Below are 57,437 nucleotides of genomic sequence, written 5' to 3' on the forward strand. Positions count from 1 at the left end.
CGGTTGAGCCGTCCGATCACCGCCATCGGGCCGGTGTCCAGCCCGGGGTGCACCTGCTGCCACTGGCGCAGCACCCCCGCGACGATGTCCTCGGTCACCCGCACTCTCCTCTCGACCATGCCGTACGCCGTCAATTGTGCCTGCGTACGGCGCAGGGCGGGCGCACGGGTCAGGCGGCGAGTGCCGGCGCCGAGAGCCGCCGGACGAGACCGGCCAGCGCCTGGTGGCCCCGCTGTTCGGCGTGGGCGATCCGCTCCTGAGGCAGGGCCGGCTGCCACCACTCACCGGCCGCGACCTCCACCGCCTCCCGGAGTTCCAGCAGACCACCCGCCAGCCGGTCACGGGCCCAGCCGGCTTCCCGGGCCTCGTCGGCGCCCGCCGTGAGCAGCCGGACCGCGTCGGCCTCCGCGGCCGTGACCCGCCCCAGGGCGGCCTCGATCCGGTCCGCGGCACGCCGGTTGGTGACCAGGACACAGCAGACCAGGCCCACGACCGCCCCCACCACGGTGTCGGTCCAGCGGTCGGCGATCAGCGTCCCCGCCGGCACCTGACTGCCGAACTGGGTCAGCAGCAGTGCCATCGGGGTGACACACACCGAACCGAGCCAGTAGTTGCGGGTGATACCGGCCTCCGCGCCGAACTGGCAGGCCAGCGCGATCGCGATCATCGCGAGCGGTCCGCCGTGCATCAGCGGCAGCAGTGCGGTGTAGAGGAGCAGCCCGAGCAGATTGCCGAGGGTGCGCTGCAGCGCCCGCTGCCAGGAGAGCGTGGTGTTGGCCTGGTAGATGGAGGCCGCGGTCACCACGGCCCAGTACGGGTGCCCCACTCCGACGGCCATCGACGCCCAGCCCGCCAGTACACACCCGGCGGTGACCCGTACCCCGATGGGCAGCAGCGGCGACCCGGGCGCCAGCCGGGTGAGCACCGCCCGCACCCCACGTGGCTGACCGGGCGCGGGCCGCCGCCCCGGCGTCTGCGCGGCGACACCCGCCAACTTCCCGGCCAGCGCCGCGGACACCGCGACCTCGGGTACCGCCCGCCCGCCGCGCAGTTCACGCGCCCAGCTCCCCAGCCGGTCGGCCTCGGCCCCGGTGCACCGGACGTCGTGCGGTCCGGCCCCCACGCACACCTCGTCGGCGTGCTCCGTACCCCCCAAGGCCGACTCGGCGCGCACCAGCAGCCGTTCGAGGCCCGACCGCGCCGCGGCCTTGGCCGGGTTGGCGACCGGGACCAGGAACAGCGTGTGCCAGGCGGCGTTCACCGCGGCCGCGGCGGCATGACGGGCGTGCGCCACCCCGGCCGGCTCCCCGCCGCCGGCGCCCGCTTCCGTACGCAGCAGCCCCGCGGCCGCCTCCAGCGCGCGGGCGACCGCGATCCGCTCCGGTCCCTGCGGCCGTAGCAGCGCCGGGGCCATACAGACCAGCCAGGCGAACCCTCCGGCGCCGAGCGCGAGAGCCAGGTGCGGGGGCACCTGTCCGAGGTGCTGCGGCACGAAGAACGCCGACGCGGTGATGAAGGTCAGGATGACGTTGCCCGGCGGGCCGATGCGCGTCGCGTCACAGACCACCTTGTGGACCGCGGCGACCAGCGAGGCGCCCACGACGAGCAGGGCGGTCGAGGTGATCAGCGAGGCGGCGGTCAGCGCGACACCGAGGCTCGCGACCATGCCGAGCACCACCCACAGCAGGGTGCGGGCGCGGGCGGCGTACGGCAGTCCGTGCGCGTACAGGGCGCACATCGCCCCGGCCGAGGTGTACAGGATCAGGTCCAGCCGCCCCAGCGCGTACAGCGTGAGGTCGGGGATCGCCAGGGCCGCCACCGCGCTGAGCGCCGGTTTGTGCCAGATGTCGACGGGACGCCGCAGCCGCACGGCGCTCCGGACCGGCAGGGGCCGGACCCGCACCGCGCTCCCCGGAACGCCGCCCGCACTCTTTCCGGACGGCTTGACATGCTTCCCCATGAGAAGAAGGTTAGCAGGTGTTTTACCCGTGAAATATTTACCCCGCGTGTGAGGAGGCACGGGGAGGGGCGAGCTGGGCGACGGGCGGGAGAAGAGCGAGCGACGGGTGGTCGACCAGCCGGGTGGCGTGGAGGGTGACAATGGCCGGGTGCCAGCCGCCAAGAAGAAGACGACGACCGCCGGCGCTTCGCCCGAGCGTCGCCGCGAACTGCTCACCATCGCGGCGGAGGTCTTCGCCGCGCACGGCTACAACGCCACCACCGTCCGCCGCATCGCGGACGAAGCCGGCATGCTCGCGGGCAGCCTCTACTACCACTTCGACTCGAAGGAATCGATGCTGGACGAGATCCTGTCCAGCTTCCTGGCCGAGCTCTGGGACGGCTATGACGCCGTACTCGCCGCCGGCCTCGGCCCCAGGGAGACCATCGAGGCCCTGGTCACCGAGTCCTTCCGGGAGATCGACCGGCACCGCGCCGCCGTCGCCATCTACCAGAAGGAGTCCAAGCACCTCGCCGCACAGCCGCGCTTCGGGTATCTCGCCGACTCCCAGCAGAAGTTCAAGACGGCGTGGCTGGGAACCCTGGAACGCGGTGTGGCCGACGGGGTGTTCCGCGCGGACCTCGACATCCGGCTCACCTACCGCTTCGTCCGCGACACCGTCTGGGTGGCGGCGAGCTGGTACCGGCCGGGCGGGCAGCACAGTCCCGAGGAGATCGCCCGCCAGTACCTCTCGATGGTGCTGGACGGCGTCGCCGTGCGCGCCTGACCCCCGGCCGCCGTGCCCGGCGTCCGGAGGTGTGGCGGCTCAGCAGGAAACGTTCTTCACGTACAGCGCCCGCGGCGCCGCGGTGGTGCCGTACCGCACGTTCTTGGTCACGCCCTTGGGGAGGCGGCCGCGCGGGTCGGGGCGATGCGGAACGACGATGGTGAAGCACGAGGTCCGCTGCGTGCACAGATTCGTCAGGCGGACATAGCGCTGATGGCCCTTGCTGAAGTACTTCTGCACCCTGACGCACTGCGGCCCCTGGCCGGCGGCGGCCGCGTCCGAGGCGGTGGCCAGGGTCAGTGAGGCGCTGCACGCGACGGTGGCGAGCGCTATGGCCATGATCTTCCGCACGTGATCTCCCCCGTTGAAAGCAGTGGAACTTGCTTGCGAACCCCTACCGTGTTCGCACGTTCGTTCCTCATTGTCCACACCGGCCCCATGGAAATCAGCCCCGGGTTCCACACGGGGACACAAGCGGGACATAAGCGCGACAGTTTCGGAACGGGCCGGGCCCGCCCCGCTACAACTCGTCGATCCGCAGATAGTCCAGCGCGCGCCGGGTCAGCTCCGCCACGTCCTCCGGTTCGTCCTGCCAGGCCCAGTGCTCCATGGCCACGCTGATCGCGTCGAGCAGCGCGCAGGCCAGCAGCCGCACCTCCATGCTGTTCTCCGGTGCGCCCTTGCGCGCCGCGAGCACCGGCACCAGCTGGTCCTGCATCTCCCGCCCCGCCGCGAGCCACCGCATCCGAATGGCCGGAACGGTGCCCATCACCCGGACCAGTCGGCGGGCCTGCTCGGGGTCCGCGAGCCGCCGGGCCGACGTCGACGAGGTGAAGGACGCCGCCACGGCACTGCTCAGCGGTTCGCCGACCGGCCGCCCGACCAGCTCCTCGACGAGCACACCGACGCTGGACGTCATGACGGGCGTCAGCGCGTCCTCCTTCGCCGCGCAGTAGCGGTAGAAGGTGCGCAGCGAGATGCCGGCCGCCGACGCGATGTCCTCAACGGTCGTCGCCTCGTACCCCTGGTCCGAGAACAGCGCCGCCGCGCTCTCCGCGATCTCCATCCGGGTCTCCTGCCGCCGCCGCTCGGTCAACGTTGGTCTGCCTCGCGCTGCGGTCATCCGCCTCTCCTTCTCCCTCTCCCGGTCATGTGGGCGTCGCGTTCTCCCGGGGGCGATATTTTGTCATGGGCTGGCTTATTGGCACGTCGTGTCAGAAAAGCGTATGGTGGCGCTGGGGGGTGGCTGGTCGGTTGGCTTCGACTGGCCGACTGGTTGGGCCCGCTGGGGTTGCTTGAGCCGTGGGGTCTGGCTTGGTCTTTTGTTCATCGCGACCCGTGCCGCGGTCCCGGCCCTCACGTAACGGGGGTTTGCCCGCAGCCCCGCCATCGACTCGACGTGCGCCACGGTCGGTGCCGACCAGCACCGGCCGGTGGTGACTGGCAAGCACTGATCAGCGCTGGTCGGCACCGACGAGCAACACCTGGTTGCGGCACGGAGGCCAATGCCTGGCGCCGGTACGGAAGGCGACACACCGACGCCGGTACCGAGCAACACCCGGCGCCAGCACGGAAAGCGACGCCCGGCCGGCATCCGGCGGGGGTACGGAGCCAGCGTTGGAGGCGAGGCGAGGACGGGGCGAGGACGGGGCGACGGGTGGGGGACGGGCCGCGTGGGGGAGAGGCGGAGTGGGGGCGAGATCCGGGACGAGGGTCAGGGGCCGGGGTCGGGTCCCAAGGCGACGGGGACGGGGCCGAGCCGTGGCCAGGGCCGGATCGCGGGCCGAGGCGGTGCAGGGGCCGGACTGGAACGGGGCTTGGGCTGGGGCTTGGGCTCGGGGCAGGGCTGGGCCGTAACCGGGGCTTCGGCCGGGGACCCGGGTCCTGCCGGGGCCAGGGCCGGAGTAAGGCCGGGACCAGGGGGAGAGCTGGGGGCAGGCCGGAGCCGGACCTAGAACCCGGGGCCCTGGGCCTGGGCTGAGGTCAGGGGCCGGGCAGGGCCAGGGGCAACGCCGAGAGCCATGGGGAGGGGAATCAGGGGCAAGGCCGGGACAGGTGTCAGGGCCAGGGCGTGCGTTCAGGGCCAAGCCCGGCACCACGGTCAGGGGTAGGGCCAGGGCCAGCCCCCGAGGGTCCGGGCCCAGGGCAGAGGCCAGGGCCAGTCCCTGAGGGTCAGAGCCCGGGCCAGGGGTGGGGCCAGTAGCAGCGTCAGGAACAGGGCCAGCCCGAGAACCAAGTCTGGGCCGAAAACAGGTCCCGGGCGAGGAGCAGGCCTGGGCCGGAACCAGGTTCCGGGCGAGTGCCGGAGCCAAGGCCGGGAGCAGAAGAACCAAGGCCAGAACCAAAGCCAGGGCCAAGGCCGGCCCAGGCAGGGCCAAGGTCAGAACCACCAGAGCGCAGCCAGAGTCAGAACGTGTCAGTGAAGGAGTCGAGCATGTCCACGCCGGAGCACCAGCCCCGTACCTACCTCGTCACCGGAGCCGCCTCCGGCATAGGCAGGGCCACCACCGCCTACCTCCGCGCCCAGGGGCACCGTGTCATCGGCGCCGATCTCGCGGGCACCGACATTTCCGCGGACCTCGCCACCCCCGAGGGCCGTACGCAACTGGTGGACCGCGCCCGTGAGTTGACCGGCGGCCGACTCGACGCCGTGATCGCCGGAGCAGGCCTCGCCCACTTCGACCCGCGTACCGTCCAGGTCAACTACTTCGGCGCCGTCGCCACCCTCGAAGGACTGCGCCCGCTGCTCGCCGCCGGTACGGACCCGCGCGCCGTGCTGATTTCATCCGTCGCCTCGATCCACCCGGCCGACCAGGCCATCGTCGACGCGGCGCTCGCCGGCGACGAGGAGGCAGCCGTCGCCGCGGCCCAGGCAGCCATCGACCGGGGCGAGGGATATGCCATCTACGGTGCGTCCAAGCAGGCGGTCACCCGCTGGCTCCGCCGCACGGCGGTCTCCGACGACTGGGCCGCCGCCGGTATCCCCCTCAACGCCGCGGCCCCCGGCACGACCGTGACCCCCATGACCGAGCCCATGCTCGCCGACCCCGAGATCCGTAAGGTCGTCGACACGAGCGTCCCCATGCCCCTGCACGGCCACGCCCGCCCCGAACAGGTCGCCCCGCTGCTCGCCTGGCTGACCTCCCCCGAGAACACCCATGTCACCGGCCAGATCGTCTTCGTCGACGGCGGCGCCGACGCCGCCCTACGGGGAGACGAGGTCTGGTAGCCCCTCCGGCACCCCGGGAGGGGACGGGGCCTCTGGCGCCACGCCCCTTCCCCCCCGGCCACAAGGGGCTTGGGCAGCGCAGCCCCGCCATGTGGCTGTGGCGCACCTCGGGAATCCCACCGCAGGCCTCACGTCAGGCGCGCCCACCGCAAGCCTCACTGAGGAAGCCCAACCGCAGGCCTTACTTGAGGCAGCTCATCACGGGCCGCACCCGACGATGCCCATCACTGGACTCACCCGACGCGCCGCACTCACCGCACTCACCGGACCCACCGGACTCACCGGGGACGCCCGTTACAGGGCGTACGCGAGAGGCCCGGTCTGCGGTGCACCCGAGGCCACCCCGCCGTACGGCGCATGTGAGGAAGCCCCACCGGCCACGTTTCCCAGGCAACGGCGCCCAGCGTCTCGCCTCCGCCGCCCAGCGTCTCGCCTCCGCCGCCCGCCGTCCGCCGTCCGCCGTCCGTCATGTCGCCTGTCTCGTCGTCCATCGTCCGCCGCGCATATTGTGGTCTGTCCCGCCAGCGCCTCACTCGCCGGCCGACGTGCGGGCCGTCACCACTTTCAGCCCTCGGTCCGCGAACTCGCGGCGGGTTGCCTCCTTCGTTCCGTTGTCCGTGATGAAGGTGTCAAAGACATCCGCGTCGCCGACCCGGGCGAAGCAGCGCTCGCCGATCTTCGACGAGTCCGCGACGACCACGGCGCGCCGGGCACGCTCGGCCATGAGGCGGTTGACCCGGGCCTCCGCCTCGTCGTGCACCGTGGCTCCCATCATCGGGTCCATACCGTTGGCCCCGATGAACGCGATGTCGATGGAGATCTGCTGGAGCACCAACTCGCTGAAGGGTCCGACGAGTTCGAACGACCGTGAGTGTGCGACCCCGCCGGTGAGCACGATCTTGATCTGCGGCCGCACGGCCAGCTCGTTGGCGATGTTGAGGGAGTTGGTGACGATCGTCAGATGCGGCTGCGGGCCGGCCTCCGCGAAATCCGGGCGGGTGGCGAGCACCCGGGCGATCGCCGTGGTCGTCGTGCCCCCGCTCAGCCCGACCACATCCCCCCGCTCGACCAGCTTCGCCGCGGCCTTCGCCACTGCCTCCTTCTCCGCCGACCGGTGCGCGTGCTTGTAGCGGATCGGCAGGTCGTACGCCACCGAACTGAGCACCGCCCCGCCCCGGGTACGGGTCAGCAGCTGCTGCTCGGCCAGGGCGTCCATGTCGCGCCGCATCGTGGCGGCGGACACCTCCAGCGCGGTCGCCGCCTCCTCGACGTCCACCCGGCCGCGGTCCCCGAGCAGCTCGAGCAGTGCGTTCATCCGTTCATGGCGCTTCATGGCGTGAGCCTAATTCGTCTCGGCACCTCACGGTGACGCGCGGTGGGTACCCCGGTGGCCACCCCCGTCCCGGTGTGCGCGGCAGCCCCGACAGTCCCGGCGGCCCCGGGCGGGACGTCAAGCAGGTGCCGCCGTGGGAGCTTGCCGTGACGTGTGGCCGGGGGCGGTCGTCATGTCCGCCGGCTCAGCCCCGGGCAGTCGCCTGGGCCGCGTACTGGCCCGGAACCGTCGTCGGAGTACCCAGCACCTCCAGCAGCCTCGCCGCCTCCCCGGCCACCGCCTCCCGAGCCGGCTTCATGTACTTGCGGGAGTCGACGAGCGAGGGATCGGCGCCCAGCGTCTGCCGTATCGAGCGGGTGAAGACGGAGACCAGATGAGTGGAGATGTTGATCTTCGTCATTCCGGCCGCGATGGCACGGCGCAGCTCTTCGTCCGGCACACCCGAGGAACCGTGCAGGACCAGCGGTACCGGCAGCGTGCTGCGCAGCGCCGTGATGAGGTCCTTGTCCAGCACGGCCGTGCGTTCGTGCATCGCATGGGAGGAGCCGACGGCAACGGCGAGGGCGTCCACGCCTGTCGCGCGGACGAACGCCAGGGCTTCGTCCGGGTCCGTGCGCACCCCGGGGGCATGGACCCCGTCCTTGCCGCCGACCTCGCCGAGTTCGGCCTCGACATAGGCGCCGTGGTCATGGCACCAGGTGGTCAGCTCGGCGGTGGTGGCGACGTTCTCCTCGTACGGAAGGGCGGAGGCGTCCACCATGACGGAGCCCACCCCGGCGGTGACGCCCCGACGGACGAGGTCCGCATCGGTGATGTGGTCGAGGTGGACGGCGATCCGGGCCGTGGACTCCTCGGCGAGGGCGAGTGTGGCGCGGGTGAGGGGCAGCAGGCTGCCGTGATAGCGGATGCAGTTCTCGCTGATCTGAAGGATCAGGGGGACACCCGTGCGCTCGGCGGCGGTGACGAGCGCCTCGGCGGTTTCCAGGTGGATGACGTTGAAGGCCGCGGCACCGGCCTGCGTCTCACGCGCGGCTTCGACGATGGATGAGGTCGGAACGAGTGGCATGGTTGCCGGCTCCCTTCTCCCTTACGGGCAGGGCGGGTTGAGCGGGGAAGGTGGGTGGTTACGAGGCGGCCGGCGTCTCGAGCATCACCGAACGGGTCAGGCTCCGCGGGTTGTCCGGGTCCAGCCCACGGGCGCGGGCCCGCTCCAGCGCCACCCGCTGGACCAGCACCAGATCGGCCAGCGGATCGCGCGCATGCCGCACAAAGCGCGCACCGGTCCGCACCACATCGGATTCCAGCCCGTCCGGTGCCTGACCGAACAGCCAGGTCACCCGGCCCGGTGCGGCTATCGCGATCGGACCGTGGCGGTACTCCATCGCGGGATAGGACTCCGTCCAACTCTGCGAGGCCTCCCGCATCTTGAGCGCCGCCTCGTTGGCCAGACCGAAGGTCCACCCGGAGCCGAGGAAGGAGAACTGCTCGGCGTCCACCCACTCCTTCTCCACCGGCGCGGCCAGCGCCTCCTCCGCGTCGGTCACCGCCCGGGAGACGTCCTCGCCCAGATGCGCGCGCAGCAGTGTCAGCGCCGTCGTCGCGAAACGGGTCTGCACCACCGACTTCTCGTCGGCGAACGGCAGCGCGATCGTCTCGTCGGAGAGCGCCACCGCGGGTGTCCCGGGGTCACCGATGATCGTCACCGTCGGGATGCGCCCCTTGACGGCGTCGAGCACCCGCAGCACCTCGGTCGTGGTGCCGGACCGGGTGATAGCCACCACCGCGTCATAGCCGCGGTCGCTCCCGAGGAACGCCTCGGACGCGGCGAACGGATCTGTCACCCCCTGTCCGGCGGCCTCGCGGAGTGCCGCATACGACTGGGCCATGAACCACGAGGTGCCGCAGCCGACGACGGCCACCCGCTGTCCGGCCCTCGGCAGTGGCCCCGCCGCCGCCCCGATCCGTGCGGCCTGCCGCCAGGTCTCCGGCTGACTGCACAGCTCCTGCTCCATGTACGAGGTCTCGCTCATGGCCCACCCTCCCGTGATGTGGCAATCGGATGCATGAAACTGCAAAATTCTGCTTCGTTGCAATCGACTGTACGCAGAATCCCGGCCGCGATCCATCCCTCGTACGAGTGGATGCGCCAGAGAGGAGCGGCGGGGGTACGGCCCTGGATGCCTCTCTGGGCGCAGCGGAGGTGGGGTGGGAGGGGGCGGAGGAGTGCTTGGGGCCGCGCGAAGGAAAGTGTTGACAGCTGCGTGAAAGGAGTCGAATACTCGCAAGATCAGTCATGCAGACCCGTCATGCAGCACGGCCCGCTCCGCCGCACAGAGGACTTCGCATGTCCATTGCCACGCTCTCGGCGACGCCTCCGCCGTCGTCACCCAAGACCGCGCACCGCACCGGCCGGATGTTCGCGCTCACCGGCGCCGTCGTCGGCGTCATCTACGGCTACGACACCGGCAGCATCTCCGGCGCCCTGGTGTTCCTGAGCAAGGACTTCCACCTCACCGAGGCCGAAAAGGGCCTGGTCAACAGCATTTTGGTGCTCGGCTCCATCGTTGGCGCGCTGATCGGCGGCAAGCTCGCAGACGCTCTGGGCCGTAAGACCGCGATGCTGATCGTCGCCGCCTCGTACGCCGTTTTCGTCGCCCTCTCCGCGGTCGCGCCCAACGTCGTCGTGCTGGACACCGTCCGCTTCCTGCTCGGCATCGCCATCGGCATCTCGATCGTCGCCGCCCCGCTCTATGTCGCCGAATCGACCCCGGCACGTATCCGCGGAGCCTCCGTCGCCGCCTATCAAGTGGCCACGGTCGCGGGCATCGTCCTCACGTACTTCGTCAACTGGGGCCTGTCCGACGGCGGGCACTGGCGCTGGATGCTCGGCCTGTCCGCGCTCCCGGCCGCCCTCGTGCTGATCCCGCTGCTCCGGCTGCCGGACACCCCGCGCTGGTACGTCCTCAAGGGGCGTACGGAACGAGCCGTCGAGGTCATGGCCCTGACCGACCCCGACGTCGACCCGCGCGCGGAGGTCACGGCGGTTCAGGCCGCGCTCGCCGAGGAGAGCGGCGGATCGGCGCGCTCCCTGCTGCGCAAGCCCTTCGCCCGCGCCGCGGTCTTCGTCGTCGGCCTCGGGTTCTTCTGCCAGATCACCGGCATCAACGCCGTGACCTACTACAGCCCGCAGATCTTCGAGGAGATGGGGTTCACCGGCGACGGCCAGAACTTCCTGCTGCCGTCCTTCGTCCAGCTCGCCTCGCTGGCCGCGACGGTGCTGGCCATCCTCATCATCGACCGGCTCGGCCGCCGGGTGGTGCTGCTCGGCGGCATCGGCACGATGGTCGCCATGCTCGCCGTCCTGACGGCGGTCTTCGGCACGGGCGAGCTGCGGGGCGCGACGACCTGGGTGGGGTTCGCCGCGATCCTCCTGTTCACCGCGGCCTTCAACTTCGGCTTCGGATCACTGATCTGGGTCTATGCGAGCGAGGCGTTCCCCGCCCAGCTGCGCTCGACCGGCGCCTCGGTGATGCTCACCGCGGACCTGGTCGCCAATCTTCTGATCGCCCAGTTCTTCCCCTCCCTGATGGCCTGGGCGGGCGCGGCCCCGACCTTCGCGGGCCTCGGCGTCCTCGCCCTCGCCGCCCTGGTCTTCGCCTCCGTCACCGCACCCGAGACCAAGGGGCGCCAGCTGGAGGAGATCCAGGACTACTGGCGCAACGGGGGACGCTGGCCCGCACCGCCGGCGCCCACCTCCGCGAGCTCCGGCTCGCCCGACACGTCGGGGGCGTCTCCGACCACGACTTCGTAGCGGAGGCACGGACCCCGGAGTGACGGCGCCTCAGGAGGGCAGCTGCTCCTGGTACTGCTCCAGTGCCGGGGCGGTCGTCGTCGCCACGAACTCCGTGATCCGGTACTCACACACCCCGGCACGTGTGAAGGGGTCCTCGGAAACGATCCGCTCCACGGTGGCACGGTCCATCCCGGCGGCGAGAATCACGCCACCGTCCCGGGGAACCTTGCGGCCGGCGGCGAGGAAGTGCCCGGCGGCGTACTCCTTCTGCAGCCACTCCACATGCGGCTGCAGAACGGCGTCGACGCGTTCGAGGGGCGCGGTATAAGTCAGTTCCAGTACGAACACAGCTGCAAATATAGAGCAGGTGCCGGGCGGGGCCGTGGCGTCGTCCCGCGCGAGGAGTGCGCAGGCCAGGGCGCGTACGGAAGTGCCCGGCAGCTGATGGTTCGGCGGGAGGCCGGCGGCGGGAGCCGACGTCACGCCGCCGGCAGATCCGGGCGGCGCCGGCCGTGCCGCGTCGCGCTCTCGTAGGCATGCCCCGCCTGGAGGACGGCGAGGTCGGCGCGTGGCGCACCGATGAACTGCAGCCCCACGGGGAGACCGCCCGGGGTGAATCCCGCGGGGACCGAAAGGGCGGGCACCCCGAGCACCGAGATGAGGTAGGCGGACCGCATCCAGTCCAGATAGTCCTGTGTCGGCTGCCCCGCGACCTCCTGCGGGTACTCCAGCTCCGCGTCGAACGGCGTGACCTGACTGACCGGCGCGAGGAGCAGGTCGTACCGGGAGAAGAAGTCCAGCATGCCGAGGTACAGCCGGCTGCGGGCCGTGGTGGCCGTGTGGAGGTCGGCCGTGGTCAGCCGGCGGCCCTGTTCGATGTTCCGGACGATGCTGGGTTTGAGGGCCTGCCGGTCGGCGTCGAGCAGGCCGCCGAGGGCGAGGTCGAAGCGGTGTGCCCGCAGCGTACGGAAGGCCTCGTCGGCGCCGGTGAGGTCCGGGCAGGCGGTGTCGACACGGCAGCCGAGTTCCTCCAGGACCCCCAACTGGGGCTCCAGAACGGCGAGTACATCCGGGTCGGCCGGCGCGAATCCTCCCAGGTCGGGCGCCCAGGCGACACGCAGCCCCCGCAGGTCACGGTTGAGCGGCACCCGGAACGCCGCTCCCGGGGTCTCCAGACCGAAGGGGCAGCGCGGGTCCGGACCGGCCATCGCCGACAGCAGCAGCGCGGTGTCGGCGACGGTCCGCCCCATGGGGCCAGGGACCGACAGGGTGTCCCAGAGGTCGGCGCCGGGAGGCGAGGGGACGCGGCCCGGCGTCGGACGCAGCCCGACCACGTTGCAGAAGGAGGCGGGGTTGCGCAGTGAACCACCCATGTCGCTGCCGTCGGCGAGGGGCTGCATCCCGGAGGCCAGCGCCGCGGCGGCGCCGCCACTGCTGCCGCCCGCCGAACGTGTGAGGTCGTACGGGTTGCGGGTGGTGCCGAAGACCGGGTTGAAGGTGTGCGAACCGGCGGCGAACTCCGGCACGTTGGTCTTGCCGAGCCGGATGGCGCCCGCCCGCTGCAGCCGGTCCACCAGCAGATCGTCCTCGTCCGGGACGTGCTCGGCGAAGAGCGGCGAGCCGTGGGTGGTGCGCATGCCGCGGGTGAGACGGGTGTCCTTGAACGCGATCGGCAGCCCGTGGAGGGGCGGGACGGCGGAGTCCCGGACGAGTCGCTCGTCGGCGCGTGCGGCCGCGGCCAGGGCGCCGTCGGGGTCGAGGGTGACGAGGGCGTTGACGGCCGGGTTGGTCCGGTCGATGCGGTCCAGATGGGCCTGTACGACCTCTCTGGCGGAGAGTTCGCGACGGCGCAGCCGGGCGGCGAGGTCGAGGGCGTCGAGCTGGTGGAGTGCGTCGGGCATCAAGGACCCTCCAGGGGCGTCGGGGACGCGGGCACAGTCCGCGCGGTCGGGGACTCGATCACCGGTTCGGTAGCGTTGCGGGCACCATGGACACTCCCGGAATGATCTCCTGCGACGACGAACTGCGGAACTGGCCGGCCGACGAAGAGCGGGCGCGTGCGGTGCAGGACCGGCTGCGGCCCCGTGTACGGCTCGACGAAGCAGGCCCGGAACCGGGGTTCGAGGGCACCGTGGTCGGGGTGGACGTCGCCTACGACGACGAACGGAATGTGGTCGCCGCCGCCGCGGTCGCCCTGGACTCCCGCACCCGCGCCGTCGTGGACCGCGCCACCGCCGTCGGCCAGGTCTCCTTCCCGTACGTCCCCGGCCTGCTCGCCTTCCGTGAGATCCCCACCGTGCTCGACGCGCTCGGCCGCCTCGCCCGCACTCCCGGCCTCGTGGTCTGCGACGGCTACGGGCTGGCGCACCCGCGCCGCTTCGGGCTCGCCAGCCACCTGGGGGTGCTGACCGGGCTGCCCACCATCGGCGTCGCCAAGAACCCCTTCACCTTCCGGTACGCGCCTCCTGGACCGGACCGCGGCGCCACCTCGCCGCTTCTGGACGGGGCCGAGGAGGTGGGACGTGCGCTGCGGACCCAGAAGGGCATTAAGCCGGTCTTCGTCTCCGTGGGGCACCGCACCGGCCTCGACCGGGCCTGTGCGCAGACCCTCCATCTGGCGCCGGACTACCGTCTTCCGGAGACGACCCGGGCCGCCGACGCCCTGTGCCGGCGGGCGCTCGCCGAGGCCTGACGGCCGGACCCGGGCGCTCCCGGGACTATGCCCGGACGACGCCGAACGCGATGCCCGCCTCCTGGAGGCGGGTCCTCAACGCGTCCCCCATGGCCACCGCCGTGGTCACCTGACCCGCGGTCTCCGGCAGCTCGTCGAAGGCCAGGCTGAGCGCCGATTCGGCGAGCATCTTCGCCGTCTCCTCATAGCCGGGGTCGCCGCCCGATACCTCGGTGATCAGACGCGTGTCGCCTCCGGAGGCGACGAAGCGCACCTTGAACCAGCTGTTCGCCCGGCGCTCGGGGCTCGGCCCGTCGCCCGGCTCCAGACGCCCCGACAGCCAGCGCCGCGCGGGCGGTACCTGGGCGAGCGCACACAGCGCCCCCGCCCCCAACGCCCCGCCCCCAACGCCCCGCCGACGGCGACCGGCAGCCGCCGCACCCCCGCGTAGTGGCGATAGCGGAAGTCGGGCCCGTAACGGTCCAGCGCGGCGGCCGAGCGGGCGACGATCTGCGGGTCGAGGGTCGGCAGCGGCACACCCCAGGTGCGTGTCTCGCCGCTCCGTACGGGCGGGCCGAAGGGCGCGCGCACCGTACGGCCGGCCGGGCGTGGTTCGGCCTGCCGGCGCTCGCGTGCGGCGCGGGCCATGGCGACCGGACGGGAGGCCGCGGTCAGCGCGGAGTTCAGCGTGCCGCCGGAGAACGTGGCGTTGGTCCGTACGAAGCCGTCGATACGCAGGGGGACACCTTCGGGGAGGAGCCCCACGGTGTAGTGGACCCCCAGGTCGTACGGGACGGAGTCGAACCCGCCGGCGTGCACGAGCCGCGCACCGGACGCGCGGGCCGTCGCCTCGTGCCGCACGTACATCCGGTCGATGAACTCCGACTCACCGCACAGGTCGACATAGTCGGTGCCCGCGTCGGCGCAGGCCGCCACCAGCGGCTCGCCGTGGAGCAGATACGGGCCGACGGTCGTCACCAGCACCCGGGTCCCGGCGACGAGGTCGCGCAGCGAGCCGGGGTCGCCGCTGTCGGCCCGCAGCAGCGGCAGGTCGGCGCAGGCCGGGTCGGACTCCGCCAGCCGGTCCCGCAGCCGCTCCAGCTTGGCGGTGCTGCGCCCGGCCAGGGCCCAACGGCAGCCCTTGGGGACATGCGCGGCCAGGTAGGCGGCGGTAAGGGCGCCGGTGAAACCGGTGGCGCCGTACAGGACGAGGTCATAGGCCCGTCCGGAGGTGTCCTTCCGTGGCATCGCGCATCCTCTCGACCGCCCACCGGCCCTGGAGTCCGGACCCCGGGCAGTCGTATCGCCCCTCAAGGTCCGCTCCTGGCGGCCCTCTTGGCCGTTCTGTGGGTGCTACGGAGTGTGGCACGCAGCCTTGACAGAGGGGCGCGGCGGGGCGACATTCACGGGTGACCCGATGACGTAGGACATCCCATGTCCTGGCGTCGACTGCCGGAGGAAGCGGGCCCGCTGTGACGACGCTCCCCACGAACACCCCTGGCCGGGCGCGGAGGTGGTGGCAGGAAGTCACCCCGCCCCAGTGGAAGGCGATGTTCGCCGCCTGGATCGGCTACCTCCTCGACGGGTTCGACTTCGTCCTCATCACGCTGGTGCTGACCGACATCGCGGCGGACTTCCGGCTGGACACCGCCACCGCCGCCTCGCTGATCTCCGGCGCCTTCATCACCCGGTGGCTGGGCGGTGCCGCCCTGGGGGCGATGGGCGACCGCCACGGCCGCAAGGCCGCAATGATCGCCAGCATCCTGCTCTACTCGCTCGGCACCTTCGCCTGCGGATTCGCCTGGAACCACACCAGCCTCTTCGTCGCCCGGCTGGTGATCGGCCTGGGCATGGCGGGGGAGTACAGCGCGAGCGCGACCTATGTGCTGGAGAGCTGGCCCACCCGATGGCGCAACCGGGCCTCCGGATTCCTGATCTCCGGTTACGCGGGCGGCACGGTCCTGGCGGCCGAGCTCTACCAGTGGGTGGTGCCCCACTGGGGATGGCGCTGGATGTTCTGGATCGGTGTGCTGCCCGTCCTGGTCGCCCTCTGGGTGCGCAGGGCGCTGCCGGAGGCCGGGGACTGGCAGCGGGAGATCGGCGCCGCCGCCACGCGGTCGGCGGAGGCGCGCCCGAACCCCTTCCGGCCGTTGTTCACCGGCCGGTTCCGCTCCGGGGTCAACGCGGCCCTGGCGGTGGTCGCCTCGACGGCCCTGTTCTGTGTCTTCACGCCGGTCGGTGCGGGCCGGGTGCCCTGGCTGTCCGCCGCCGCGGCGCTGTGCCTGACCGCTTTCGCCGCGCAGCTCGGCGGCCGCCGCGGGTGGCTGTTGTACCTCGCCCTGATGGCGACGGTGTTCTGTGCCTTCCTCTACAGCTGGCCGATCCAGGCCCTGCTGCCCACCTACCTCAAGACCGGCCTCGGATACGCCCCCGGGCAGGTCACCGACGTGATGTTCTACGCGGGCTTCGGCACCATGGCGGGCTGCTGGCTGGCGGGCTACGCCGGTGACCGGTTCGGGACCCGCCGTGCCTATGCGGGCACGCTGCTCGCGTCACTGGTGTTCGTCTTCCCGGTCTTCGCGGTGCGGGACAGCCTCCCGGTGCTCGGCGTGCTGCTCTTCCTGCTGCTCGCGCTCAGCCAGGGGATCTCCGGCATCCTGCCGAAGTACCTCGCCGGCCACTTCCCGACCGCCACCCGCGCCGCCTCCGTGGGCTTCGTCTACAACGTCGGCGCCCTGGGCGGGGCGGTGGCACCGGTCCTCGGCGCCCATCTGGCCGAAGGCATGCCCCTGGGACGGGCACTCGCCGTGCTCACCTTCGGGCTGACGCTCGTCGTCATCCTTCTGGTGGGCGGCAACGTGCCCCAGCGGCTGGGACGCCTGGTGGACCGTCAGGCGACCGACGACCACCTGGCACCGGCGGCCGGAGGAGCGGGGTCCGGGGCCGCCCCTCCCTCGGCCGCCGGTGCGGCTGCCGCTCCCGGCGAGACGTCACCCGGCTCGGCGTAGGCGCTGCGGGCGGGTGTGAGCCGGGCCGTGGCCCGCCGGGCGGCTCCGGGCCGGCTCGCGCGGGGCACGACGGCGCTGTGCGCGGGCGCGGTGAAGGTGCGTCACTCCGAGCGCCGTGGAAGTCGAACAGGACGGTGCCGGGGCGCGGGCCGACGGGGCGTCATGAGTCCTTCGGACGGCCCGCCGTCCGGCGCTCCGCGGGCCGTTGTCAGTGGTCGCCGTTAGCGTGGAATGCGTGGGCCGGCCCGCGCGGTACGAGCGTGCGGCCGGGCGGTGTCAGCAGCGGTGCCGCAGGGGGCGACGGACATGGAGGAGCGCATGGCGAAGGCGGCCGGGCCGGCGGCGGTGCGGGAGCGGGTGCGCGCGTTCGCGCTCGGGCTTCCCGGGGCCGTGGAGGAGTTTCCCTGGGGCGAGAGCGTCATCAAGGTCAACAAGAAGGTCTTCGTCTTCCTCGGCGTCGACGACGGCAGCCACCCGCTCGGGGTCACGCTGAAGCTCACGGCCCCCGAGGCGCACGCCCATGCGCTGACCGCGCCCGGTGCCCGTCCCGCGGGGTACGGACTGGGGAAGTCCGGATGGGTGCAGGTCCCGCTGGAGAAGCCGGACGCCCCGCCGGCCGAGCTGCTCTGCGACTGGGCGGAGGAGTCCTATCGCGTCATAGCCCCCAAGAAGCTCATCGCCGAGCTCGACGGGGTGTAGCGCGCAGCGGCGGCAGGCGCGCAAGGGCCCGTGACGGCGAGGGCAGTTGAGCCTCGCCGGCGCGGGCCTTTTCCGTGGCCGCCACGTGGCAGGGGGGCTTGTGGAAAGTGGAACACGTTCTTAACATCACGAGTGTTACATCAGAAGTGTCACAGTCCGGAAAGGCGTGGGGCGCGATGGCAGAGCCAGGCAACGGCCCGCTGAGCGGAGTGCGCGTCGTCGAACTCGCGGGCATCGGCCCCGGCCCCTTCGCGGCCATGCTCCTGGCCGACCTCGGCGCCGATGTCGTCCGCGTCGACCGGCCCGGGGGAGCGGGACTGGGCATCGACCCGGCCTACGACGTCACCAACCGCAACAAGCGCTCCGTGCTGGTGGACCTGAAGAGCCCCGACGGGGTGGCGCAGGTGCTCGAACTGGCCGAGCGCGCCGATGTGCTGGTCGAGGGGTACCGCCCCGGTGTGGCCGAGCGGCTGGGGGTGGGCCCAGAGGAGTGCCTGGCACGCAACCCCCGGCTGGTCTACGGGCGGATGACCGGCTGGGGACAGCAGGGCCCGCTCTCCGACACCGCCGGACACGACATCGGGTATATCGCCCTCACCGGCGCGCTCGGCATGATCGGCCCGTCCGACGGCCCGCCCGCCGTCCCCGCCAACCTCCTCGGCGACTACGCGGGCGGCTCCCTCTACCTCGTCATCGGCGTCCTCGCCGCCCTTCAGCACGCCCGCACCGAAGGCGGAAAGGGCCAGGTCGTGGACGCCGCCATCGTCGACGGCACGGCACATCTGACGGCGATGATCCACGGCATGCTGGCGGCCGGCGGCTGGCAGGACCGGCGCGGCGCCAATCTGCTCGACGGCGGGGCACCGTTCTACGGGACGTACGAGACCGCCGACGGCGGCCATATGGCGGTCGGCGCGCTGGAGAAGCGCTTCTACGGCGAGTTCATCCGTCTGCTGGGCATCGAGGACGAGGCCCCCAGCCGCGACGACCTCACCGGATGGAGCGACCTGCGCACCGCCATCGCGGCCCGCTTCAAGACCCGTACCCGCGAGGAGTGGACGGCCGTCTTCCAGGAGTCCGACGCCTGTGTGGCGCCCGTGCTCTCCCTGCGTGAGGCCCCGCGGCATCCGCATCTCGCCGCCCGCGGCACCTTCGTCGACCACGGCGGGATCACCCAGCCCGCACCCGCGCCACGCTTCTCGCGCACCCCCGGCGCGGTCCGCAGGCCCCCCGCGCAGCCCGGCGCGGACACCGAGGAGATCGCCCGCGACTGGCAGGCCCCGGGCCTCCTCGCCGCGTCACCGGCCGCCCCCGCCCCGCCCGCCGGCCCGAGCCGCGCCGAACAGAAGGACACCGCCGGCTGATGGCCCCCGCCCGCACGCTCCGGTACGCGGCCGACCCGCACCGGGCCGCCGGCCACGGCGCTGTCCCGGGCGCGGCCGGCCACCACGCCGGCCCGGCCCGAAGCGGCCGGACCGGACGAGCGCCGTGCCCGGACGTCACTCCGTACACGGGCGCCGCGGGCAGGCCAGGTGTCACCGCCCCGCGAGCCCCCGGGCACCTCCGTGACCGGGCCGCCGGCGCTCCCGGACGACAGGCGGCGGAAAGCTCCACGCCCCGGTACCGGCGCCCGCCGTCTCCACCGACCCCGTCAAGCCCCGGCTCCGAGGAGGGCCCGCAGACATGACCGCGCAGATGAAGCGCCAGATCTTCACCGAGGACCACGAGGCCTTCCGCGAGACCGTGCGGACCTTCCTCGCCAGGGAGGTGACGCCCCACTACGAGCAGTGGGAGAAGGACGGCATCGTCAGCCGGGACGCCTGGCGGGCGGCCGGCAAACAGGGACTGCTGGGGTTGGCGGTGCCGGAGGAGTACGGCGGGGGCGGGCAGCAGGACTTCCGCTACAGCGCGGTGCTGGCCGAGGAGTTCACCCGGGCCGGCGCCGCCGGGCTCGCCGTGGGCCTGCACAACGACATCATCGGCCCCTATCTGACGACCCTCGGCACCGAGGAGCAGAAGCGGCGCTGGCTGCCCGGCTTCTGCAGTGGCGAGATCATCACCGCCATCGCCATGACGGAGCCCGGCGCCGGCTCCGATCTGCAGGGCATCCGCACCCACGCCGAGGACGCCGGCGACCACTGGATACTCAACGGCTCCAAGACCTTCATCTCCAACGGCATCCTCGCCGACCTGGTCATCGTCGTGGCCAGGACGACCCCGGAGGGCGGGGCGCACGGCCTGAGCCTGCTGGTCGTCGAGCGCGGAATGGCGGGCTTCGAGCGGGGCCGCAACCTCGACAAGATCGGCCAGAAGTCCCAGGACACCGCCGAACTGTTCTTCCGCGACGTACGGGTCCCCAAGGAGAATCTGCTCGGCGAGCTGAACGGCGCCTTCGTCCATCTGATGACCCACCTCGCCCAGGAGCGGATGGGCATCGCCGTCGCCGGTATCGCCGGCGCCGAACACCTGCTGGAGATCACCAGCCAGTACGTCAAGGAGCGCGAGGCGTTCGGACGGCCGCTGGCCAAGCTCCAGCACATCCGCTTCGAGATAGCCGAGATGGCCACCGAGTGCGCCGTCACCCGCGCCTTCCTCGACCGCTGCATCGCCGACCACTCCGCCGGCGAGCTGGACGCGGTGCACGCCTCGATGGCCAAGTGGTGGGCCACCGAGCTGCACAAGCGGGTCGCCGACCGCTGTCTGCAACTCCACGGCGGTTACGGCTATATGGCGGAATACCGCGTGGCCAGGGCCTTCACCGACGGTCGGATACAGACGATCTACGGAGGGACCACCGAGATCATGAAGGAGATCATCGGACGCTCCCTGCTCGACTGACCCCGGGCCGCCCCCGGTCCTCCTCAGCTGCCCCTGCCTCCACCCTCATGCGAAAGGCTTCTTGACTTGAGTACCGAAGCGTACGTATACGACGCGATCCGCACCCCGCGCGGCCGTGGCAAGGCCAACGGCGCACTGCACGGCACCAAGCCGATCGACCTGGTCGTCGGCCTGATCCACGAGGTACGCCGCCGTTTCCCCGGACTCGACCCGGCCGCCGTCGACGACATCGTGCTCGGTGTGGTCGGACCGGTCGGTGACCAGGGCTCCGACATCGCCCGGATCGCGGCGATCGCCGCCGGGCTGCCCGACACCGTCGCCGGCGTACAGGAGAACCGCTTCTGTGCCTCGGGACTGGAGGCCGTCAACATGGCCGCCGCCAAGGTGCGTTCGGGCTGGGAGGACCTGGTCCTGGCGGGCGGCGTCGAATCCATGTCGCGGGTCCCGATGGCCTCGGACGGCGGCGCCTGGTTCGCCGACCCGATGACCAACTTCGACACCAACTTCGTCCCGCAGGGCATCGGCGCCGACCTGATCGCCACCCTCGAGGGCTACTCGCGGCGCGATGTCGACGAGTTCGCCGCGCTCTCCCAGGAGCGCGCCGCCGAGGCGTGGAAGGACGGCCGCTTCGACCGCTCCGTCGTCCCGGTACGCGACCGCAACGGCCTCGTCGTCCTCGACCACGACGAGCACATGCGCCCCGGCACCACCGCCGACTCCCTGGGCGGCCTCAAGCCGTCCTTCGCCACCATCGGCGACGCGGGCGGCTTTGACGCGGTCGCCCTGCAGAAGTACCACTGGGTCGAGAAGATCGACCACGTCCACCACGCGGGCAACTCCTCCGGCATCGTGGACGGCGCGGCGCTCGTCGCCATCGGCTCCCAGGAGGTCGGCGAGCGCTACGGCCTGACCCCGCGGGCCCGCATCCTCTCCGCCGCTGTCTCCGGCTCCGAGCCCACGATCATGCTCACCGGCCCCGCGCCCGCCAGCCGCAAGGCGCTCGCCAAGGCCGGGCTGACCATCGACGACATCGACCTCGTCGAGATCAACGAAGCCTTCGCGGCCGTCGTGCTGCGCTTCGTCAAGGACATGGGCCTGAGCCTGGACAAGGTCAATGTCAACGGCGGCGCCATCGCGCTGGGCCACCCCCTCGGCGCCACCGGCGCGATGATCCTCGGCACCTTGATCGACGAGCTGGAGCGGCAGGACAAGCGCTACGGTCTGGCCACCCTCTGCGTCGGCGGCGGTATGGGCATCGCCACCGTCATCGAGCGCCTCTGACCGCCCGTCCCATCCCCCTTACGGAGAAGCCACAGTGAGCGAGTCCCCTGCGTCGTCGACCATCCGCTGGGAACAGGACGAGACCGGCATCGTCACCCTGGTCCTGGACGACCCCGACCAGTCCGCCAACACCATGAACAACGCCTTCAAGGCCTCCCTGACCGCCGTCGCCGACCGCCTGGAGGCCGAGAAGGACAGCATCCGCGGCATCATCTTCACCTCCGCCAAGAAGACCTTCTTCGCCGGCGGTGACCTGCGCGAACTGATCGCCATCACCCCCGAGCAGGCCGAGCAGGCCTTCGAGACCGGCAACGGCATCAAGCGCGACCTGCGCCGCATCGAGACCCTCGGCAAGCCCGTCGTCGCCGCGATCAACGGCGCGGCGCTGGGCGGCGGTTACGAGATCGCGCTGGCCTGCCACCACCGCGTCGCGCTCGACACCCCCGGCACCAAGATCGGCCTGCCCGAGGTCACCCTCGGCCTGCTGCCGGCCGGCGGCGGCGTCACCCGTACGGTACGGCTGCTCGGCATCGCCGACGCGCTGCTGAAGGTGCTGCTCCAGGGCACCCAGTACAACGCCACCCGCGCCAGGGACGCCGGGCTGATCCACGAGGTCGCGGCCACTCCCGAGGAACTGCTCGCCAAGGCCCGCACCTTCATCGAGGAGCACCCCGAGTCCCAGCAGCCCTGGGACGTCAAGGGCTACCGCATCCCCGGCGGCACCCCGGCCCAGCCGAAGTTCGCCGCCAACCTCCCGGCGTTCCCCGCCAACCTCAAGAAGCAGCTCAACGGCGCCCCCTACCCCGCCCCGCGCAACATCCTCGCCGCGGCGGTGGAGGGCTCCCAGGTCGACTTCGAGACCGCGCAGACCATCGAGGCGCGCTACTTCGTCGAGCTGGTCACCGGCCAGATCTCCAAGAACATGATCCAGGCGTTCTTCTTCGATCTCCAGGCCGTCAACTCGGGTGCCAACCGCCCCAAGGACGTCGCGCCCCGCAAGGTCGAGAAGGTCGCGGTCCTCGGCGCCGGCATGATGGGCGCGGGCATCGCCTACTCCTGTGCCAAGGCCGGGATGCAGGTCGTCCTCAAGGACGTCTCCCCGGAGGCGGCGCAGAAGGGCAAGGCGTATGCGGAGGGGCTGCTCGCCAAGGCGCTCTCCCGGGGCCGGACGACCGAGGCGAAGCGCGACGAACTGCTGGCCCGGATCACGCCCACCGCCGAGCCGGCGGACCTCGCGGGCTGCGATGCCGTCATCGAGGCGGTGTTCGAGGACGTGGGTCTCAAGCACAAGGTCTTCAAGGAGATCCAGCACATCGTCGCGCCCGACGCGCTGCTGTGCTCCAACACCTCTACGCTGCCCATCACGCTGCTGGCCGAGGGCGTCGAGCGTGACCAGGACTTCATCGGGCTGCACTTCTTCTCGCCGGTCGACAAGATGCCGCTGGTGGAGATCATCAAGGGCGAGCGGACCGGCGACGAGGCGCTGGCCCGCGCCTTCGACCTGGTTCGCCAGATCAGGAAGACCCCGATCGTCGTCAATGACTCGCGCGGCTTCTTCACCTCCCGTGTCATCGGCCACTTCATCAACGAAGGCGTGGCGATGATCGGCGAGGGCCTCGACCCGGTCTCCGTCGAGCAGGCCGCCGCCCAGGCCGGCTACCCGGCCAAGGTGCTGTCCCTGATGGACGAGCTGACCCTCACCCTGCCGCGCAAGATCCGCGAGGAGACCAAGCGGGCGGTCGAGGAGTCCGGCGGCACCTGGCAGCCGCACCCGGCCGACGCGGTCATCGACCGGATGGTCGACGAGTTCGGCCGCCCCGGGCGCAGCGGTGGCGGCGGCTTCTACGAGTACGGCGAGGACGGCAGGCGCGCCGGCCTGTGGCCCGGCCTGCGTGAGCACTTCACCAAGAAGGAAGCCACGATTCCGTTCCTGGACATGCAGGAGCGGATGCTCTTCTCCGAGGCGCTGGACACCGTCCGCTGCTTCGAGGAGGGCGTGCTCACCTCGGTCGCCGACGCCAACATCGGCTCCATCCTCGGAATCGGCTTCCCGGGCTGGACCGGCGGCGTGATCCAGTACATCAACGGCTACCAGGGCGGGCCGGGGCGCGAGGAGCTGGTCGGTCCGTCCGGCTTCGTGACCCGCGCCCGCGAGCTGCAGGAGGCCTACGGAGACCGGTTCGCGCCCTCCGCGCTGCTGGTCGAAAAGGCCGAGAAGGGCGAGAAGTTCAGCGACTGACCGCTCAGGGGGCGGGCCCCGGCGGCCCGCCCCCGTCACCCTCCGGAGGTGTGGCCGCCCGGGCCCCGGTCGCCCTCCATGCCGAAGGACTCCCGCAGCTCCTGCTTCATCGACCGCTGGAACGCGGTCACCAGCGCCTGCACCACCATCGGCTGCATATGGGCCGAGAGCGACTTCATCCGCGCCATCTCGTCCTCGTCCGGCCCGCCGCCCCGGTTCGGCTCCCACACCTCGTCCTTGAAGAGCCGGCTCAGCTCCCGGGCCGCCGAGCGGGTGTGCTCGATGACGACACTGCGCGCCGTCAGGATGGTCTCCAGGGAGATCGGCACGTCCAGCAGCCGGGTGCCCAGGTGCAGCAGCCCCGGATCGACCCGGAAGACCCGGGGATCACCGGTCCGTTCGAGCACGCTCATGGCCGCCAGCCGGTCCAGGTCCTCCTCGGTCAGCGCCCGGCCGACCCGCCGCTCCAGCTGCTCCCTCGTGGCGTCCTCGGCCTTGTCCGGAATCCAACTCGCCACCAGCGCCCGGTGGATGGCCAGATCCTGGGCGCTCAGATCGGCCGGCAGCTGCTCCAGATAGCGTTCGATCGCGGACAGCGTCAGACCCTGGTGCTGGAGTTCCTCGATGAGGGCGAGCCGCGAGAGGTGGTCCGGTCCGTAGCGGCCGACCCGGCGCGGACCGATCTCCGGCGGGGGCAGCAGGCCGCGGGTGCTGTAGAAGCGGATCGTGCGGACCGTGACGCCGGCGCGGGCGGCCAGTTCGTCGACCGTCAGGTCGGTGGCAGGCTCCATCATGTTCAACAGTATTGCTGTCTCACCACTCCTGTGAAACCTTCCGACCTCCCTTCCCCCGTGTGCGGCCACGGCGGGCGCCCGGCCAGATCGCCCGTATCGTCCGGCACGGCAGGGCCCGCTTCGCCGTAGCGCAGGGCGCGCGCGAGCGGGAGCGCTGGGAGCCGCTGCTCGGCGACCCCACGACGCGCCTGGCGACGCGGACGGCTACCTCTGGCTGACCGGCCGCAAGAAGGAAATGATCGTGACGTCGACGGGCAGGAACATCTCGCCCGCGCTGGTCGAGAACACCCTCAAGGAGCACCCGCTCATCGGGCAGGCACTGGTGCACGGCGGCGGCCGCTCGTATCTGTTGTCGCGGAGACAAACGCTCGTCTCAACCGATCCGAACAGGTCAAGAATTTCTCCTTGCCGGCCGAGGAGTGGAGTCCGGAATCGGGTGAACTGACGCCCTCCCTGAAATTGAGTCGCCAGGAAATTCACTACAAATACGGACAAATCTTGGATGGCCTGTACACGATGTGATCTTGCCCACAGACGGGGGAGGGCTCTTCAGGGAAGGTGTGCCGTCGGCCGTCCACGCGTTCTGCGGGACTTCAGGCCATGGCTTCAACGCCTGCCCGAAAGCGAGATACACCAGCAGTGAGCACAGAAACCGTCACCGAGACAGCCCACGGGTCACCTGACGGGGGGCGCGGCACGCAGCAGGATGCGGGCGACGCGGGCTACAGCAAGGGCCTCAAGGGCCGGCACATCAACATGATCGCCATCGGTGGAGCGATCGGTACCGGCCTCTTCCTGGGCGCCGGCGGGCGCCTGCACTCGGCCGGCCCCGCGCTGGCCATCGCTTACGCCGTCTGCGGCCTCTTCGCCTTCTTCGTCGTACGGGCCCTGGGCGAGCTGGTGCTGCACCGTCCGTCGTCCGGCTCGTTCGTCTCCTACGCCCGTGAGTTCCTGGGGGAGAAGGGCGCCTACGTCGCCGGCTGGATGTATGTCGTCAACTGGTCGACGACCGGTATCGCCGACATCACCGCGATCGCGCTCTACACCCACTACTGGAGTCTGTTCACGGACATCCCGCAGTGGGTGATGGCGCTCATCGCGCTCGCGGTCGTGCTGACCGTGAACCTGATCTCGGTGAAGATCTTCGGTGAGCTGGAGTTCTGGTTCGCGATCATCAAGGTCGCGGCGCTGGTCATCTTCATGTTCATCGGCATCTTCCTGCTGGCCACCCAGCACCCGGTCGGCGGCCACACGCCCGGACTGGATCTGCTCACCGACCACGGCGGCATCTTCCCGACCGGTCTGCTGCCCGTGGTGATCGTGCTCCAGGGCGTGGTCTTCGCCTACTCCGCGGTGGAGCTGGTCGGTGTGACCGCCGGTGAGACCGGTGAGCCGGAGAAGGTCGTGCCGAAGGCCGTCAACTCCATCATGTGGCGGGTCGGCGTCTTCTACGTCGGTTCGGTGATCCTGCTGGCGATGCTGCTGCCGTGGAACAAGTACGTCGACGGCCAGAGCCCCTTCGTGACGGTGCTGTCCAACGTCGGTGTGCCGGCGGCGGGCGATGTGATGAACCTCGTGGTGCTGACCGCGGCGATGTCCAGCCTGAACTCCGGGCTCTACTCGACCGGCCGCATCCTGCGCTCCATGTCGATGGCGGGCTCCGCGCCCAAGTTCGCCGGCCTGATGAACCGCAACCAGGTGCCGTACGGCGGCATCATGCTCACCTCCGCGGTGTGTGTGCTGGGCGTCGCGCTCAACTACGTCGTGCCGGGCGAGGCGTTCGAGATCGTGCTGAACATCGCGGCGCTGGGCATCATCAGCACCTGGTGCACGATCATGGTCTGCCACATGGTGTTCGTGCGCCGCTCGAAGGAGGGCGTGGTCGAGCGCCCGCGCTTCCGGCTGCCCGGCACGCCGGTCACCGATATCGCCACCATCACCTTCCTGCTCGGCGTCATCGTCCTGATGTGGTTCGACGACGGTGTCGGCCGGCAGACCGTGATGCTGATCCCGGTCCTCGCCGTCGCGCTGGTCGGCGGCTGGTTCGCGGTCCGCGGCCGGGTGAGCCGTATCGCCAAGGAACGCGAGCTGTCGAAGTAGCGACGCACCTGCGGACACCCGCTCACCGAGGGCGGTCGCGGAAGCCGGAAGGCCTCCGCGACCGCCCTTCGGCGTCGGCGGCCCGCCCGGCGGCCCGGCCGATTGTCAGTGGGCGGCCCTACCGTGGAGCCATGACAGAGAAAACGGGGATCTCTTACGTCAAGGGGGACGCCACCGCGCCGCAGGGCAAGGGCGTCAAGGTGATCGCGCACATCTGTAACGACCGGGGTGGCTGGGGCAAGGGCTTCGTGCTCGCGCTCTCCCGGCGCTGGCCGGAGCCGGAGGCCGCCTACCGGCGGTGGCACCGCGCCCGTGCGCGCAACGACTTCGGGCTGGGGGCGGCACAGTTCGTCCAGGTCGGCGAGCGCCTCTGGGTGGCCAACGTCATCGGGCAGCACGGAATGCGGACGGGCAGCAAGGGCGTCCCGGTGCGGTATGCGGCGATCGAAGCCGGGCTCGGCCGGGTCGCGGGCAAGGCGCAGGAGCTCGGGGCGTCCGTTCACATGCCGCGGATCGGCTGCGGGCTGGCGGGCGGGACGTGGTCCCGGGTGGAGCCGCTGGTGGCCGCGCGGCTCACCCGGTGCGGCATACCGGTGACGGTCTACGACTGCTGAACCGCCCGCCCGCCGACCGCTGTTCAGCCGCCGAGCAGCGGATAGTGGTCGGAGAGATTGGTGTACGTGTAGTCCTTGCCCCAGCTGGAGACCGTCCAGGGGGCGGACGCCTCCTTGAGTACGGAGTTCTGCCATCCGGCGGGACGGGCATGGCCGTTGCGGTACAGCACGTAGTCCAGGTCCTCGCGGGGATCGTCCGGGTAGCGGTCCTTCGCGACGGAGTTCTCCCGGGTGTCGAAGGAGTAGGGGTGGCCGGTGCGGGCGTCGGCGGGCGCGAGGTCGCCGTTGCTCAGCAGCGCGTCGTACTCGGCGCTGCGGGAGTCGACGTTCAGATCGCCCGCGACCAGTACCTCTTCGTCCGCCGGGATGTTCTTGGCATCGAGGAAGGCGTCCAGCTCCTTGAGCTGCCCGGCGCGGTCAGCGGCCGCCTCGCCCGCCTTGCAGCCCGAGTCGGTGGACTGGGTGTGGGTGCCGACCACATGCACCCTGGCGCCGTTGACGTCCAGCACCGCATACACGAAGCCCTTGTTGGAGAGGCCGTCCGAACCGCAGGCGTCCCTGTAGACGTACTGCTCTTTGCGCAGGACCGGCCACTTGCTCAGCACCGTGACCCCGCCGTCCTCCGGGGTCACCGAGGAGTAGGCGCCACCGGTGGCATCCCAGCCGCTCCGGCTCCGGCCCAGCACGGGGGTCTGGTGCGGATACCGCGCCGCGGCCCGGGACTTCAGTGTCTCGGAGGAGGAGTTGTCGAACGCCTCCTGGAGCACGACGACGTCCTGGCCCCGGAAGAAGTCCGCGTCCGCGATCGCCCGGGCGCGGTGGTCCTGACCCCAGTTGGGGTAGAGGTTCTTGCTCATGAGGAAGACGTTGTAGCTGAGCACCTTCAGGCGGGGCGTGGTGGCGGCCGACGCGGAGGGGGCCGCGGTCGCCACCGTGACCGCGGCGAGGGCGGTGGCCAGGGCGGCGATCCGGGGCATGCGCAGCGCTGAGTGCGACACTGAAACTCCCTGTGGGGGTGGGGAATTGAGGCAGCGACGCTTATCCAAGCAGCTGGGGTTACTTCGAGGTAACCGTCCGGACGACGCGAGATGGACAGGCGGAAGCACTTGCCGGGCCTGCCCGGAGCCGGGGCGGTCCGGGCAGGACGCGATCAGGGGCCCGTGGGGACCGCTTCGCGGGCCGTGTGGACGGCGGCCAGGGCGATGACGGTGCTCCTGGTCCAGGACAGCATCGCGCGCTCCCGGTCCGACGGATCGTCGCAGGCCGGGCGGCCGAACGCGCCGCACGGGCTCTGCTGGGCGAGGAGAAAGGCGACCACGTCGCGGGTGATGCGGTGCTGAGCCCTCCCGGCGCGGGCCGCGTCCCGGACGTACCCCGCGAGGCGCCCCAGGTGGTAGTCCTTCCAGGCGCCGGGCAGGTCGGCGACGGCGGTCTCCGGTGCCGGGGGCGGTGCCTCGGCGCCACCGGTCAGCGCGGCCGCGCGCCGCGGGGAGAGCAGCCCCAGGCCGACGAGGCGCTGGACGTTGTGCACCGCCTGCGGCGGCACCCGGTCGAGGCGTTCGACGGCAGCGGCGGTGGATTTGAGGAACAGGTCGAGTGAGGCGCAGGTGATCCCGAGGGTCCGCAGGCCGGACGCGAACTCGCCGACGACCTCCATCCCGTGCTCCTGCCACACCTCCGGGTCCGCGTCCGCCAGCCGTTCGGAGAAGTCGAGGAGCAGCGGACGGGCGAGCCCGGGCTCGCCCAGGGCCGCGGCACCATGGGCGACCGCCGCCGCGGCGGGCAGGGACACGGCCGGTTCCTGGCGCAGGCTGGTGTCCGCCAGCCACGTCACGGCCTGTCGCAGCGGCTGCTCCACGCTCGTACGGGACGGCGGGGCCGACGGCCGGGGCTTCCGCAGCACCTTGGGGCTGCGGTCCAGGAGCGCGGCAAGCGCCGCGACGATGGTGGTGTGGTAGCCGGTGGCCCAGTGCCGGTACGCGTCGTCGCCGTCGGCGAGCCCGGGATGGACCACACCGGCCGGCCCGTTGACCCGCCCGTCGTCCTCCTGCGTCGCCATGAGGAAGGCCCAGGCCCGGCGGGCCTCCACGGAGTCCCGCACCCCGAGGCACAGCAGGCAGCAGAGAAGCTCTCCCGCCAGATCGGCGTTCCCCTGGTCCAGGGTGAGCACGAGGAGCGCTTCGAGCAGCTCCACCGCCGCGGCCGGGTCGAAGCCCGGCGGCCAGTCGGGCTCGCGAAGGCCGAAGTCCGTGGCGTAGAAGAGCGTGTGGGTGACGGCGTAGATGTCGCGGTCGGTGAGTTTGACGACGTTCGGCTCGTTGCAGAGCAGGGTGAACGGCAGCACGTCGGCCACATCGGGCAGCGGGTGAGCGACGCCGCACAGCTCCAGGGTGTGCAGCAGGTCGAGCTGTCGGTACGGAATCCGCTCGAAGACCGCCGCGTAGCCGCCGGCCGCGGCCTGGGTGATCAGTTGCCGGAACTCCGGGTCCTCGCGGCCGCAGAGCCGGAGTGCCGCATAAGTCCCCGCGTACAGCAGGAGGGCGGCTTCGTCCCGGGCGATCAGCTCGCGGTAGGAGGGGCGGGCCGCGACCTTCTCGACCTGGTCGAGGAGGACTGAGTAGGCCTCGTCGAGGGGTTCCGGGTCGAGGCGCGCCCGCAGCCCCACGAGGAAGGCGGTTTCGATCAGGGCCTTGCGGGCGAACAGCACCCGGTCCGCGGCCGCTTCGGCCGGGTCGATCAGAGAGCGGCGCGCAGCGAGCCAGGCGACTGCCCTGGTCTCCACCGCGCGCCTTTGTGACGATCCGTCACCGGGTTGCGTCGTGTCCATGGAATGCCTCCCGGCGATCGGCGGTGTCAATGGCTCAGTTGCCCGCGGCGGAGTCGTCTTCCGCGACCTGGTTGGCGACCACGAGGACGTAGCGCTCCCAGGCGAGCACGTAGCCGGCGACGTCATCGAGTTGGCTGACCTGGTCGACGACGCGCTGCAGCGGAACGCTGAGGTCGACGAGTCCGCTGGTCCTCAGAAAGTCGAGAGCTTTGCGGGCGTCAACCGGAGGGGGAGGACAGGACATGAACTGCTCCTTTCGAGTGGCTCTGACGAACATTGCGAGTGTCGCGTTCCGTGCCGCCCATGTCACTATCTGTGTCCAGTGGGAAACGTGGTGATTTGATCGCCCCAGCTCAGAGGTTTAAGGGGTCGGCGAAACCACTCGTGAAGGTGAATATTGCCCATAGCGTCACGGTGGGTTGGGTGGGGCGGTGGCGCACGGGCGGGTGCCGAGTGGCGGGGTACCCTCCGCCGCTCGCCCGGCGAAGCGGAATCCGCGCAGGCGTCAGGAGCGGCGCGTGGGGCGGCAGATGGCCCGGTGTCGTTGTCCGCTCGCGGCGCCCGGACTCCTGGTACCTGTCCGCGTGCAATTCGCGTTCCCGTGCTGCCGCTTTGGGTATCCTCCCGGCCGAGTGGGGCCGTTCGCGGAGGTGTTGGCGAGCCGCTCGTCCGGGCCGTGGGTCGCCGTGCGTCGCGCCCGGGGGTGCCGGAGCCCGGGCGGGTGGCGCGGAGTGGGCCCCGCGTCCGCCGGTCGCGGAGAGTCACCGTATGATGATTAATACCATGAATGCGGCGAAAACTGATCCCATCCCCCCGCCCGTCGGAGGCGTGCTCTGGTCGCTGGCCGGGGACATCCGCATGCTGCTGACGCTTCAGCCCGCGCTGGCCATGCAGGTCGCCCACCCGGCGGTCGGCGCCGGTGTGGACGACCACTCCATGTTCCGTACGGACCCCTGGGGGCGCGGCGAGCGGTCGCTGGCCTCGTTGCAGCTCTGGGTGTACGGAGGGGAGGCCGCGGCCGCGGAGGGCCGCCGCCTGCGGGCCATGCACCGCACCATCCAGGGGACCGACGCACACGGCCGCTCCTACCACGCGCTCACCCCCGCCTACTACGCCTGGGTGCACGCCACCGGCTACCCGGTCTTCCGGCACGCGCAGCACTACCTCGGCCGCCCCTTCACCGAGGCGCAGGAGCGCCAGTTGTACGCGGAGTGGCTCCAGGTCGGCCGGGTGCTGGGCATCCATGACCGCGATATGCCGCAGACCCTCGAAGAGTTCTGGCCGTATTACCGCAAGGTCCTCGACAACGACCTCGAAGAGACCGTCGTGGTCAGGGAGTTGCTGGCGACCGACCTGCCGCTGCCGGCTCCCGACCGCGGCCCGCGGTGGCTGCGGCTGCTCCTCCGCCTGTCCTGGCCGTGGCTGCTCCCGCGGTTCGCCCGCGTCCGGCGCTTCCTCACGATCGGGCTGATGCCGCCGGACGCCCGGCAGGCCATCGGGCTGGAGTGGACGGACGCCCAGGAACGCAGGCTGCGGCGGCTCGGGCGCCTCGTGCGCGCCGTGGTGCCGGTGCTCCCGGAGCGGCTGCGGTTCATGCCGATCGCGTACCGGGCCCGGCGGGCGGCGCGCGGGTAGGACGCGGCGCGCGTACGGAGCCGGGGAACCCCGGCTCCGTCTCGTTCAGCGCGCGTCCACCGGCTCAGTGCCCGTGCACGTCGTGCGTGGCCGCGATCTGCTTCCACGACTTGGGCTCGGGGACCGGACCCTGCCGGGTCCCGAGGGCCTGCTTGGCCGCGCCCGCCGTCGGCCGGGACGGCTGGAAGAGCCAGGTGTCGAAGAAGCCGGCCAGCTTCTTGCCGGACTTCTTCTCGGCGAACTTCACGAAGTCGGCGACCGAGGCGTTGCCGTACCGGTTCTCCGTCGGCCAGGACTTGAGGAGGCCGAAGAAGGCCTTGTCGCCGACCTTGTTGCGGAGCGCCTGGAGGGTCAGCGCACCACGGTCGTAGACCGCGCCGTCGAACTGGTTCTCCGCGCCCGGGTTGCCGGGCTTGACCTTCCAGAACGGGTCGTCGGCCGGGTGCTGGGCGTAGACGTGATCGGCCAGTTCCTGGGCGGTGCCCTCGCCCTCCTTCTCCGACCACAGCCACTGGCTGTAGGCGGCGAAGCCCTCGTTGATCCAGATGTCCTTCCAGTCCTTCAGCGAGACGCTGTCGCCGTACCACTGGTGCGCCAGCTCGTGGACCACGACGGACACGTTCGTGCCGCGGTCGAAGGCCTTCTTCCCGTAGAACGGGCGGGTCTGGGTCTCCAGCGCGTACCCGGCCGGCACGTTCGGCACGTAGCCGCCCACCGCGTTGAACGGATAGGTGCCGAAGACGCTCTCCAGCCACTCGGTGATCTCGGTGGTGCGCTCGATGCTCGCCTTCGCCGAGCCCTCGTTCGCGCCGAGGTCCTTGCTGACGGCGTTGAGCACCGGCAGGCCGTTCGCGGTCTTGTCGGTGGTGACGTCGAACTTGCCGACGGCCAGCGTCGTCAGATACGTCGCCTGCGGCTTGTCCGAGCGCCAGTTGTAGCGCGTCCAGCCCAGCTTGGAGGACTGCGAGGCCAGGACGCCGTTGCTCAGCGCCTGGGTGCCGTCCGGGACCGCCACCGAGATGTCGTACGTGGCCTTGTCGGTGGGGTGGTCGTTGCTCGGGAACCACCACACGGCGGCGTCCGGCTCCTGGGCGATCACCCCGCCGTCGGGGGTGCGGGCCCAGGCGCTGTAGCCGTCCAACTTCAGCTCCGAGGGCTTGCCCGCGTAGCGCACCACGACGCTGATCTGCTTGCCCTTCTCCAGCGGCGTGGCCGGAGTGACCTCCAGCTCGTGCTTGCCGGAGGTGGCGAAGGCGGCCTTCTTGCCGTTGACCCGGATCTCGCTGACCTTGAGGCCGAAGTCCAGGTTGAAGCGGGAGAGGTCCTGGGTGGTGGTGGCCAGCAGGGTGGCCGTGCCCTCCAGCAGGTCCGTCTTCGGCTGGTACTTGAGTCGCAGGTCGTAGTGGGAAACGTCGTATCCGCCGTTTCCGCTCTCGGGGTAGTAGCTGTCGCCCACTCCCGGAGCGCCCGGTGTGAAGTCGGCCGCTGAGGCCGGTATCGCCAGCAGCAGGCTGAGCGCGGCCGCGCCCGGAACGAGGAGTCTGTGACGCACGAGTCCTCCAACTCGTAGGGGGGATGGCTCTGTTCAGACCCTATGTACTGCGCCGGGCCGGCGTCATGTACATGGCCCGATCTGACACATGACCGACATGAACCACCATCCGTCCCTCCGGTCCGGGGAGCCTCCGCCGTCCCGGTCCCCGGCGGAAGGCGCCGCGGCCGCGGCAGCCGATTCCGGGCCGCTCGCGAGGCGGAAAAGCGACCCATGGACCTGTTTTCGGACTCCGGCGGGCCCGAGCTGCCCGGACAGGCTCTTACGCAGGGGAGTTGCACCGCGCTACCGTCCGCCCGTGACGATTCCTGCGCGGATTCCCCGCATCCCCTTCACAGCGCTCGTGATGGCAGCCGTCGTCGCCCTGCTGTCCGGCCTGACCCTGCCGGCCACCGCGCGGGCGGCGCCCGGTGAGAGCAGACCCGTCTACTCCTACGACCGCGCGATACGCGAAACGGTCTGGGTGGACACCCGGCTGGACGGCGACGCGGACGGGAGAACCGACCGCGTCGCCGCCGACATCGTGCGGCCCGCCGAACCCGCACAACAGGGCCGCCGCATCCCCGTGATCATGGACGCCAGTCCGTACTACTCCTGCTGCGGACGCGGCAACGAGAGCCAGAAGAAGACCTACGACGAACGGGGCCGGCCGGTCGGCTTCCCGCTCTTCTACGACAACTACTTCGTGCCGCGCGGCTATGCGACCGTCCTGGTGGACCTCGCGGGCACCAACCGCTCGGACGGCTGCGCCGACGTCGGCGGCCGCTCCGACATCCGGTCCGCCAAAGCCGTCGTCGACTGGCTCGGCGGCCGGGGCCGCGCCTACACCGCGCGGACGGGCGGCGCACCCGTCACCGCCGGCTGGGCCAACGGCAGCACCGGCATGATCGGCAAGAGCTGGGACGCCACCGTCGCCAACGGCGTCGCGGCCACCGGCGTCAGGGGACTCAGGACCATCGTCCCGATCGCCGGCATCTCCTCCTGGTACGACTACTACTTCGCCAAGGGTGCCCCGCTCTACAACTCGGGCCCCGATGGCCTCGCCGACGTCGTCGACAGCCCCGAGGCACGCAGGCGCTGCACCGCCGTGCAGCAGAAGCTCGCCGCCGGCGCGCCCCGCACCGGCGACTGGACCGGCCTGTGGACCGAGCGCGACTACGTCCGCCACGCGGGCAGGGTCCGGGCCAGCGTGCTCATGGTGCACGGCATGCAGGACCTCAACGTCCGGACCCGGCACGCCGGGCAGTGGTGGGACGCGCTCGCCCGGCACGGCGTCGAGCGCAAGATCTGGCTCTCCCAGACCGGACATGTCGACCCCTTCGACTACCGGCGGGGCGCCTGGGTCAAGACCCTGCACCACTGGTTCGACCACTATCTGCTGGGCTACGACAACGGCATCGAGCGCACGCCGATGGCCGATATCGAGCGCTCACCCGACAGGTGGGCCACCGACCCACGGTGGCCCGCTCCGGGAACCGTGCCCACCACGCTGTGGCCCCGCGGCGGCACCGCACCCGGTGTCGGCGTGCTGGGGACCCGTAAGGCGCCACCGGGCGCGACCGAGACCTTCACCGACGACCCGAAGCTGAGCGAGGCCGACTGGGCGGCGGCCATCGACGCCCCGACAGCCGCCAAGGCCGGGTTCCGCACCGGGCCGCTGCGTGCACCGCTGCGGCTGTCCGGCTCCGGCACGGTCACCGTGACCGTCACCCCGAGCACCTCGACCGCCCATGTCTCCGCCGTCCTGGCCGACCTCGGTCCCGACACCATCCGCGACTACGCGGCCGACGGCGAGGGCGTCACCACCCTCGACCGGCGCACCTGCTGGGGCGCCGGAAACGCCGGCGACACCGGCTGCTTCAAGGAGACCGCCGCCGACACCCGGAAGGTCGCCCACACCGTCGTCAGCCGCGGCTGGGCCGACCTCGGCAACTACGCCGACCCCCACAAGGGCCGCCCGCTCACCCCCGGCAAGCCCTACACCCTCACCGTGGACCTGGCCGCGAGCGATCACGTCGTGCCCGCCGGGCACCGGCTCGCGCTCATCGTGGCCGGCACCGACGCCGGTCTGATCGACCCGCCCGCGTCCACCCCGCGGCTCACCCTCGACCTGTCCCGTACCTCCGCCGCCTTGCCGCTGACCGGCGGCGCACCGGCCTTCGCCCGCGCCACCGCGGGCACCGCGGGGCACCCGGACGGGGCGGCACCGCTGGACGGTGTCGCGCCGCCGCCCGCCATCAGCCGGCTGCCGGCCGGATGACCACCGGGGCCGCCCCACCGCGGGCGGCCCCACCGGTCCGGACCGGCCCACCCCACCTCCACCGCTCACCCAAGGGAGGCTCCCCCTCGTGATCCCCCGCCCCCGCCGCCTCGCCGCCGGGCCGCTGGCCATCGGGCTGACGGCCACCCTCGGCGCGACCCCGCCGCCCGCTCCCGCCACCGCGACCCCGGCACCCCGTACGGGATTCGAGACCAGCCACGGCGCCCGCTGGACCGGTCAGGCCGAGGAACAGGACTTCCTCACGGCCGTCGACCGGGGTTCGGTGCGCGTACGGATCGACCGGATCGGCACCACCGGAGAGGGCCGCCCGCTCCAGCTCGTCCGGATCGGTGCCCCCGCACCGGAACGCCCGGCGGACGTCCGCCGCGGCAACTCCGTCCTGCTGATCTGCTCACAGCACGGGGACGAGCCCTCCGGACGCGAGGCCTGTCTGACCACCGTCCGCGATCTCGCCTACGCCAAGGACGCCGCGACCCGGCGCTTCCTGGCACACACCAGCGTGCTGGTCGTGCCGACCGCCAACCCCGACGGCCGGGCCGCGGACACCCGCGGTAACGCCGACGGTACGGACATCAACCGCGACCACCTCGCCCTCCGGACCGCCGAGGGCCGCGCGATGGCCACGGTCCTCCGCGACTACCGCCCCGACACCGTCTACGACCTGCACGAGTACGGGCCCACGGTGCCGTACTACATGAAGGACGTGCTGTCGCTGTGGCCGCGCAACCTCAACACCGCGGGCGGGGTGCACCGCGAAGCGGCCGCGCTCTCCCAGGACTTCGTGCGGCCCGCCGTCCAGCGGGCGGGCTTCTCCACCGGCGTCTACGGCATCTGGACCGACCCGGGGACCGGCGATCCGGTCAAGCAGGTCGCGGGCGACGGCCAGGAGCGGATTCTGCGCAACACCGCGGGTGTCAAGGGCTCGATCGGTCTGCTCGTCGAGACCCGGGTCGACGCGCTCACCGAGGCCGAGAAGGCCGACCCCGCGCTCAACAACCGGCGCCGGGTGAACTCCCAGCTGGCGGCCCTCGACGGCGCCTTCACCTTCGCCGGCCGGCACCGGTCACGGATCGAGGCGGCCACCGCCGCCGCCCGGCTCGCCGGATACACCGATCACGGCCCGGTGTATCTCGGCGGCGCGGATAACGAACCGGCCACCGAAGACCGGATACTGTCCGATCCTCCTTGCGCCTATCGTCTCGAAGAGAGACAGTTTGCGCAGGTCAGAGAAGCACTGGTGAGGCACGGAGTGGTGTGGCGCCGCGATGGTGACGGCGTCGTCGTGCCGCTGCGCCAACCGCTGCGGAAGCTCGTTCCGCTGCTGTTGGACCGGAGGGCCGGTTATCACCTTACGGTCGCGACGCCCCTCAACGTCTGCCGTCGTGTGGTAGGGGGTAACGGGTAAGGAAAATATGGCCCATTGAAAGGTTGACACGTGTCGGACACAGTCAGAGAAGCTGGAGACGGGGGTGGCACGCCCGCCGTGACGGTTCTCCCCGAAGGACCGGAGCACCACGGACCCCCGCAAACCGACCGAGTGGTCTTCGGGGTCACCTCGCTGCTCACCCTCGCCTTCATCGCCTGGGGAGCGTCCTCCACCGAATCCCTCAAGAGCGCATCGACCTCGATGCTGAACTGGGTGATCGACAACGGCGGCTGGGCGTTCGTCCTCTCCGCCTCCGGATTCGTGATCTTCGCGATCTGGCTGGCCGTGAGCAAGTACGGCCGGATCACCCTCGGCAAGGAGGACGAGGAGCCCGAATTCCGCACCGTGTCATGGATCGCGATGATGTTCAGCGCGGGCATGGGCATCGGTTTGATGTTCTACGGCGTCAGCGAGCCGCTGGGGCACTTCACGACACCACCGCCGGGCACCGATCCCCAGGATGCCGCCCAGGCGATGGACACCGCGATGGCCACCACGATGTTCCACTGGACGCTGCACCCCTGGGCGATCTACGCGGTCGTGGGTCTGGCCATCGCTTACAGCTGCTTCCGGCGGGGGAGGCGGCAGACGATAAGCGCGGTGTTCACACCACTGATCGGTACGCGGCGTGCGAACGGCTGGGGCGGCAGGGTGATCGACATCCTGGCCATCTTCGCCACCCTCTTCGGCTCCGCGGCCTCGCTGGGGCTCGGTGCGCTGCAGATCGGCAGCGGCATCAAGGTGCTCGGCTGGATGGACAGCGTCAGCACCACTCTGCTGGTCGGTGTGATCACGGTGCTGACCATCGCCTTCATCCTGTCCGCGGTCTCCGGTATCGCCAAGGGCGTCCAGATGCTGTCCAACATCAACATGGTGCTGGCGGTGATCCTGGCGGTCTTCGTGTTCGTGGTGGGGCCGACGATCCTCATCCTGAACCTGCTGCCGACCTCGCTCGGCTCGTTCATCGGCGAACTGCCGCAGCTGGCGGGCCGCACGGAGGCCGCCAGCGGTGACGACGTGGGCGGCTGGCTGCGCAGCTGGACGGTCTTCTACTGGGCGTGGTGGATCTCCTGGACGCCCTTCGTGGGCATGTTCATCGCCCGGATCAGCCGGGGCCGGACGATCCGCCAGTTCATCGGCGGCGTCATCCTCGTACCGAGCGTGGTCAGCCTGGCGTGGTTCGCGGTCTTCGGCGGCTCGGCCATGAAGCTCCAGCAGGACAAGAAGCTCAGCGGGTCGGGCACCCCCGAAGGCCAGCTCTTCGACGTGCTGCACCAGTACCCGCTCGCCACGGTCATGAGCGTTCTGGTCATGGTCCTGGTCGGCATCTTCTTCGTGTCCGGCGCCGATGCCGCGTCCATCGTCATGGGCACCCTCTCGCAGAAGGGGACCTTCGAGCCGACCCGGCTCGTGGTGATCTTCTGGGGTGTGGTGACCGGTGCGGTCGCCGCGATCATGCTGTTGATCGGCGGTGGTTCGGGCGATGCCCTGACGGGGCTGCAGAATCTGACGATTCTGGTCGCGGTGCCGTTCATGGTCGTGATGATCGCGATGTGCTGGGCGCTGATGCGGGATCTGCGCAGCGACCCGCTGATCGTGCGCGGTCAGATCGGTGCGGAGGCCGTCGAGCTGGCCGTGATCGCGGGCCATGAGCAGTACGACGGTGACTTCGAGTTCCAGATCGGACCCGGCGGCAACGGCAACGGCAGCGAGGACGGTGACGGCGACGGCACCGGTGAGGACAGCGCCGCGGGAGTCAAGAGCGGCGGTTAGGCCGTCTCCCGGCGCGGTGTCGCGCGGACCCGGTGAGGTGCCGGCGACGCGATGACGAAGGGGCCTGCTCGCGGCTTTCCGGCCGCGAGCAGGCCCCTCTGTCCGTCCCGGACCGGGTTACTTCTTGAAGCTGTAGTCCATCAGCTTCTTCGCGTCAGAGGTGCGGTTCTCCACCGAAGAGGAGGAGAGAACCGTGCCGATGACCGTCTTGCCGCCCCGGGTGGCGGCGAAGACCAGGCAGTACTTGGCCTCCGGGCCGGAGCCCGTCTTGACGCCGAGCGTGCCCGAGTAGCTGCCGAGCAGCGCGTTGGTGTTGGTCCACGACATGTAGCGGTAGCCGCCACTCTTCGTCGTGACCTTCTGCTTCGTCGACTTCGTCTTCACGACCGTACGGAACGTGGAGTACTTCATCGCGTTCGAGGCGAGCTTGGTCAGGTCGCGCGGAGTTGAGTAGTTCGCGCCCTTCCCGATGCCGTCGAACGAGTCGAAGTGCGTGTTCTTCAGGCCGAGCGACTTGGCCGTGGAGTTCATCTTGCCGATGAACGACTGGACCCGCGCGGCTCGGGTGGAGCCGCTGCCGAACTTGTCGGCCAGCGCGTACGCCGCGTCGCAGCCGGACGGGAGCATCAGCCCGTACAGCAGCTGGCGGACGGTGACCTTGTCGCCGACGATCAGCCGGGCCGAGGAGGCCCAGTCGTTGTCGACGATGTAGTCGCTGTACGCCTTCTGGACCGTCACCTTGGAATCAAGGTTGAGGTTCGGCTGGGCCAGCACCACCCGGGCCGTCATGATCTTGGTCGTGGACCCGGTGGAGCGACGGGTGTCCGCGGCCTTGGTGAAGAGGGACTTGCCCGTGCCGTTGTTCATCACGAAGCCGCCCTTGGCGGCGATCGTGGGGGTCTTGAGCGTGGCGGCCTGCGCCGGAGTGGTGAACACCCCGGCAGTCAGGACGGCTCCCGCGGCAACAGCAACCGCGGATACGCGACGAATGCCCTTAATGCCGTTTTTCAAAATGGATACTCCAAATATCCCTGCAGTGCGGCCATATAGGAATGGCGCTTGCTCATGAGACGCATGAGACGGGCGAATGGATGCGCGCTCCGGACGAAAAAATTCCGCCTGTTCGCCCGCTGTGGGAACGGGCCGTGTGTTTTTCCGGCTCGGCATCGGCGCATTTCCCCCGCTGGACTCAAGAGGCGACTACCGGGAGAACGGCCGGGAGCGGACGGAGATACGGACCGGCGGCACATCCGCGGCCACGGAGGTCACACCGCGCTCACCGGCGCCCGGTCAGCGGCCCTCCTGGACCTCCCGCACCATGCCCAGCACCTCGTCCGCGCACCCCCACGACACGGTCACGCCCGCACCGCCGTGCCCGTAGTTGTGGAGGCACGGCACGCCGCCCGGCAGCCGCTCCGCCGCCAGCCGCACCGCCGGGCGGGCCGGGCGCAGCCCCACCTTGTGCGCCAGGACGCGGACCCGGGCCAGCTCCGGGAAGGACCGGGCGGCACGCGCCACGATGGCCTCCGCCACCGCCGGATCGGGCTCCCGGGACCAGGCGTTCTCCCGGGCCGTGCCGCCGACCACCAGGCCGTACGGCTGCGGCAGCAGATAGCTGGTGTCCGTCGCCCCCGTGCCGGCGGCCACGTACCACTCCTCGATTCCGGGGTTCTCCACGATCACCAACTGCCCCTGCACGGGGTGGACGTCCGGGTCGGGGACGAGCGTGCGCGCGCCCAGCCCCGAGCAGTTCACGACCACGTCCGCTCCTGCCCCGGCCTCCTCCAGTGAGCCGACCGCGCGCCGCTCCACGACCCCGCCCGCCGCCGTCAACCGCCGCGCCAGATAGCGGAGATGGGCGGGCATGTCCACCAGGGGAACCCGGGCCCGCCACCCCGAGGCGCAGCCCCCGGGGAGTTCCCCGGCCCGCGCCCGGCGCAGTCCGGGCACCGCGTCGTACCAGGCGGCCAGGCCGTCCTCGGCGCCGTCGCGCGCGTCCTCCGGGGCGCCCGCTCCGCCGTCCGTCGTGTGGTCCGTCATCGTGCCCGTCACCATCCGGGCGCCGGTCTCCTCCGGCCGGTGGGCGAGCGCCGTGAGCACCTGGAGGGAGCGCACCGACCATGCCACCGCCCGCTCGTACGGCTGGACGCGGTAGGGCCAGCACAGCCCGCCCGCCACCGCCGAGGTCGTCGCGCCGGCCGCCTCCCGGCTCAGCACCCGTACCCGGTGCCCGTCCTCGGCCAGCGCGATCGCCGACGTCAGGCCGATCACCCCACCGCCGACCACCCGTATGTCCAGGCCATCCGTGTTGCGCGTCATGCCGGGACGCTAACCGGTGGGGCGGGCGCGGAAAAGCCCCGGGGCGCGTCCGGTGGACAGCCGCCGTGACCGCCCGCCATCCGTTCGTGATCTTGCGGTAACCCCGGGGCCGTGGTGCGGCCTCCTGTGGCCCTTAGGCTGGAATCAGCACCGTCGGCCGATGTCGCCCCTCGGATCTTGCCGTTTCCGTAAGCCGTCGTCTGAGGAGGCTCATGCTCCGCGCGCCGCGCGCCGTGCCCGCCTGGCTGGCCCATCCCTTCCGTTGGCAGCGGCTGCCCGTCCCCTGGGCGGCCGTTGCCCGCGGTGCGTTGTGTGCCGGACCGCTGCTGGGCGCGGGCCTGGCGACCGGCCACCCGGCGCCCGGCGTCCTGGCCGCACTCGGCTCGATGCTGGCCGGGGTCAACGACCGCCCCGGCACCCGGCGCACCGGCATCGTCCACATCGGCCTGCCCGCCCTCGCCTCGGCGTTCGGCATGTTCATCGGCGCCTCGCTGCGGGCGGCCGACGCGGGCTGGTGGCTGGTTCCCGCGCTGTTCGCCGTCGCGTTCGTCTCCGGCGCGGGCAGTGTGGCCGGGCCGGTGCGCTCCAACGCCGGGATGCAGATGCTGGCCGCCACCATCCTGGGCGCCGGGATGCCGCTGCCCGGCGCGCCCTGGGCCAAGGCCCTCTACGTCCTCGTCGGCTGCCTGTGGCTGCTTCTGCTGCGGCTGGTGCTGCGCTCGCCCCGGCCGGCGGGCGGGGCGCTCAGCGGCGAGCGGGCCGCGGTCGCCACGGTCTTCGACGCGCTCGCCGACGCCCTGGCCGCGGTCGGCGGGCCCGGTGCCGAGGCCGCCCGGCGCCGGCTCACCGCCGCCCTGGACCGCGCCGACGAGGCCCTCCGGCTGCGCCGCCTCACCAGCCGGCTGCTGCGCCGGTCCGCCCGTACGGAAGAACTGCTGCTCACCGAGCGGTTCGCCGCGGCCACCGCGCTGTGCGAGGCCAGCGTGGCGCTGCTGTGGGAGGCCCGCCCGGTGCCGGCCCGGGTGGCGGAGAGCCCCCGCAGGTTCGCCGACGCGCTGCGCACCGGGCGCCCGCCGGGCCGGCTGTCGGCCCCGGAGACCAGCACGGCCGCGCGCGGCGCCTTCGACCAGGCCCTGCTGGACGCCGCGGTCGCCTTCGCCCGGCGGGAGCCGGAGACGGAGCCGGTACCGTCCACGGACCATCCCGGCTGGGTGCCCCGGCCGGTGGCCGTGATCCGCGGGGCGCTGGGAGCCGTCGGCGGGCGGACCCGGCGCGGCCGCGGGCTGTTCGGGCCGGCCGGGCGGGACTACGGCCTGCGGGTAGCCGTGTGCATCGCCGCGAGCGCCGCCGTGGCCCTGCTGCTCCGGGCCGACCACTGGTACTGGCTCCCGGCGACCGTCACCTTCCTCGTCAAGCCGGATCTGGGCCCGCTCTTCTCCCGTACGGTCAACCGCTTCGCCGGGACCGTCGCGGGCGTGCTGGTCTTCGCCGGGGCGGGGCTGCTGCTGACCGGTTCCTGGTGGCCGGCGCTGATGGCGGGCGCGGGCGGGGCGCTGCTGCCGTTCGCCACCCGCCACTTCGCCCTGCAGACGGTCGCGATCACCCTGATGGTGCTGTCGTTCGTGCATGTCAGCGGCGACCCGCAGGCCGCCGGCGAACGGATCGTGGACACCTCCATCGCCTGCGGCATCGTCCTCGTCGTCGGCCATCTGCCACGGCTCGCCGACCCGCGCCGCCGGGTCGGGCACCGCGTCACCGCGGCGCTGCGCGGCACCGAGCAGTTCCTGCGGCACGTCCTGGAGTCGGAACCGGGCGCGGACCCCACCCGGAGGCTGGCGCTGCGCCGCGCCGCCTACCGGGCGCTGGGGGAGGCCAGGGCGGCGGCGGAGACCGCCGCGGCCGAACTCCTCGCCGCCCGCGACCGCAACCCCGACTGGCTCACCGTGATCACCGCCGCCGAACGCATCGTGGACGCCGCGACCGCCTGTGCGGTACGCCTCGACCACGGCGCACACCGGCCGGCCAGGGCCGAGGCCGAGGGGCTGTGCCAGGCGCTGTCGGCGATGGCCGACGCCCTGGAGGACCCGAGCCGCCCGCCCGGTCGCGGGCTGTCCGGCCCTGACCTCCCACCGGTCCCGGACTGCGCCACGCTCACGGATGTGGCCGTGGAGCTGGAGCGGATTCGCGGCTACGCCGGGACGGGGTGAGCAGGGACGGGCTGAGGTGGGGTGGGCTGAGCCCGTCCGTCGCCGCGGAACGGGCGGAGCCGGCCCCCGGCAAGTCGGCCCCCGGCTTGCCGGGTTCCTTCGCCCAGATCCCGCTCGACCCGCTCTCGGCCGCCGAGCCGCTGGCCCCCGAACGGATCGTCCGCACCACCGGTGCCTGGCCCGAGGGCGCGCACGAGAAGTCCGCCCCCTGGGACGTCGGTGCCGTGCCCGGTGTCGTCGCCGACGCGGCCGCACGACGACCTGATGCAGCGCGCGCGTCCTGCTCCACCTGCCGCGCCGGGCTTCGGCCTGCTCTCCGGCCACCCCGGTCGGCACGATCACCGCGTGGGGACCGCCTCCCCGCCGTCGCGTCCGCCTGCGGGGAGGCGGGGCCCCGCCGCTCCGCCCCGACGGGAGATCACATAAGCCAGACCTCCCAGGACCAGGGCGAGCGCCGTCAGCAGGGCGCTCGTCCAGAGTGGCGAGCGGTGGCCGAGGCCCGCGGTGAGTGCCGCGCCGCCGCACCAGGGGCCGAGCGCCGCGCCCACGTTGAGCGCCGCCGTGGCGAACCCGCCGCCCAGGACCGGTGCCCCGCCCGCCGTGTAGAGGATCTGCGAGACGAGGGTGGAGCCGACGGCGAAGGACAGTGCGCCCTGGACGAAGAGGAGCACCGGCACGGCCACGGGGCTCCCGGCGGCGAGCGCGCTCACGGTCCAGCAGGCGAGCAGGGCCGGGCCGCCGAACGCCAGGAGCCGGACCGGCCGGTCATCTGCCATGCGGCCTGCCACGCTCACCCCGGCGAACGCACCCAGGCCGAAGAGCGCCAGCAGAGCGGGCACCCACCCGGCGCCGAATCCGGTGACCTCCGTGGCCAGCGGGGCGAGATAGGTGAAGGTGCAGAACGTCGCGCCGTTCACCAGGGCGCCGAGGAGCAGGAACAGCACCAGCCGGGGGCTGCGCAGGGCGCGCAGCTCCGCGCGGGCCCGGGGACGGCCCGCGGCGGACCACGGGGTGGGGTCGGCCGGGACCGACCACAGGATCGCGAGGACGGCGGGCACGGAGACCAGCGCCACCGCCCAGAACGCCGAGCGCCAGCCCCACAGCTCACCGAGCAGCGCACCGGCGGGCACACCCGCCACACACGCCATGGTGGTGCCCGCGAGCAGCACGGAGGTGGCGCGGCCCTTGGCGCCGGGGGCGGCCATCGCGGCCGCGGTCGCCAGTGCCACCGCCAGGAACCCGGCGTTGGCCAGCGCCGCGACGAACCGGGTGGCCAGCAGGACCCCGTAGCTGGGGGTGAGCGCACCGAGGACATGGACGAGCAGGAAGGTGACCAGGAAGGTCAGCAGCGCGCGGCGCCGGGACCACCGCAGGCCCAGCAGGGCCAGCAGTGGTGCGCCGATCACCATTCCCACGGCGAAGGCCGAGGTCAGCGCTCCCGCGGCGGAGAGCGAGATCCGCAGCTCACGGGCGATGTCCGGAAGGAGGCCGGACAGCATGAACTCCGAGGTGCCCTGGGCGAAGACCGCAAGGCCGAGCAGATAGAGAACGAGGGGCACAGCAACACTCCGCAACCACAGGGGATCGACAGGGCGCGACGGCGGGCGCAGCGGTACCCGTGACGGGGTGCGGGGAGCGACCGTCCGGCCGGGCACGCGGGGCCACCGCGCGAAAGAACCTGGTGCGTCAGAGACATGACGCAGCGTCAGGTGAGAAAAGAGCCCGTACTACGGCGATCCGGTGGCAGGGAGAAGTGCCGGGCGGTGCGCGTCGGTGAGGAGGAGACGGCGCGACCGCGAGCCGGCGCGAGGAGCCACCGGAGGACCGGTGGCTAGCGTCTTGATGCCTCGGGGCTGGACATGCGGGCAGGCTAACCGAGCCCGCCGGCCCCGTCCACGTAATTCGGCGTCGGCGGCCGGCGGTCCGCACCGCCGGCCGCGGTGTCCGCCGTCTCAGCGGCGGGGTATCAGCGCGAAGACCTCGATCCAGAAGCGCTGGGCCTCGCTCGACGCCCCCACCAGATAGGTGGAACGCAGCTTCGGCGGAAGCAGCGCCACCAGCCGCGCCACCACCTCCTGATGCTGCTTCAGCTGCGACAACTCCGCGTTGGCCAGCACCTGGTGGACCAGATCGCTGTCGTTCGAGCCCTCGCTCGACGCCCGCGCCGCCGCCCGCAGCCGGGCCTCCCAGGCGTCGGCCTCCTGGGCCAGCTCCCGGAGGCCGGTGACGGGGCGGTTGCTGAGGCGGTCGAGGAGGGCGGTCAGCGACACCGGAGCGTAGGCGCCGTCACCGAGATAGACCGTGCCCATCTCCAACGGCAGCCCGCGCTGGTGGAGTTTGATCAGCCGCTCGATGGTGCGCTTGGTGATCCAGGCCCGGCCGTCCTCGTCGATGTCGTGCTTCCACCACTCCAGGACCGTCTCGGCGACGGCACCGTACTTCGCGATCAGCCACTCGTTCGCCGGGATGTCCCGCGGTTCGAGGGTCAGTGAGGCGGTGAAGCGGGTCGCCTGCGCGATGTTGTTCCGGGCGACCAGGAGCTTGCGGCCGAGGTGGTACGGGGGGTTCTGCACCGCGACCTGCGCCCGCAGATTCTCGATCGGGCGCCCGGCCAGGGACCACTCCTGGGTGATCTCCATCAGCTTGGCGAACGCCGCCTTGTCCTTGGGGCGGTTGTACTCGTCCCAGACGATCGCCTTCGGCTCCGGGCCCGTGAACGGCGCGGCCAGCAGGTTGTCCAGTGACCCGTCGGCGGTCGGGATCGGTGCGCAGAGGTCCTCGACATTGGTCACCGGCATCGAGAAGTACAGCGGCTCGCGCCCGTCGAGCCCCTCGCGGACCGTCTCGCGGACCAGCTCCGTCTTGCCGCACCCGGGCGGCCCCTGGAGCAGCACCGACCAGCGGTTGCGCAGCGCCGCGCGCACCACGGCCCGTACCGGGTCGGGGATCGTGACGGGGTTGGCGGCGCCCACCGCCGCCGCGATGCGGTCCAGCACCTCGGTCGTACGGTCCCGGCCCGGCCGGCCGTCGCCCTTCGGCTCGGCCAGCCGCAGCCGCTCGCCGTTGACCAGCGGCAGCCCCCAGCGCAGCGGGAAGCCCTCACGGGCGTTGGCCAGGATGTGGTCGAGGGTGCGCGGGGCGAGCAGCTCCCGCAGGGCCGGGGGGAGGGTGGCCCAGAGGGTGAAGACCTCGCGCAGGTTCCAGTCGCGGTACTTCCCCGCGAGCTGCTGCCGCCAGGACGTGTCGTTGGCGGTGATCCGGATCGTCACCATGCGGTCCAGGACGGCCAGGTCGCTGCGCCGGGCCGCCGTCTCCGCGAGCGACTCGTTGTCCGTCAGGAAGACGCCGATGCAGCCCAGCTCCCGCAGGTCGTACTCGCCCAGGGTCCAGTTGCAGGCGATCTGCATCAGCTGCGACTGGATCGTGGCACCCGCCTGCAGCGAGTCGTCGATCAGCAGCACGAACGGCTTCCCCGGCCGCAGCTGGCTCATCACCAGCTGCCGCAGGACGAGTTCGCCGGTGGCGGCGTCGCGCACCGGTGCGTTGGCGAGCAGGTCGTCCGGGGTGAGGTTCGCGGCCGGCACGAAGACCAGCTCGGCATCCGGGTACGCCCGGGGCAGATGGGAGAAGAAGGTGGCCGTCTTGCCGATGCCGTGCTCGCCGAAGATCTGGCCCGTCTGGCCCATGTCGATCATCGCGTCGATGAACGACTCCAGCCGGGAGACACCCGTCCAGCCCTCCGGGGGCTCGGGGTAGGTGGCGCTGGGCCGCCACCCCGCGGGGCGGGGCGGGGTCGCCGCGGCCGCCAGGGGTGTCGCGGTCGGCGTGGTCGTGCTCATCGGTCTCCTGTCGTCACACGGTGGCAGGCCATCGGCGGGGTGTGGTGGTCGGGCCAGTCGTTGCCGCCCGCCGTGATCAGCCAGATCCATTTGTCCGGCTCGGCGGGGGTGATGTGCGGGGCGTAGCCGTCGGTGAGCATCACCACGGCGTCCGGTATCTCCTCGAAGCAGCGGCCGTCGACCGTCGTGCGGCCCTCGACGTAGTCGGCCACCGCCTGGAAGCTCGTGCCCCCGCCGCCGTACACCCTCCCCCAGACTTCGTCCGGGGGGACCCCCATCTCGCTTCGCTCGCCGGGGCGGAACGGCATCACCACCCCGTCGAACGACAGCCAGTGGGCGGTCACCCCGTCGATCGAGCCGACCAGCTCCGTCAGCCAGGTGACCACGGAGTCGGGCATCGACCCCGAGGTGTCATAGGCGATCACGAGGTTCTTCTCCCGCACCGGGCCGCGCCGCGACAGCAGCGGATCGTGGCCCAGCGCCGCCAGCAGGGCGCCGCGCTTCTTCGGATATACCAGCCGCTCGCCCTCCCGCAGCTTGGAGGCGAGGACGTCGACCAGCCAGCGCTGCCACCAGTCGACCTTCCCCGTCCGCGGGGTCCGGCCGCGCAGCGCCCCCACGCCCAGCCGCCCCCACACCCGGCTCGCGTGCTCCGAGGTGCCGTCCGTACGGTCCATCAGGTCGAGCAACTCCCGCTCCGCGCCCGGGTGTCCGCGCCGGGCCGCGAGCAGGGTGTTGACCAGTGCGGAGGACACCGTCTCGTCGAGGGTCGGCTGATCGCCGTCCATCGTCTCCGGGGCCGTGAGATGCACACAGGAGGCTGTGGGGACGGGAGGCTCCCGCATGCGCTTGAGCTCGGAGAACACGGTCATGTCGGTCTCCACGAAGGCGTCGTATCCGAGCGGTTCGAGGCCCTGGTCCGTCAGATCGGCGGCGTAGTCCCGGTGGACCTCGCGCGGGTCGACCCCCGTGGGCCGGCCGTCGAGCCGCGGCAGCTCCTTGCGGCCGAGCCGGACCAGAGCGACATGGTTGATGGCGACCTCTGCGGCGAGGGTGAAGACCGGGTCGGCGCGCAGCTCGGGATCGGCGAACAGATGCCGGTGCACCAGATGCCGGGCCTCGTGGAAGAGGACGAACTTCACGCCCTCCAGGCCCAGCCGTACGAAGAAGCCGGGGTTGTAGAGCAGCGGACAGCTGCCGTCCCCGGAGGCCACCACGGCCGCGGTCGGCACGGCCGTCGTCGGGATCTGCTGGTGGCACTTCGCGTAGATCCAGGACGCCACCACGGAGTCCGTCAGCCCGAAATCCAGCAGCGCGGCCTCCTTCAGCCGCCGCGCCTCGGCGACCACCTCCGGTGCCGCCGGCCGCCAACGCTCCAGCGCCCGCCGGTCGGCCGGATCGACCACCGGTCCGTGCCCCGCCGCCGTCCTGTCGTACGCCATGTCCCGCCCCCGTTCTCAGCTGCCTCCTTTCGTATCAGGAGGCACTGACAACGGATCATGGCGGGAGGAGGGACGAGGCGGGGGAGGGCCGGTGTCCGGCGGCGGCACCTGGCCCGCCGCCGGGCACCGGCAGCCGCCTCAGCGGTCGTTGCCCAGGAGCCCGGCCCGCCGCAGGGCGTCCGCCATCGCGTCGTTGGCCGGTCCGGCGGAGCGGCCGCCCCGGCGGTCACCGCCGCGCGGTCCGCCGTCGCCCTGCCGCTGCCGCGGCGCGCCGCCCCGGCCGCCCTCGCGCGCTCCGCCGCCGTTGCCGCCCCGGCCGCCCTCACGCGAGCCACCGCCGTTGCCGCCCCGGCGCTCGCCGCCGCCGCGCCGCTCGCCGCCCGCCGCCGCGCCCTTGCCGTGCTCGTCGTCCAGACGCAGCGTCAGCGAGATCCGCTTGCGGGGAATGTCGACATCGAGCACCTTGACCCGCACGATGTCGCCGGGCTTGACCACGTCCCGCGGGTCCTTCACGAAGGTCTTCGACATCGCGGAGACATGGACCAGACCGTCCTGATGGACCCCCACGTCCACGAACGCCCCGAAGGCGGCGACATTGGTCACCACGCCCTCCAGGAGCATCCCCGGCTGGAGGTCGCCGATCTTCTCCACGCCCTCCTTGAAGGTCGCCGTCTTGAAGACCGGACGCGGGTCGCGGCCCGGCTTCTCCAGCTCCTGGAGGATGTCGCTCACCGTCGGCAGACCGAAGGAGTCGTCGACGAAGTCCGCGGCCTTCAGGGTGCGCAGCACCGAGGTGTTGCCGATCAGCGAACCGACCTCGGTACCGGCCGACTTCACCATCCGGCGCACCACCGGGTACGCCTCGGGGTGCACGCTGGAGGCGTCCAGCGGATCGTCGCCGCCCCGGATGCGCAGGAAGCCCGCACACTGCTCGTACGCCTTCGGGCCGAGCCGTGCCACGTCCTTGAGGGCCTTGCGGGAGCGGAACGGGCCGTTGCCGTCCCGGTGCGCCACGATGTTCTCGGCGAGACCGGAGCCGATGCCGGAGACCCGCGAAAGCAGCGGCGCGGACGCGGTGTTGACGTCCACCCCGACACCGTTCACACAGTCCTCGACCACCGCGTCCAGGGAACGCGACAGCTTCACCTCGGAGAGGTCGTGCTGATACTGGCCGACGCCGATCGACTTCGGGTCGATCTTGACCAGCTCGGCCAGCGGGTCCTGGAGACGGCGGGCGATGGACACCGCGCCACGCAGCGACACATCCAGGTCAGGCAGCTCCTGCGAGGCGAAAGCGGAGGCGGAGTACACCGAGGCACCGGCCTCGGACACCATCACCTTCGTCAGCTTCAGCTCCGGCTGGGCGGCGATCAGATCGGCCGCCAGCTTGTCGGTCTCGCGGGAGGCGGTGCCGTTGCCGATCGCGATCAGCTCGACGTCGTGCGCGCGGGCCAGCTTCGCCAGCGTGGCCAGGGAGGCGTCCCACTTCTGCTGCGGCACATGGGGGTAGATGGTCTCCGTGGCGGCCACCTTGCCGGTCGCGTCCACCACGGCGACCTTGACGCCTGTACGGAAACCGGGGTCCAGGCCCATCGTGGCGCGCGTACCGGCGGGCGCCGCCAGCAACAGATCGCGCAGGTTCGAGGCGAAGACCCGCACCGCCTCGTCCTCGGCGGCCTGCCGCAGCCGCAGCCGCAGATCGATGCCGAGGTGCACCTGGACCCGGGTGCGCCAGGACCAACGGACGGTGTCCTGCAGCCACTTGTCGCCCGGCCGGCCCCGGTCGGCGATGCCGAAGCGGTGCGCGATGGACTGCTCGTAGGAGCTGGGCCCCTCGGTGGCCGACGACGGGTCCTCCGGCTCCAGCGTGAGGTCGAGGATCTCCTCCTTCTCGCCACGGAGCATCGCCAGCACCCGGTGCGAGGGAAGCTCGGTGAACGGCTCGGCGAAGTCGAAGTAGTCGGCGAACTTCGCGCCGGCCTCCTCCTTGCCCTCGCGCACCTTCGCCGCGACCCGCCCGCGCGACCACATCCGCTCGCGCAGCTCACCGATCAGGTCGGCGTCCTCGCCGAACCGCTCCGTCAGGATGGCCCGCGCGCCCTCCAGGGCGGCGGCCGGATCGGCGACCCCCTTGGCGTCGTCCACGAACGCCGCGGCCGCGGCGGCCGGTTCCACCGACGGGTCGCTCAGCAGCCCGTCGGCCAGCGGCTCCAGGCCCGCCTCCCGCGCGATCTGCGCCTTGGTGCGCCGCTTGGGCTTGAACGGGAGGTAGATGTCCTCCAGCCGCGCCTTGGACTCGGCGCCGCGGATCTGCGCCTCCAGGGCGTCGTCCAGCTTGCCCTGGGACCGTACGGACTCCAGGATCGCCGTCCGCCGCTCCTCCAGCTCCCGCAGATAGCGCAGCCGTTCCTCCAGGGAGCGCAGCTGTGCGTCGTCGAGCGTCTCGGTGGCTTCCTTGCGGTAGCGCGCGATGAACGGGACGGTCGAGCCGCCGTCGAGCAGTTCGACCGCGGCCTTCACCTGCCGCTCCTTGACGCCGAGCTCCCCGGCGATCCTCGCTTCGATGGACCCGAGGGCCCCGATGGGCTCAGTGGATGCCGTCACGTTGATCCAGACCCGCCTTCCAGCGCTTGCATGAGCCTGCATTGTGCCGGGTGGCGGGCCGGACTGTCGCACCGCCCAGCCGCCGGGGTGTCCGTGAGTCACCGCGTCCGCCCGGAAGCCGGGAGGGACCGGCGGACACCCGTGGCGCGCCGGGGTGCACGACAACGCGCACACCCCCGGCGGCCGCGGGTGCCTCGTCCCTGAGGGAGCCTTACGTACCGGAACGCACCGAAACGCTACGGATCACTTGCCGAACAGCGCCGCGGGGAACGCCCCGGCCTCCATGACGGTGGTGGTGAAACCGGTCGCCAGCTCGGTGAGCCGGGCCACGCCCTCGGCGCCCAGGTGCTCGTACGGCGCCCGGTCCAGCCGGTCGGTCCTCCGCTCCAGCTCCTTGCGCAGCAGGATTCCGGCCTCGGTCAGTTCGCCCTCGGAGTCCAGGAGCTCCCGGGACCGCAGCCGCTCCTGCGCGTCCTGCCAGTCCTCCTCCGACCAGCCGCGGGTCGCCAGGACGCCCTTGGGGCTCATGCCCCGGCCGCTGGCCGTATGGGTGACCAGCGCCTCCAGCCCGTCCAGTTCGGCGTCGAGCAGGGCTATCAGGTGGCCGTCGCCGCGGTGTTCGCGCAGCAGTGTCGCGGCGTGCCAGTAGGCCAGGTGCGGGGCCTGCGGCACCGGCAGGTCGGCGTGTGCGGCGTACAGCGGCCGGGCCCGGCGGGTGCAGGCCTCGGCGGCCCGCAGCGCCAGCTCCGCCGCCTCCGCCATCTCCGCCGACTCCACGGCCTCGGGGCCGAGCAGCCGCCGCAGCGTGGCGTCCGCGGCGCGCAGCCGGGCGTCGAGCACCTCCTGCGGCGTGGTGACCGTCCAGATGTGCGGGACGTGCTGGGCGATGAGGCCGTGCCGGAAGTTGTAGAAGGTGGCCGTGACGGTGCCGGGGCCCACGGCGCCCATGGCCGCGGCGCGGCAGGCGAAGTACGCGGCGCTGCGGTTCTCCAGGCCGAGCTTCGCCATCTCCTCGGACAGCTCCGGCGCGAAGTAGTGCGTGGAGTGGAAGGGGTTGATGACGTTGTGGCAGGTGCGGCCGGCCTTCTCGGGCAGTGCGCTGGAAGAGGTCATACGGGCAGGGTACCGACCCGTCGGTATGGGTCCCGGGCAGGGGCCCGGTCGGCGCCCGCCCCGGGCGACGCGCGGCCCCGGTGGCAGGAAAGGTGGGTTTTCCGTCATTGCGGCCCTCGTCGCCGCTGCCCAGGATGGAGGACATGGAACAGCGCGATGTGCTCGTGGTTCTCTTCGACGGGGTGCAGGCCCTCGACGTCTGCGGACCGCTCGACGTCTTCAGCGGCGCGGCCCAGTGCGCCCCGGGCGCCTACCGGATTCGTACCGCCGGCCTCGACGGGGCGCCGGTCCGCACCACCAGCGGGCTGACGCTCGTCCCCGACCTCACCCTCGCCGCCGCGGCACCCCCGCACACCCTGCTGGTCCCCGGCGGCCAGGGCACCCGTACCCCCGACCCCCGGCTGATCGACTGGCTGCGCGCACACGCGCCCCGGGCCCGGCGGAAGGTCTCGGTGTGCAGCGGCGCGCTGCTGCTGGCCGAGGCCGGGCTGCTGGACGGCCGCCGGGCTACGACCCACTGGATGCTCTGCGACACCCTCGCCGCACGCTTCCCCGCGGTGCGTGTCGAACCCGAGCCGATCTACGTACGGGACGGCGATCTGGCCACCTCCGCGGGCGTGACGGCCGGGATCGACCTCGCGCTGGCCCTGGTGGAGGAGGACCTCGGCCGGGACCTCGCGCTGACCATCGCCCGGCACCTGGTCGTCTTCCTCCGGCGTCCGGGCAACCAGACCCAGTTCAGCGCCCAGCTCGCCGCCCAGACCGCACAGCGCAGGCCGCTGCGCGACGTCCAGCAGTGGATCACCGAGAACCCGGCGGCTGACCTCTGCGTCGACGCCCTCGCGGAGCGCGCGAGCCTCTCCCCGCGGCACTTCGCGCGGGCGTTCCGCGAGGAGACCGGCATGACGCCCGGCCGCTATGTCGACCGGGTACGGCTGGAGGCCGCCCGCCGGTGCCTGGAGGACACCACCGACGGCATCGAGCAGGTGGCGCGCCGCTGCGGCTACGGCACCCCCGAGGCGATGCGCCGCGCCTTCCTCCGCGTCCTGGGCGCCTCCCCGGCCGAGTACCGCCGCCGCTTCCAGCCGGCCGCCCCGCCCGTACCCACCGCCTGAACCACACCGGCCGCGACGACCACCGCGCCGGCCCCACCCACCGACGACAGGAACCGACCATGCAGCTCGCCATCCTTCTCTACGACAGCTTCACCACGCTCGACGCCATCGGCCCCTACGACACCCTCAGCCGGCTGCCGGGCGCCGAGACCGTGTTCGTCGGCGAACGCACCGGCCCGTACCGCAACGACCTCGGGTCGCTCGGGCTGGTCGCCGACGCCACGCTCGCCGAGGTCACCGCGCCGGACATCCTCGTCGTACCGGGCGGCCCCGGGCAGCTCGCCCACATGGCGGACGGCCCGCTGCACGAGTGGCTCCGCGCCGTGGACGCCCACACCACCTGGACCACCTCGGTGTGCACCGGTTCGCTGCTCCTGGGCGCCGCCGGTCTGCTCAAGGGGCGCCGGGCGACCTCCCACTGGCTGGCACTGGACCAGCTGCCCGGCCTGGGCGCCGAGCCGACCGGGGAGCGGGTGGTCTTCGACGGCAAGTACGTCACGGCGGCCGGCGTCTCGGCCGGTATCGACATGGGGCTGACGCTGGCCGGCCGGATCGCCGGGGACACCGTGGCGCAGACGATCCAGCTCGGCATCGAGTACGACCCCCGGCCGCCCTACGACGCGGGCTCCCCGGACAAGGCCCCGGCCGAGGTCGTCGCGGCGCTGCGGGGGCGCAGCCGGTTCGTGCTGACGGGCGAGGAGTAGGGGCGGGTCGCCGCCCCCTGGCCCGCGGCCTCAGCCCGCCGGCCAGGTGAAGCGCGGCGCCCGGCGCTCCAGAAAGGCGGCGGCACCTTCCACGGTGTCGCCGCTCGCGCGCGCCTGCGCGGCCCAGTACGCCCCGCGCTCCTCGGCCTCGGCGGGCGGGACGTCCCAGGTCCCGTCGGCCAGCTCCTTCGCCGCGGTCTGGGTCAGCAGTGAACGGCTCGCGAGGACGGCCGAGAACTCCGCCACCCGCTTGTCCAGCGCGCCCTCGGCCAGCACCTCGTCCACCAGCCCCGTACGCAGCGCCCGCGCACAGTCGATCAACTCCCCGGAGAACAGCAGGTACTTGGCGGCGGCGGGCCCGACCAGCCGGACCAGCCGCCGGGTGGCGGACGCCGGGTAGGCCACCCCGAGCTTGGCCGGCGTCACCCCGAACCGCGCGCCCTCCTCCGCGAACCGCAGATCACAGGCGGCCGCCAACTGGGCGCCACCGCCCACGCAGTAGCCGCGTATCGCCGCCAGCGTCGGCCCGGGGAACGCCGCCAGCGCCTCCTCCGCCGCCACCGCCAGCCCCTGCGACTCGGCGGCCCCCTCGCGCAGCGCCCCGATGTCGGCGCCCGCGCAGAACGTCCCGCCCTCACCGGTCAGCACCAGCGACCGGACGGAACGGTCACCCGCCAGCCGCTCCAGCAGCGGCGGCAGCTCCCGCCACATCGGCACCGTCATCGCGTTCCGCTTGCCGGTGTTGCTGATGGTGACGGTCGCTGTGCCGTCGCTGACATGCGTCTTCAGACCGGGTTCCATGCCCCGGATATTAGAGCGACCACGACGGACCGGGCCGGATACCATCGGCGGCCTGATGTCAGCAACTCTCGTCGCCAAAGACCTCGCCGCCGGCCACGGCGAGCGCGTCCTGTTCTCCGGCCTCGACCTGGTCGTCGCCCCCGGAGACGTGATCGGCCTCGTCGGCGCCAACGGGGCGGGCAAGTCCACCCTGCTGCGCCTGCTGGCCGGCCTGGACACCCCGGAGGAGGGCACGCTCGCCCTCAGCCCGCCCACCGCGACCGTCGGCCATCTCCCCCAGGAGCCCGACCGCCGTCCCGGAGAGACCGTACGGGCCTTCCTCGCGCGCCGCACCGGCGTCACCGACGCCCAGCTCGCCCTGGACACCGCCACCCAGGCGCTGGTCGAGGAGAAACCGGGCGCGGACGACGCCTACGCCACCGCGCTGGAGCGCTGGCTCTCCCTGGGCGCCGCCGACCTCGACGAACGCGCCGAGGAGACCGCCGCCCAGCTCGGCCTGACCGTCGGCCTCGACCAGCCGATGACCACGCTCTCCGGCGGCCAGGCCGCCCGCGCCTCGCTCGCCTCCCTGCTGCTCTCCCGTTACGACGTCTTCCTGCTCGACGAGCCGACCAACGACCTCGACCTGGACGGCCTCGGCCGGCTGGAGTCCTTCGTCACCGGGCTGCGCGCCGGCACCGTCCTGGTCAGCCACGACCGCGAGTTCCTGACCCGCACGGTCACCCGCGTCGTCGAACTCGACCTGGCCCAGCAGCAGGTCAACACCTACGGCGGCGGCTACACCTCCTACCTGGAGGAGCGCGAGCGGGCCCGGCGCCATGCGCGGGAGCAGTACGAGGAGTACGCCGACACCAAGGCCGCTCTGGAGACCCGCGCGCACACCCAGCGCAACTGGATGGAGAAGGGCGTCAAGAACGCCCGCCGCAAGGCCCCGGACAACGACAAGATCGGCCGCAAGGCCCGGGTGGAGGCCACCGAGAAGCAGGCCGCCAAGGCCAAGCAGACCCAGCGCCTGATCGAGCGGCTGGAGACCGTCGAGGAGCCGCGCAAGGAGTGGGAGCTGCGGATGGAGATCGCCGCCGCGCCCCGGGCCGGCGCGGTCGTGGCCACCCTGCGCGGAGCCGGCCTCCGGCGCGGCGGCTTCCGCTTCGGCCCGGTGGACCTGCAGATCGACTGGGCGGACCGGGTCGCCATCACCGGCCCCAACGGCTCCGGCAAGTCCACCCTGCTCGCCGCCCTCCTCGGCCGGCTCCCGCTGGACACCGGGCAGGCGGCACTCGGCCCCGGGGTGGTGGTCGGCGAGGTCGACCAGGCGCGCGGGCTGTTCCTGGGTGACGAACCGCTGATGGACGCCTTCCGGGTCTCCGTACCGGAGCTGTCGCCGGCCGATGTGCGCACCCTGCTCGCGAAGTTCGGGCTGAAGGCGGCGCATGTGCTGCGCCCGGCGCGCACCCTCTCGCCGGGGGAGCGGACCCGGGCCGCGCTGGCCCTCCTCCAGGGCCGCGGGGTCAACCTCCTCGTCCTGGACGAGCCGACCAACCATCTCGATCTGCCGGCCATCGAGCAGCTGGAGTCCGCGCTCGCCTCCTACCCGGGCACCCTGCTGCTGGTGACCCACGACCGCCGGATGCTGGAGGCCGTGCACACCACGCGCCGAATCGAGGTCGACGCCGGACGGATCACCGACCGCGCGGTGTGAGAACACCGGGACGGCGGCCTCCGGCGCCCGCGGTGATCACCGATTTGGCCCAGCGGCCGCCGACCCGTACTGTGGTGTTCACCGACGCGGGGTGGAGCAGCTCGGTAGCTCGCTGGGCTCATAACCCAGAGGTCGCAGGTTCAAATCCTGTCCCCGCTACTCATGACAGCAGGTCCGGTGCTCAGGCACCGGACCTGCTGCTTTTGTCGGCCCGATGGCCGTCGCGGCGTGGCCGGGAAGGCCGGATGGCCGGAACCGGCTCCCCGCCGGGCGGCGTCCGAGGGCGAGGAGCCGACGGCGGTCCCGGTGCGGCGGTCCGCGACCCGGCGCAAACGGAACAGGTCCGGTCTCCGGGTCGCGCGAACCGCTCGGAATCGGCCATAAGCCGTCGATAGATGCTGACTTGTGTTCAGCAGGCCGGTCCGGACCAATGCGTTCCCAACACTCGTCCTGTGAGGATGCCTTCCGGACCCCCCGCAGAACCCCCCGAAGAGCTGACCTCCCCGCTCGCGTACGAAGGTGTCTGGCGGTTCACCACCCCGGCACTGGAGGCCTCGGTGCCGCAGGCACGGCACGCGGTCCGGGATCTGCTCGCCGAACAAGGTGTGCCCGTCGCCGCCGTGATCATGGACGGCCTGCTGCTCATCGTCTCCGAACTCGTCACCAACGCCGTCCGGCACGCCGCCCTGCTCTCACCGCAGATCGCCGTCCAGCTCACCCTCGGGGCGAACTGGCTACGGGTCGCGGTCGAGGACGATCACCCCTACCGCCCCAA

At 71.9% G+C, this 57,437-nt stretch carries 43 protein-coding genes, 1 tRNA gene and 2 pseudogenes (2 of these 46 cut by a window edge); 23 read left to right on the plus strand and 23 right to left on the minus strand.

Going from position 1 to position 57,437, the window contains the following annotated elements:
* Positions 1 to 98, minus strand: the 5' end (the start) of a protein-coding gene (locus tag ACWC9R_RS08295) for a MarR family winged helix-turn-helix transcriptional regulator (RefSeq protein ID WP_450729573.1). 409 nt of this gene lie to the left of the window's left edge; 98 of the gene's 507 nt are visible here — the first part of the coding sequence; the start codon lies at positions 96 to 98; its stop codon lies beyond the left edge, outside the window.
* Positions 99 to 169: 71 nt separating this feature from the next.
* The gene (locus tag ACWC9R_RS08300; protein WP_450729574.1) at positions 170 to 1,960 is read right to left on the minus strand and encodes an FUSC family protein; all 1,791 of its coding nucleotides are present in this window, start codon (positions 1,958 to 1,960) and stop codon (positions 170 to 172) included.
* A gap of 148 nt (positions 1,961 to 2,108) precedes the next feature.
* On the opposite strand from ACWC9R_RS08300, the gene ACWC9R_RS08305 reads away from it, so the two are divergent.
* A complete protein-coding gene (locus ACWC9R_RS08305; protein WP_450729575.1) occupies positions 2,109 to 2,726 on the plus strand; it encodes a TetR/AcrR family transcriptional regulator in 618 nt (205 codons plus the stop codon).
* Between the two features lie 39 nt (positions 2,727 to 2,765).
* Here the strand turns inward: ACWC9R_RS08305 and ACWC9R_RS08310 are convergent, their stop codons facing one another.
* Both ACWC9R_RS08310 and ACWC9R_RS08315 read right to left on the minus strand, forming a co-directional pair.
* Complete coding sequence (locus tag ACWC9R_RS08310) at positions 2,766 to 3,077, minus strand: hypothetical protein (RefSeq protein ID WP_450729576.1); 312 nt, start codon at positions 3,075 to 3,077, stop codon at positions 2,766 to 2,768.
* 169 nt (positions 3,078 to 3,246) lie between these two features.
* Positions 3,247 to 3,849 carry a TetR/AcrR family transcriptional regulator gene (locus tag ACWC9R_RS08315; RefSeq protein WP_450729577.1) on the minus strand — a complete coding sequence of 201 codons (603 nt, stop codon included), beginning with the start codon at positions 3,847 to 3,849 and terminating at the stop codon, positions 3,247 to 3,249.
* A 1,311-nt stretch (positions 3,850 to 5,160) separates the two neighbouring features.
* On the opposite strand from ACWC9R_RS08315, the gene ACWC9R_RS08320 reads away from it, so the two are divergent.
* Entirely contained in the window at positions 5,161 to 5,955 is a 795-nt protein-coding gene (locus ACWC9R_RS08320) for an SDR family oxidoreductase (RefSeq protein ID WP_450729578.1), read from the plus strand.
* Between the two features lie 529 nt (positions 5,956 to 6,484).
* On the opposite strand, the gene ACWC9R_RS08325 is transcribed toward ACWC9R_RS08320, so the two are convergent.
* From ACWC9R_RS08325 to ACWC9R_RS08335, 3 genes are all read right to left on the minus strand, one after another.
* Positions 6,485 to 7,288: a DeoR/GlpR family DNA-binding transcription regulator gene (locus tag ACWC9R_RS08325; protein WP_450729580.1), complete on the minus strand. Its 804-nt coding sequence runs from the start codon at positions 7,286 to 7,288 to the stop codon at positions 6,485 to 6,487.
* A 184-nt stretch (positions 7,289 to 7,472) separates the two neighbouring features.
* Entirely contained in the window at positions 7,473 to 8,354 is an 882-nt protein-coding gene (locus ACWC9R_RS08330) for a class II fructose-bisphosphate aldolase (protein ID WP_450729581.1), read from the minus strand.
* A 58-nt stretch (positions 8,355 to 8,412) separates the two neighbouring features.
* Complete coding sequence (locus tag ACWC9R_RS08335; protein WP_450729582.1) at positions 8,413 to 9,318, minus strand: SIS domain-containing protein; 906 nt, start codon at positions 9,316 to 9,318, stop codon at positions 8,413 to 8,415.
* 314 nt (positions 9,319 to 9,632) lie between these two features.
* Here ACWC9R_RS08335 and ACWC9R_RS08340 point away from each other — a divergent pair, with 314 nt between their 5' ends.
* Positions 9,633 to 11,099, plus strand: coding sequence for a sugar porter family MFS transporter (locus tag ACWC9R_RS08340; RefSeq protein ID WP_450729583.1), 1,467 nt, complete (start codon positions 9,633 to 9,635; stop codon positions 11,097 to 11,099).
* A gap of 30 nt (positions 11,100 to 11,129) precedes the next feature.
* On the opposite strand, the gene ACWC9R_RS08345 is transcribed toward ACWC9R_RS08340, so the two are convergent.
* Both ACWC9R_RS08345 and ACWC9R_RS08350 read right to left on the minus strand, forming a co-directional pair.
* Positions 11,130 to 11,429, minus strand: a complete 300-nt coding sequence (locus ACWC9R_RS08345) for a YciI family protein (RefSeq protein WP_450729650.1) — start codon at positions 11,427 to 11,429, stop codon at positions 11,130 to 11,132.
* Positions 11,430 to 11,560: 131 nt separating this feature from the next.
* The gene (locus ACWC9R_RS08350; RefSeq protein WP_450729585.1) at positions 11,561 to 12,982 is read right to left on the minus strand and encodes an amidase; all 1,422 of its coding nucleotides are present in this window, start codon (positions 12,980 to 12,982) and stop codon (positions 11,561 to 11,563) included.
* Positions 12,983 to 13,068: 86 nt separating this feature from the next.
* Between ACWC9R_RS08350 and ACWC9R_RS08355 the strand changes: the two genes are divergently transcribed.
* A complete protein-coding gene (locus ACWC9R_RS08355) occupies positions 13,069 to 13,773 on the plus strand; it encodes an endonuclease V (protein ID WP_450729587.1) in 705 nt (234 codons plus the stop codon).
* 25 nt (positions 13,774 to 13,798) lie between these two features.
* Here ACWC9R_RS08355 and ACWC9R_RS08360 read toward each other — a convergent pair.
* Positions 13,799 to 15,000 (minus strand): annotated as a pseudogene (locus ACWC9R_RS08360) (saccharopine dehydrogenase family protein).
* Between the two features lie 302 nt (positions 15,001 to 15,302).
* Between ACWC9R_RS08360 and ACWC9R_RS08365 the strand changes: the two are divergent.
* The 6 genes from ACWC9R_RS08365 (at position 15,303) to ACWC9R_RS08390 (ending at position 23,817) form a co-directional block, all read left to right on the plus strand.
* Positions 15,303 to 16,760, plus strand: coding sequence for an MFS transporter (locus tag ACWC9R_RS08365; RefSeq protein ID WP_450729652.1), 1,458 nt, complete (start codon positions 15,303 to 15,305; stop codon positions 16,758 to 16,760).
* Positions 16,761 to 17,066: 306 nt separating this feature from the next.
* On the plus strand, positions 17,067 to 17,459 hold the full coding sequence (locus ACWC9R_RS08370) for an MmcQ/YjbR family DNA-binding protein (RefSeq protein WP_450729589.1): 393 nt from the start codon (positions 17,067 to 17,069) through the stop codon (positions 17,457 to 17,459).
* A gap of 176 nt (positions 17,460 to 17,635) precedes the next feature.
* Positions 17,636 to 18,823, plus strand: a complete 1,188-nt coding sequence (locus ACWC9R_RS08375) for a CaiB/BaiF CoA transferase family protein (protein ID WP_450729590.1) — start codon at positions 17,636 to 17,638, stop codon at positions 18,821 to 18,823.
* A 331-nt stretch (positions 18,824 to 19,154) separates the two neighbouring features.
* Positions 19,155 to 20,297: an acyl-CoA dehydrogenase family protein gene (locus tag ACWC9R_RS08380; RefSeq protein WP_450729654.1), complete on the plus strand. Its 1,143-nt coding sequence runs from the start codon at positions 19,155 to 19,157 to the stop codon at positions 20,295 to 20,297.
* 66 nt (positions 20,298 to 20,363) lie between these two features.
* The gene (locus ACWC9R_RS08385; protein ID WP_450729592.1) at positions 20,364 to 21,578 is read left to right on the plus strand and encodes an acetyl-CoA C-acetyltransferase; all 1,215 of its coding nucleotides are present in this window, start codon (positions 20,364 to 20,366) and stop codon (positions 21,576 to 21,578) included.
* A gap of 34 nt (positions 21,579 to 21,612) precedes the next feature.
* A complete protein-coding gene (locus ACWC9R_RS08390; protein ID WP_450729593.1) occupies positions 21,613 to 23,817 on the plus strand; it encodes a 3-hydroxyacyl-CoA dehydrogenase NAD-binding domain-containing protein in 2,205 nt (734 codons plus the stop codon).
* Between the two features lie 35 nt (positions 23,818 to 23,852).
* On the opposite strand, the gene ACWC9R_RS08395 is transcribed toward ACWC9R_RS08390, so the two are convergent.
* Complete coding sequence (locus tag ACWC9R_RS08395; protein ID WP_450729595.1) at positions 23,853 to 24,611, minus strand: MerR family transcriptional regulator; 759 nt, start codon at positions 24,609 to 24,611, stop codon at positions 23,853 to 23,855.
* A 193-nt stretch (positions 24,612 to 24,804) separates the two neighbouring features.
* On the opposite strand from ACWC9R_RS08395, the pseudogene ACWC9R_RS08400 reads away from it, so the two are divergent.
* The 3 genes and pseudogenes from ACWC9R_RS08400 to ACWC9R_RS08410 form a co-directional block, all read left to right on the plus strand.
* Positions 24,805 to 25,133: pseudogene (locus ACWC9R_RS08400) on the plus strand (long-chain fatty acid--CoA ligase); the annotation flags it as partial.
* 117 nt (positions 25,134 to 25,250) lie between these two features.
* Positions 25,251 to 26,711: an amino acid permease gene (locus ACWC9R_RS08405; RefSeq protein WP_450729597.1), complete on the plus strand. Its 1,461-nt coding sequence runs from the start codon at positions 25,251 to 25,253 to the stop codon at positions 26,709 to 26,711.
* Positions 26,712 to 26,842: 131 nt separating this feature from the next.
* Positions 26,843 to 27,325: a macro domain-containing protein gene (locus ACWC9R_RS08410; RefSeq protein ID WP_450729599.1), complete on the plus strand. Its 483-nt coding sequence runs from the start codon at positions 26,843 to 26,845 to the stop codon at positions 27,323 to 27,325.
* A gap of 23 nt (positions 27,326 to 27,348) precedes the next feature.
* On the opposite strand, the gene sph is transcribed toward ACWC9R_RS08410, so the two are convergent.
* The 3 genes from sph to ACWC9R_RS08425 all read right to left on the minus strand — a co-directional run bounded on the left by sph (position 27,349) and on the right by ACWC9R_RS08425 (position 30,396).
* Positions 27,349 to 28,323 carry a sphingomyelin phosphodiesterase gene (gene sph, locus ACWC9R_RS08415; RefSeq protein ID WP_450729601.1) on the minus strand — a complete coding sequence of 325 codons (975 nt, stop codon included), beginning with the start codon at positions 28,321 to 28,323 and terminating at the stop codon, positions 27,349 to 27,351.
* Between the two features lie 152 nt (positions 28,324 to 28,475).
* A complete protein-coding gene (locus tag ACWC9R_RS08420; RefSeq protein WP_450729603.1) occupies positions 28,476 to 30,107 on the minus strand; it encodes a DUF6895 family protein in 1,632 nt (543 codons plus the stop codon).
* A gap of 79 nt (positions 30,108 to 30,186) precedes the next feature.
* Positions 30,187 to 30,396 carry a hypothetical protein gene (locus ACWC9R_RS08425; protein WP_362600963.1) on the minus strand — a complete coding sequence of 70 codons (210 nt, stop codon included), beginning with the start codon at positions 30,394 to 30,396 and terminating at the stop codon, positions 30,187 to 30,189.
* Between the two features lie 539 nt (positions 30,397 to 30,935).
* Between ACWC9R_RS08425 and ACWC9R_RS08430 the strand changes: the two genes are divergently transcribed.
* The gene (locus ACWC9R_RS08430; RefSeq protein ID WP_450729605.1) at positions 30,936 to 31,787 is read left to right on the plus strand and encodes an oxygenase MpaB family protein; all 852 of its coding nucleotides are present in this window, start codon (positions 30,936 to 30,938) and stop codon (positions 31,785 to 31,787) included.
* Between the two features lie 64 nt (positions 31,788 to 31,851).
* Here the strand turns inward: ACWC9R_RS08430 and ACWC9R_RS08435 are convergent, their stop codons facing one another.
* A complete protein-coding gene (locus tag ACWC9R_RS08435) occupies positions 31,852 to 33,339 on the minus strand; it encodes a M1 family metallopeptidase (protein ID WP_450729607.1) in 1,488 nt (495 codons plus the stop codon).
* Between the two features lie 346 nt (positions 33,340 to 33,685).
* Here ACWC9R_RS08435 and ACWC9R_RS08440 point away from each other — a divergent pair, with 346 nt between their 5' ends.
* The 3 genes from ACWC9R_RS08440 to ACWC9R_RS08450 all read left to right on the plus strand — a co-directional run bounded on the left by ACWC9R_RS08440 (position 33,686) and on the right by ACWC9R_RS08450 (position 38,819).
* Positions 33,686 to 35,599, plus strand: a complete 1,914-nt coding sequence (locus tag ACWC9R_RS08440; RefSeq protein ID WP_450729656.1) for a Xaa-Pro dipeptidyl-peptidase — start codon at positions 33,686 to 33,688, stop codon at positions 35,597 to 35,599.
* An 88-nt stretch (positions 35,600 to 35,687) separates the two neighbouring features.
* Positions 35,688 to 37,025: a M14 family metallopeptidase gene (locus ACWC9R_RS08445; protein ID WP_450729609.1), complete on the plus strand. Its 1,338-nt coding sequence runs from the start codon at positions 35,688 to 35,690 to the stop codon at positions 37,023 to 37,025.
* A gap of 78 nt (positions 37,026 to 37,103) precedes the next feature.
* Positions 37,104 to 38,819 (plus strand): BCCT family transporter, encoded by a 1,716-nt coding sequence (locus ACWC9R_RS08450; protein ID WP_450729611.1) that lies wholly within the window; start codon positions 37,104 to 37,106, stop codon positions 38,817 to 38,819.
* A gap of 117 nt (positions 38,820 to 38,936) precedes the next feature.
* On the opposite strand, the gene ACWC9R_RS08455 is transcribed toward ACWC9R_RS08450, so the two are convergent.
* Both ACWC9R_RS08455 and ACWC9R_RS08460 read right to left on the minus strand, forming a co-directional pair.
* Positions 38,937 to 39,830, minus strand: coding sequence for a D-alanyl-D-alanine carboxypeptidase family protein (locus ACWC9R_RS08455; protein ID WP_450729613.1), 894 nt, complete (start codon positions 39,828 to 39,830; stop codon positions 38,937 to 38,939).
* A 279-nt stretch (positions 39,831 to 40,109) separates the two neighbouring features.
* Positions 40,110 to 41,138, minus strand: coding sequence for an NAD(P)/FAD-dependent oxidoreductase (locus tag ACWC9R_RS08460; protein ID WP_450729615.1), 1,029 nt, complete (start codon positions 41,136 to 41,138; stop codon positions 40,110 to 40,112).
* A 212-nt stretch (positions 41,139 to 41,350) separates the two neighbouring features.
* Here ACWC9R_RS08460 and ACWC9R_RS08465 point away from each other — a divergent pair, with 212 nt between their 5' ends.
* Complete coding sequence (locus ACWC9R_RS08465) at positions 41,351 to 43,345, plus strand: FUSC family protein (protein ID WP_450729616.1); 1,995 nt, start codon at positions 41,351 to 41,353, stop codon at positions 43,343 to 43,345.
* A gap of 338 nt (positions 43,346 to 43,683) precedes the next feature.
* On the opposite strand, the gene ACWC9R_RS08470 is transcribed toward ACWC9R_RS08465, so the two are convergent.
* The 5 genes from ACWC9R_RS08470 to ACWC9R_RS08490 all read right to left on the minus strand — a co-directional run bounded on the left by ACWC9R_RS08470 (position 43,684) and on the right by ACWC9R_RS08490 (position 52,343).
* A complete protein-coding gene (locus tag ACWC9R_RS08470; protein WP_450729618.1) occupies positions 43,684 to 44,904 on the minus strand; it encodes a Cmx/CmrA family chloramphenicol efflux MFS transporter in 1,221 nt (406 codons plus the stop codon).
* 393 nt (positions 44,905 to 45,297) lie between these two features.
* Complete coding sequence (locus ACWC9R_RS08475) at positions 45,298 to 47,184, minus strand: AAA family ATPase (protein ID WP_450729620.1); 1,887 nt, start codon at positions 47,182 to 47,184, stop codon at positions 45,298 to 45,300.
* The gene (locus tag ACWC9R_RS08480) at positions 47,181 to 48,626 is read right to left on the minus strand and encodes a DUF2201 family putative metallopeptidase (protein ID WP_450729622.1); all 1,446 of its coding nucleotides are present in this window, start codon (positions 48,624 to 48,626) and stop codon (positions 47,181 to 47,183) included. The genes ACWC9R_RS08475 and ACWC9R_RS08480 overlap by 4 nt, the downstream gene beginning before the upstream one ends.
* 138 nt (positions 48,627 to 48,764) lie before the next feature.
* The gene (locus tag ACWC9R_RS08485; RefSeq protein WP_450729624.1) at positions 48,765 to 51,230 is read right to left on the minus strand and encodes a Tex family protein; all 2,466 of its coding nucleotides are present in this window, start codon (positions 51,228 to 51,230) and stop codon (positions 48,765 to 48,767) included.
* 243 nt (positions 51,231 to 51,473) lie between these two features.
* Positions 51,474 to 52,343, minus strand: coding sequence for an SCO6745 family protein (locus tag ACWC9R_RS08490; protein WP_450729626.1), 870 nt, complete (start codon positions 52,341 to 52,343; stop codon positions 51,474 to 51,476).
* Between the two features lie 143 nt (positions 52,344 to 52,486).
* On the opposite strand from ACWC9R_RS08490, the gene ACWC9R_RS08495 reads away from it, so the two are divergent.
* Together ACWC9R_RS08495 and ACWC9R_RS08500 are read left to right on the plus strand one after the other, a co-directional pair.
* Positions 52,487 to 53,458 carry a GlxA family transcriptional regulator gene (locus ACWC9R_RS08495; protein WP_450729628.1) on the plus strand — a complete coding sequence of 324 codons (972 nt, stop codon included), beginning with the start codon at positions 52,487 to 52,489 and terminating at the stop codon, positions 53,456 to 53,458.
* Positions 53,459 to 53,517: 59 nt separating this feature from the next.
* The gene (locus tag ACWC9R_RS08500; RefSeq protein WP_450729629.1) at positions 53,518 to 54,162 is read left to right on the plus strand and encodes a DJ-1/PfpI family protein; all 645 of its coding nucleotides are present in this window, start codon (positions 53,518 to 53,520) and stop codon (positions 54,160 to 54,162) included.
* Positions 54,163 to 54,192: 30 nt separating this feature from the next.
* On the opposite strand, the gene ACWC9R_RS08505 is transcribed toward ACWC9R_RS08500, so the two are convergent.
* Positions 54,193 to 54,963 (minus strand): enoyl-CoA hydratase/isomerase family protein, encoded by a 771-nt coding sequence (locus ACWC9R_RS08505; protein WP_450729631.1) that lies wholly within the window; start codon positions 54,961 to 54,963, stop codon positions 54,193 to 54,195.
* 55 nt (positions 54,964 to 55,018) lie between these two features.
* Here ACWC9R_RS08505 and ACWC9R_RS08510 point away from each other — a divergent pair, with 55 nt between their 5' ends.
* The 3 genes from ACWC9R_RS08510 to ACWC9R_RS08520 form a co-directional block, all read left to right on the plus strand.
* The gene (locus ACWC9R_RS08510) at positions 55,019 to 56,662 is read left to right on the plus strand and encodes an ABC-F family ATP-binding cassette domain-containing protein (RefSeq protein ID WP_450729633.1); all 1,644 of its coding nucleotides are present in this window, start codon (positions 55,019 to 55,021) and stop codon (positions 56,660 to 56,662) included.
* Positions 56,663 to 56,747: 85 nt separating this feature from the next.
* Positions 56,748 to 56,821: transfer RNA gene (locus ACWC9R_RS08515), tRNA-Met, on the plus strand.
* A 299-nt stretch (positions 56,822 to 57,120) separates the two neighbouring features.
* On the plus strand, positions 57,121 to 57,437 hold the 5' portion of the coding sequence (locus tag ACWC9R_RS08520; RefSeq protein WP_393356379.1) for an ATP-binding protein. Its footprint extends 175 nt past the window's final position; 317 of the gene's 492 nt are visible here — the first part of the coding sequence; it begins with the start codon at positions 57,121 to 57,123; its stop codon lies off the right edge, out of view.

Source organism: Streptomyces sp. NPDC001219, assembly GCF_053597915.1.

What these genes read in the sequence shown, in the direction of transcription:
- ACWC9R_RS08300 (WP_450729574.1), bottom strand. Translation starts at nt 1,960, where the DNA reads ATGGGGAAGCATGTCAAGCCGTCCGGAAAGAGTGCGGGCGGCGTTCCG.
- ACWC9R_RS08315 (WP_450729577.1), bottom strand. Translation starts at nt 3,849, where the DNA reads ATGACCGCAGCGCGAGGCAGACCAACGTTGACCGAGCGGCGGCGGCAG.
- ACWC9R_RS08320 (WP_450729578.1), top strand. Translation starts at nt 5,161, where the DNA reads ATGTCCACGCCGGAGCACCAGCCCCGTACCTACCTCGTCACCGGAGCC.
- ACWC9R_RS08325 (WP_450729580.1), bottom strand. Translation starts at nt 7,288, where the DNA reads ATGAAGCGCCATGAACGGATGAACGCACTGCTCGAGCTGCTCGGGGAC.
- ACWC9R_RS08330 (WP_450729581.1), bottom strand. Translation starts at nt 8,354, where the DNA reads ATGCCACTCGTTCCGACCTCATCCATCGTCGAAGCCGCGCGTGAGACG.
- ACWC9R_RS08335 (WP_450729582.1), bottom strand. Translation starts at nt 9,318, where the DNA reads ATGAGCGAGACCTCGTACATGGAGCAGGAGCTGTGCAGTCAGCCGGAG.
- ACWC9R_RS08340 (WP_450729583.1), top strand. Translation starts at nt 9,633, where the DNA reads ATGTCCATTGCCACGCTCTCGGCGACGCCTCCGCCGTCGTCACCCAAG.
- ACWC9R_RS08350 (WP_450729585.1), bottom strand. Translation starts at nt 12,982, where the DNA reads ATGCCCGACGCACTCCACCAGCTCGACGCCCTCGACCTCGCCGCCCGG.
- ACWC9R_RS08355 (WP_450729587.1), top strand. Translation starts at nt 13,069, where the DNA reads ATGGACACTCCCGGAATGATCTCCTGCGACGACGAACTGCGGAACTGG.
- ACWC9R_RS08365 (WP_450729652.1), top strand. Translation starts at nt 15,303, where the DNA reads ATGTTCGCCGCCTGGATCGGCTACCTCCTCGACGGGTTCGACTTCGTC.
- ACWC9R_RS08370 (WP_450729589.1), top strand. Translation starts at nt 17,067, where the DNA reads ATGGAGGAGCGCATGGCGAAGGCGGCCGGGCCGGCGGCGGTGCGGGAG.
- ACWC9R_RS08375 (WP_450729590.1), top strand. Translation starts at nt 17,636, where the DNA reads ATGGCAGAGCCAGGCAACGGCCCGCTGAGCGGAGTGCGCGTCGTCGAA.
- ACWC9R_RS08380 (WP_450729654.1), top strand. Translation starts at nt 19,155, where the DNA reads ATGAAGCGCCAGATCTTCACCGAGGACCACGAGGCCTTCCGCGAGACC.
- ACWC9R_RS08395 (WP_450729595.1), bottom strand. Translation starts at nt 24,611, where the DNA reads ATGATGGAGCCTGCCACCGACCTGACGGTCGACGAACTGGCCGCCCGC.
- ACWC9R_RS08410 (WP_450729599.1), top strand. Translation starts at nt 26,843, where the DNA reads ATGACAGAGAAAACGGGGATCTCTTACGTCAAGGGGGACGCCACCGCG.
- ACWC9R_RS08425 (WP_362600963.1), bottom strand. Translation starts at nt 30,396, where the DNA reads ATGTCCTGTCCTCCCCCTCCGGTTGACGCCCGCAAAGCTCTCGACTTT.
- ACWC9R_RS08430 (WP_450729605.1), top strand. Translation starts at nt 30,936, where the DNA reads ATGAATGCGGCGAAAACTGATCCCATCCCCCCGCCCGTCGGAGGCGTG.
- ACWC9R_RS08440 (WP_450729656.1), top strand. Translation starts at nt 33,686, where the DNA reads ATGGCAGCCGTCGTCGCCCTGCTGTCCGGCCTGACCCTGCCGGCCACC.
- ACWC9R_RS08460 (WP_450729615.1), bottom strand. Translation starts at nt 41,138, where the DNA reads ATGACGCGCAACACGGATGGCCTGGACATACGGGTGGTCGGCGGTGGG.
- ACWC9R_RS08465 (WP_450729616.1), top strand. Translation starts at nt 41,351, where the DNA reads ATGCTCCGCGCGCCGCGCGCCGTGCCCGCCTGGCTGGCCCATCCCTTC.
- ACWC9R_RS08475 (WP_450729620.1), bottom strand. Translation starts at nt 47,184, where the DNA reads ATGAGCACGACCACGCCGACCGCGACACCCCTGGCGGCCGCGGCGACC.
- ACWC9R_RS08480 (WP_450729622.1), bottom strand. Translation starts at nt 48,626, where the DNA reads ATGGCGTACGACAGGACGGCGGCGGGGCACGGACCGGTGGTCGATCCG.
- ACWC9R_RS08490 (WP_450729626.1), bottom strand. Translation starts at nt 52,343, where the DNA reads ATGACCTCTTCCAGCGCACTGCCCGAGAAGGCCGGCCGCACCTGCCAC.
- ACWC9R_RS08495 (WP_450729628.1), top strand. Translation starts at nt 52,487, where the DNA reads ATGGAACAGCGCGATGTGCTCGTGGTTCTCTTCGACGGGGTGCAGGCC.
- ACWC9R_RS08500 (WP_450729629.1), top strand. Translation starts at nt 53,518, where the DNA reads ATGCAGCTCGCCATCCTTCTCTACGACAGCTTCACCACGCTCGACGCC.
- ACWC9R_RS08505 (WP_450729631.1), bottom strand. Translation starts at nt 54,963, where the DNA reads ATGGAACCCGGTCTGAAGACGCATGTCAGCGACGGCACAGCGACCGTC.
- ACWC9R_RS08510 (WP_450729633.1), top strand. Translation starts at nt 55,019, where the DNA reads ATGTCAGCAACTCTCGTCGCCAAAGACCTCGCCGCCGGCCACGGCGAG.